Source organism: Micromonospora sp. H61 (genome assembly GCF_018070325.1).
GTDB classification, from domain to species: domain Bacteria; phylum Actinomycetota; class Actinomycetes; order Mycobacteriales; family Micromonosporaceae; genus Micromonospora; species Micromonospora salmantinae.
This window is the reverse complement of the sequence record NZ_JAGPXY010000020.1, coordinates 1-55,765: the sequence shown is the minus strand read 5'-3', so window position 1 is coordinate 55,765 and position 55,765 is coordinate 1. Positions and strand designations below refer to the sequence as shown.

Annotated in this window: 57 protein-coding genes (1 of these 57 cut by a window edge); 32 read left to right on the top strand and 25 right to left on the bottom strand. The window is 70.0% G+C overall.

Annotated elements, in window-relative coordinates:
• Positions 1-224 carry the 5' end (the start) of a glycosyltransferase family 2 protein gene (locus tag KBX08_RS13050; RefSeq protein WP_210783663.1) on the bottom strand. 454 nt of this gene lie to the left of the window's left edge, so 224 of the gene's 678 nt are visible here — the first part of the coding sequence; the start codon lies at positions 222-224; the stop codon falls past the left edge of the window.
• Positions 225-371: 147 nt separating this feature from the next.
• Between KBX08_RS13050 and KBX08_RS13045 the strand changes: the two genes are divergently transcribed.
• Positions 372-1,736 carry a hypothetical protein gene (locus KBX08_RS13045; RefSeq protein ID WP_210783661.1) on the top strand — a complete coding sequence of 455 codons (1,365 nt, stop codon included), beginning with the start codon at positions 372-374 and terminating at the stop codon, positions 1,734-1,736.
• Here KBX08_RS13045 and KBX08_RS13040 read toward each other — a convergent pair.
• Positions 1,708-2,787: an NAD(P)-dependent oxidoreductase gene (locus KBX08_RS13040; protein WP_210783659.1), complete on the bottom strand. Its 1,080-nt coding sequence runs from the start codon at positions 2,785-2,787 to the stop codon at positions 1,708-1,710. The two genes, KBX08_RS13045 and KBX08_RS13040, sit on opposite strands and share 29 nt — an antisense overlap.
• 159 nt (positions 2,788-2,946) lie before the next feature.
• Between KBX08_RS13040 and KBX08_RS13035 the strand changes: the two genes are divergently transcribed.
• From KBX08_RS13035 to KBX08_RS13000, 8 genes are all read left to right on the top strand, one after another.
• Entirely contained in the window at positions 2,947-3,642 is a 696-nt protein-coding gene (locus KBX08_RS13035; RefSeq protein ID WP_307850530.1) for a response regulator transcription factor, read from the top strand.
• On the top strand, positions 3,635-4,651 hold the full coding sequence (locus tag KBX08_RS13030; protein ID WP_210783655.1) for a sensor histidine kinase KdpD: 1,017 nt from the start codon (positions 3,635-3,637) through the stop codon (positions 4,649-4,651). Before KBX08_RS13035 ends, KBX08_RS13030 begins: the two co-directional genes overlap by 8 nt.
• Positions 4,652-4,842: 191 nt before the next feature.
• Positions 4,843-5,265 carry a YbaB/EbfC family nucleoid-associated protein gene (locus KBX08_RS13025; protein WP_210783653.1) on the top strand — a complete coding sequence of 141 codons (423 nt, stop codon included), beginning with the start codon at positions 4,843-4,845 and terminating at the stop codon, positions 5,263-5,265.
• Positions 5,262-5,585, top strand: a complete 324-nt coding sequence (locus KBX08_RS13020) for a hypothetical protein (RefSeq protein WP_210783651.1) — start codon at positions 5,262-5,264, stop codon at positions 5,583-5,585. Before KBX08_RS13025 ends, KBX08_RS13020 begins: the two co-directional genes overlap by 4 nt.
• Positions 5,586-5,589: 4 nt before the next feature.
• Complete coding sequence (locus KBX08_RS13015) at positions 5,590-6,084, top strand: hypothetical protein (RefSeq protein ID WP_210783649.1); 495 nt, start codon at positions 5,590-5,592, stop codon at positions 6,082-6,084.
• The gene (locus KBX08_RS13010; RefSeq protein WP_210783647.1) at positions 6,077-6,607 is read left to right on the top strand and encodes an endonuclease; all 531 of its coding nucleotides are present in this window, start codon (positions 6,077-6,079) and stop codon (positions 6,605-6,607) included. The genes KBX08_RS13015 and KBX08_RS13010 overlap by 8 nt, the downstream gene beginning before the upstream one ends.
• A gap of 8 nt (positions 6,608-6,615) precedes the next feature.
• On the top strand, positions 6,616-7,146 hold the full coding sequence (locus KBX08_RS13005) for an SUKH-4 family immunity protein (protein WP_247669315.1): 531 nt from the start codon (positions 6,616-6,618) through the stop codon (positions 7,144-7,146).
• Positions 7,143-7,691, top strand: coding sequence for an SUKH-4 family immunity protein (locus tag KBX08_RS13000; RefSeq protein WP_210783643.1), 549 nt, complete (start codon positions 7,143-7,145; stop codon positions 7,689-7,691). Before KBX08_RS13005 ends, KBX08_RS13000 begins: the two co-directional genes overlap by 4 nt.
• A 32-nt stretch (positions 7,692-7,723) precedes the next feature.
• Here the strand turns inward: KBX08_RS13000 and KBX08_RS12995 are convergent, their stop codons facing one another.
• The 3 genes from KBX08_RS12995 to KBX08_RS12985 form a co-directional block, all read right to left on the bottom strand.
• Positions 7,724-8,326 (bottom strand): GNAT family N-acetyltransferase, encoded by a 603-nt coding sequence (locus tag KBX08_RS12995; RefSeq protein WP_210783641.1) that lies wholly within the window; start codon positions 8,324-8,326, stop codon positions 7,724-7,726.
• A 92-nt stretch (positions 8,327-8,418) separates the two neighbouring features.
• Complete coding sequence (locus KBX08_RS12990; protein ID WP_210783639.1) at positions 8,419-8,946, bottom strand: GNAT family N-acetyltransferase; 528 nt, start codon at positions 8,944-8,946, stop codon at positions 8,419-8,421.
• 44 nt (positions 8,947-8,990) lie between these two features.
• On the bottom strand, positions 8,991-9,518 hold the full coding sequence (locus tag KBX08_RS12985; RefSeq protein ID WP_210783637.1) for a MarR family winged helix-turn-helix transcriptional regulator: 528 nt from the start codon (positions 9,516-9,518) through the stop codon (positions 8,991-8,993).
• Between the two features lie 39 nt (positions 9,519-9,557).
• Between KBX08_RS12985 and KBX08_RS12980 the strand changes: the two genes are divergently transcribed.
• A complete protein-coding gene (locus KBX08_RS12980; protein WP_210783744.1) occupies positions 9,558-10,184 on the top strand; it encodes a disulfide bond formation protein DsbA in 627 nt (208 codons plus the stop codon).
• Between the two features lie 152 nt (positions 10,185-10,336).
• Complete coding sequence (locus tag KBX08_RS12975) at positions 10,337-10,918, top strand: hypothetical protein (protein WP_210783635.1); 582 nt, start codon at positions 10,337-10,339, stop codon at positions 10,916-10,918.
• A gap of 6 nt (positions 10,919-10,924) precedes the next feature.
• Here the strand turns inward: KBX08_RS12975 and KBX08_RS12970 are convergent, their stop codons facing one another.
• Entirely contained in the window at positions 10,925-11,518 is a 594-nt protein-coding gene (locus tag KBX08_RS12970) for a GNAT family N-acetyltransferase (RefSeq protein ID WP_210783633.1), read from the bottom strand.
• Between the two features lie 61 nt (positions 11,519-11,579).
• Here KBX08_RS12970 and KBX08_RS12965 point away from each other — a divergent pair, with 61 nt between their 5' ends.
• Positions 11,580-12,452, top strand: coding sequence for an ATP-grasp domain-containing protein (locus KBX08_RS12965; protein WP_210783631.1), 873 nt, complete (start codon positions 11,580-11,582; stop codon positions 12,450-12,452).
• Between the two features lie 123 nt (positions 12,453-12,575).
• On the opposite strand, the gene KBX08_RS12960 is transcribed toward KBX08_RS12965, so the two are convergent.
• The gene (locus KBX08_RS12960) at positions 12,576-13,109 is read right to left on the bottom strand and encodes a DUF6817 domain-containing protein (protein ID WP_210783629.1); all 534 of its coding nucleotides are present in this window, start codon (positions 13,107-13,109) and stop codon (positions 12,576-12,578) included.
• Positions 13,110-13,269: 160 nt separating this feature from the next.
• Here KBX08_RS12960 and KBX08_RS12955 point away from each other — a divergent pair, with 160 nt between their 5' ends.
• The 8 genes from KBX08_RS12955 to KBX08_RS12920 all read left to right on the top strand — a co-directional run bounded on the left by KBX08_RS12955 (position 13,270) and on the right by KBX08_RS12920 (position 22,630).
• Entirely contained in the window at positions 13,270-13,854 is a 585-nt protein-coding gene (locus KBX08_RS12955; protein ID WP_210783627.1) for an NADAR family protein, read from the top strand.
• 529 nt (positions 13,855-14,383) lie between these two features.
• Complete coding sequence (locus tag KBX08_RS12950; RefSeq protein WP_210783625.1) at positions 14,384-15,760, top strand: family 43 glycosylhydrolase; 1,377 nt, start codon at positions 14,384-14,386, stop codon at positions 15,758-15,760.
• 37 nt (positions 15,761-15,797) lie between these two features.
• On the top strand, positions 15,798-17,237 hold the full coding sequence (locus tag KBX08_RS12945; protein ID WP_210783623.1) for a glycoside hydrolase family 43 protein: 1,440 nt from the start codon (positions 15,798-15,800) through the stop codon (positions 17,235-17,237).
• Positions 17,238-17,266: 29 nt separating this feature from the next.
• A complete protein-coding gene (locus tag KBX08_RS12940; RefSeq protein ID WP_307850528.1) occupies positions 17,267-18,742 on the top strand; it encodes an RICIN domain-containing protein in 1,476 nt (491 codons plus the stop codon).
• An 840-nt stretch (positions 18,743-19,582) separates the two neighbouring features.
• Positions 19,583-20,293 carry a ThuA domain-containing protein gene (locus KBX08_RS12935; RefSeq protein ID WP_210783621.1) on the top strand — a complete coding sequence of 237 codons (711 nt, stop codon included), beginning with the start codon at positions 19,583-19,585 and terminating at the stop codon, positions 20,291-20,293.
• A complete protein-coding gene (locus KBX08_RS12930) occupies positions 20,263-21,375 on the top strand; it encodes a Gfo/Idh/MocA family protein (RefSeq protein WP_210783619.1) in 1,113 nt (370 codons plus the stop codon). Before KBX08_RS12935 ends, KBX08_RS12930 begins: the two co-directional genes overlap by 31 nt.
• A 50-nt stretch (positions 21,376-21,425) precedes the next feature.
• Positions 21,426-21,782 carry a DNA polymerase ligase N-terminal domain-containing protein gene (locus KBX08_RS12925; RefSeq protein ID WP_210783617.1) on the top strand — a complete coding sequence of 119 codons (357 nt, stop codon included), beginning with the start codon at positions 21,426-21,428 and terminating at the stop codon, positions 21,780-21,782.
• A 113-nt stretch (positions 21,783-21,895) separates the two neighbouring features.
• Positions 21,896-22,630, top strand: a complete 735-nt coding sequence (locus tag KBX08_RS12920; RefSeq protein ID WP_210783615.1) for a VOC family protein — start codon at positions 21,896-21,898, stop codon at positions 22,628-22,630.
• Positions 22,631-22,651: 21 nt separating this feature from the next.
• Here KBX08_RS12920 and KBX08_RS12915 read toward each other — a convergent pair whose 3' ends face one another.
• Positions 22,652-24,715 carry a glycogen debranching N-terminal domain-containing protein gene (locus tag KBX08_RS12915; RefSeq protein ID WP_282102822.1) on the bottom strand — a complete coding sequence of 688 codons (2,064 nt, stop codon included), beginning with the start codon at positions 24,713-24,715 and terminating at the stop codon, positions 22,652-22,654.
• A 561-nt stretch (positions 24,716-25,276) separates the two neighbouring features.
• Between KBX08_RS12915 and KBX08_RS12910 the strand changes: the two genes are divergently transcribed.
• Positions 25,277-25,609 (top strand): TraR/DksA C4-type zinc finger protein, encoded by a 333-nt coding sequence (locus tag KBX08_RS12910; protein ID WP_210783611.1) that lies wholly within the window; start codon positions 25,277-25,279, stop codon positions 25,607-25,609.
• A gap of 73 nt (positions 25,610-25,682) precedes the next feature.
• Here the strand turns inward: KBX08_RS12910 and KBX08_RS12905 are convergent, their stop codons facing one another.
• The 4 genes from KBX08_RS12905 to KBX08_RS12890 form a co-directional block, all read right to left on the bottom strand.
• Positions 25,683-26,348, bottom strand: coding sequence for a DUF2306 domain-containing protein (locus KBX08_RS12905; protein WP_210783609.1), 666 nt, complete (start codon positions 26,346-26,348; stop codon positions 25,683-25,685).
• Between the two features lie 98 nt (positions 26,349-26,446).
• Entirely contained in the window at positions 26,447-27,109 is a 663-nt protein-coding gene (locus KBX08_RS12900; protein WP_210783607.1) for a response regulator transcription factor, read from the bottom strand.
• Positions 27,106-28,245 (bottom strand): sensor histidine kinase, encoded by a 1,140-nt coding sequence (locus tag KBX08_RS12895; protein ID WP_210783605.1) that lies wholly within the window; start codon positions 28,243-28,245, stop codon positions 27,106-27,108. The genes KBX08_RS12900 and KBX08_RS12895 overlap by 4 nt, the downstream gene beginning before the upstream one ends.
• 84 nt (positions 28,246-28,329) lie before the next feature.
• Entirely contained in the window at positions 28,330-30,645 is a 2,316-nt protein-coding gene (locus tag KBX08_RS12890; RefSeq protein ID WP_210783603.1) for a tetratricopeptide repeat protein, read from the bottom strand.
• 116 nt (positions 30,646-30,761) lie between these two features.
• Between KBX08_RS12890 and KBX08_RS12885 the strand changes: the two genes are divergently transcribed.
• A complete protein-coding gene (locus KBX08_RS12885) occupies positions 30,762-31,361 on the top strand; it encodes a hypothetical protein (protein WP_210783601.1) in 600 nt (199 codons plus the stop codon).
• A gap of 167 nt (positions 31,362-31,528) precedes the next feature.
• The gene (locus tag KBX08_RS12880; protein WP_210783599.1) at positions 31,529-32,794 is read left to right on the top strand and encodes a prolyl oligopeptidase family serine peptidase; all 1,266 of its coding nucleotides are present in this window, start codon (positions 31,529-31,531) and stop codon (positions 32,792-32,794) included.
• 51 nt (positions 32,795-32,845) lie between these two features.
• Here KBX08_RS12880 and KBX08_RS12875 read toward each other — a convergent pair whose 3' ends face one another.
• The 3 genes from KBX08_RS12875 to KBX08_RS12865 form a co-directional block, all read right to left on the bottom strand.
• Positions 32,846-33,367, bottom strand: coding sequence for a hypothetical protein (locus tag KBX08_RS12875; protein ID WP_210783597.1), 522 nt, complete (start codon positions 33,365-33,367; stop codon positions 32,846-32,848).
• A 122-nt stretch (positions 33,368-33,489) separates the two neighbouring features.
• Positions 33,490-35,145 carry an RICIN domain-containing protein gene (locus KBX08_RS12870; RefSeq protein WP_372494807.1) on the bottom strand — a complete coding sequence of 552 codons (1,656 nt, stop codon included), beginning with the start codon at positions 35,143-35,145 and terminating at the stop codon, positions 33,490-33,492.
• A 62-nt stretch (positions 35,146-35,207) separates the two neighbouring features.
• Entirely contained in the window at positions 35,208-36,710 is a 1,503-nt protein-coding gene (locus KBX08_RS12865) for a family 43 glycosylhydrolase (protein ID WP_238689919.1), read from the bottom strand.
• Between the two features lie 258 nt (positions 36,711-36,968).
• On the opposite strand from KBX08_RS12865, the gene KBX08_RS12860 reads away from it, so the two are divergent.
• Complete coding sequence (locus KBX08_RS12860) at positions 36,969-37,403, top strand: glutaredoxin domain-containing protein (RefSeq protein WP_210783595.1); 435 nt, start codon at positions 36,969-36,971, stop codon at positions 37,401-37,403.
• A gap of 13 nt (positions 37,404-37,416) precedes the next feature.
• Here KBX08_RS12860 and KBX08_RS12855 read toward each other — a convergent pair whose 3' ends face one another.
• Positions 37,417-38,604 (bottom strand): amidohydrolase family protein, encoded by a 1,188-nt coding sequence (locus tag KBX08_RS12855; RefSeq protein WP_210783593.1) that lies wholly within the window; start codon positions 38,602-38,604, stop codon positions 37,417-37,419.
• A 374-nt stretch (positions 38,605-38,978) separates the two neighbouring features.
• Here KBX08_RS12855 and KBX08_RS12850 point away from each other — a divergent pair, with 374 nt between their 5' ends.
• From KBX08_RS12850 to KBX08_RS12840, 3 genes are all read left to right on the top strand, one after another.
• Complete coding sequence (locus KBX08_RS12850; protein ID WP_210783591.1) at positions 38,979-39,863, top strand: DUF1963 domain-containing protein; 885 nt, start codon at positions 38,979-38,981, stop codon at positions 39,861-39,863.
• 112 nt (positions 39,864-39,975) lie between these two features.
• The gene (locus KBX08_RS12845; RefSeq protein ID WP_238689921.1) at positions 39,976-40,929 is read left to right on the top strand and encodes a cyclase family protein; all 954 of its coding nucleotides are present in this window, start codon (positions 39,976-39,978) and stop codon (positions 40,927-40,929) included.
• Between the two features lie 223 nt (positions 40,930-41,152).
• On the top strand, positions 41,153-42,502 hold the full coding sequence (locus KBX08_RS12840; RefSeq protein ID WP_210783589.1) for a glycoside hydrolase family 6 protein: 1,350 nt from the start codon (positions 41,153-41,155) through the stop codon (positions 42,500-42,502).
• Positions 42,503-42,626: 124 nt separating this feature from the next.
• Here KBX08_RS12840 and KBX08_RS12835 read toward each other — a convergent pair whose 3' ends face one another.
• The 5 genes from KBX08_RS12835 to KBX08_RS12815 form a co-directional block, all read right to left on the bottom strand.
• Positions 42,627-42,764, bottom strand: coding sequence for a hypothetical protein (locus KBX08_RS12835; protein ID WP_210783756.1), 138 nt, complete (start codon positions 42,762-42,764; stop codon positions 42,627-42,629).
• A 57-nt stretch (positions 42,765-42,821) separates the two neighbouring features.
• Positions 42,822-43,361 (bottom strand): hypothetical protein, encoded by a 540-nt coding sequence (locus tag KBX08_RS12830; RefSeq protein WP_210783587.1) that lies wholly within the window; start codon positions 43,359-43,361, stop codon positions 42,822-42,824.
• Positions 43,358-43,885, bottom strand: a complete 528-nt coding sequence (locus tag KBX08_RS12825; RefSeq protein ID WP_210783585.1) for a hypothetical protein — start codon at positions 43,883-43,885, stop codon at positions 43,358-43,360. The genes KBX08_RS12830 and KBX08_RS12825 overlap by 4 nt, the downstream gene beginning before the upstream one ends.
• Complete coding sequence (locus tag KBX08_RS12820; RefSeq protein ID WP_210783583.1) at positions 43,882-44,817, bottom strand: hypothetical protein; 936 nt, start codon at positions 44,815-44,817, stop codon at positions 43,882-43,884. The genes KBX08_RS12825 and KBX08_RS12820 overlap by 4 nt, the downstream gene beginning before the upstream one ends.
• Before the next feature lie 468 nt (positions 44,818-45,285).
• Positions 45,286-45,753, bottom strand: a complete 468-nt coding sequence (locus tag KBX08_RS12815) for a cupin domain-containing protein (protein ID WP_210783580.1) — start codon at positions 45,751-45,753, stop codon at positions 45,286-45,288.
• 110 nt (positions 45,754-45,863) lie between these two features.
• Here KBX08_RS12815 and KBX08_RS12810 point away from each other — a divergent pair, with 110 nt between their 5' ends.
• A complete protein-coding gene (locus KBX08_RS12810; RefSeq protein ID WP_238689923.1) occupies positions 45,864-46,340 on the top strand; it encodes an Rrf2 family transcriptional regulator in 477 nt (158 codons plus the stop codon).
• Between the two features lie 21 nt (positions 46,341-46,361).
• Here the strand turns inward: KBX08_RS12810 and KBX08_RS12805 are convergent, their stop codons facing one another.
• From KBX08_RS12805 to KBX08_RS12795, 3 genes are all read right to left on the bottom strand, one after another.
• Positions 46,362-48,491: a ThuA domain-containing protein gene (locus KBX08_RS12805; protein ID WP_210783578.1), complete on the bottom strand. Its 2,130-nt coding sequence runs from the start codon at positions 48,489-48,491 to the stop codon at positions 46,362-46,364.
• Positions 48,492-48,681: 190 nt separating this feature from the next.
• Positions 48,682-49,035 carry a VOC family protein gene (locus tag KBX08_RS12800; RefSeq protein WP_210783576.1) on the bottom strand — a complete coding sequence of 118 codons (354 nt, stop codon included), beginning with the start codon at positions 49,033-49,035 and terminating at the stop codon, positions 48,682-48,684.
• A gap of 215 nt (positions 49,036-49,250) precedes the next feature.
• A complete protein-coding gene (locus tag KBX08_RS12795) occupies positions 49,251-49,850 on the bottom strand; it encodes a hypothetical protein (RefSeq protein ID WP_210783574.1) in 600 nt (199 codons plus the stop codon).
• 413 nt (positions 49,851-50,263) lie between these two features.
• Here KBX08_RS12795 and KBX08_RS12790 point away from each other — a divergent pair, with 413 nt between their 5' ends.
• From KBX08_RS12790 to KBX08_RS12775, 4 genes are all read left to right on the top strand, one after another.
• Positions 50,264-51,478, top strand: a complete 1,215-nt coding sequence (locus tag KBX08_RS12790) for a cellulose-binding domain-containing protein (RefSeq protein WP_210783572.1) — start codon at positions 50,264-50,266, stop codon at positions 51,476-51,478.
• Positions 51,479-51,732: 254 nt separating this feature from the next.
• The gene (locus KBX08_RS12785; RefSeq protein WP_210783570.1) at positions 51,733-52,374 is read left to right on the top strand and encodes a GNAT family N-acetyltransferase; all 642 of its coding nucleotides are present in this window, start codon (positions 51,733-51,735) and stop codon (positions 52,372-52,374) included.
• Between the two features lie 133 nt (positions 52,375-52,507).
• Positions 52,508-52,654, top strand: a complete 147-nt coding sequence (locus tag KBX08_RS12780) for a hypothetical protein (protein ID WP_167337290.1) — start codon at positions 52,508-52,510, stop codon at positions 52,652-52,654.
• A 161-nt stretch (positions 52,655-52,815) separates the two neighbouring features.
• Positions 52,816-54,849, top strand: a complete 2,034-nt coding sequence (locus KBX08_RS12775) for a hypothetical protein (protein WP_210783568.1) — start codon at positions 52,816-52,818, stop codon at positions 54,847-54,849.
• A gap of 100 nt (positions 54,850-54,949) precedes the next feature.
• Here the strand turns inward: KBX08_RS12775 and KBX08_RS12770 are convergent.
• Positions 54,950-55,765 (bottom strand): (Fe-S)-binding protein (locus tag KBX08_RS12770; RefSeq protein ID WP_210783566.1); only part of this gene is annotated, 816 nt, incomplete at its 5' end.

The following is a 55,765-nucleotide window of genomic DNA, read 5'->3' as shown; positions in this document are numbered from 1 at the left end:
TCCGCCTCCGCCGCCAGCAGGCCGGCGTGCACGGCAGCGCCGTACCCGCGTCGCGGCTCGTGGACGATCCGGGCTCCGTGCTCGGCCGCGACGCCCGGCGAACCGTCGGTGGAGCCGTTGTCGACCACGATGGCGCGGTAGCCGGGCGGTAGCCCGCTCAGTACGGCAGGCAGTGCGGCCGCCTCGTCCAGACACGGCAGCACCACGTCGATCGTTGTGTGCATACCGGCGACGCTAGGCCCGCCACCGGCCGCCCGGACCGCGGTTTCTCCTTACGAATCGCTTACACGGCAACGGATCTTACGACTCGCTGACGTCTCACCGTCTGGCCGCCGAATGCCTGGTGGGAGGTCGTATCGTCGGCCGTCACCATGACCATGATGACCCGGCCGGGACGAACCCGGTCCGCCGACCTGATCGTCCTCGGCGCCGAGGTGGCTCTGCTCGCCGTCGCCGTCGCCGTCGGCGCCCTGCTCAACCACCAGGGCGTACGGCTGCACGCCGACGCGGCGCCGCTCTACGCGAGTTGGCAGCCCCACCTGGGGCCCGGCACCCCCGCCGCGCTTCTCGTCGCCGCGCTGTTCGTCTGGCGGGGCGTGCGCTGGGGAACCGACACGCCGTGGCCGCGACTGCTGGCGGTCGGCTACCTCGCCTCGCTGCTCTGGACGCTGTCACTGGCCCTGGTGGACGGCTGGTCCGCGGGGTTGACCGAGCGGCTCACAGTGCAGGCCGAGTACCTGCACGAGGTGCCCCGGGTGACTGACGTCGGCATCATGCTGTCCGGCTTCGCCGACCGGATTCTCGACTTCCAGCCCGACTCGTGGTCCACCCACGCTGCCGCTCACCCACCGGGAGCGTTGCTGTTCTTCGTCTGGCTGGAGCGGATCGGCCTGGGCGGCGGGACCGCCGCCGGGCTCGCCTGCGTGCTGCTCGGCGCCACGGTGTCGGTGTCGGTTCCGGTGACGTTGCGGGCACTCGGCGCCGAGGACGCGGCCAGAGCGGTGTGGCCGTTCCTGGTGCTCCTCCCGGGAGCGGTCTGGGTGGGCGCGTCCGCGGACGGGATCTTCGCAGCGGTGGTCGCGGCCGGGCTGGCGTTGCTGGCGGTGGGTGGCCGACCAGGGGCTGTACTGGGCGGCTTGCTACTCGGCTTCGCGCTCTACCTGTCGTACGGGTTCGTCCTGGTCGGGTTGCTCGCGTTGACAGTGGTGTTGCTCCGGGCGCGGGACCGCCTCGGCGTGCTCCTGGTCGCGGCGACGGCGGTCGCGGCCGTCGTCGCCGTCTTCACCCTCGCCGGCTTCTGGTGGCTGGACGGCTACCACCTGGTGGCACGTCGTTACTACCAGGGCTGGGCGGCGGAACGTCCGTACGGTTACTGGGTCTGGGCGAATCTCGCCGCCCTGCTGCTCTCGGCCGGCCCGGTGGTCGGGCCGGCGCTGCGGCGGGCGGTGGCCGCCGTGTCGATCCGAGCACCGCACCCGCCGCTCGCGACGGCCCTCCGGCAGCGGATCGCCAGCGCCGGGCCCACTGTGTGGCTGCCCATCGCGGCGACGGCGGCGGTGCTCGCGGCGGACCTGTCCGGGCTCAGCAAGGCCGAGGTCGAGCGGATCTGGCTACCGTTCGCCGTCTGGCTGCTGGTCGCCACCGCGCACCTGCCCCACTCTCACCGACGGTGGTGGTTGGCCGCCCAGGCCGCCACGGCTCTCGCCGTCAACCACCTACTGTGGACGGTGTCGTGACCGATGCCGGGTCCCGCATCACCGCCGTGGTGAAGTCGGCGATGCCAGCGGCGAAGCCGACTCGGGCGGTGAAACCGAGCACCCGGGCGGCGCGCGCCGGATCCGCCACGACGTGCCGTACGTCCGCCGCCCGTCCGCCCCCGACCGTGACCGGCGGTGGCCCGCCCATCGCCGCCGCCAGCTCGTGGGCCAACTCGCCGACGGTGTGTGGTTCGCCCGAGCAGACGTTGATCGGGGTCAGGGGATCCGGTGCCGGTGTCGTGAGGGCCAGCAGGTTGGCAGTGGCCACGTCGGTCACGTGCACGAAGTCGCGCCGTTGCCGGCCGTCCTCGAGCACCCGGGGCGGTCGTCCGGCGGCCAGGGCCGACCGGAAGATCGACGCGACCCCCGAATACGGAGTGTCACGGGGCATTCGCGGACCGTAGACGTTGTGGTAGCGCAGGGCCCAGACCGATCCGCCGGTCTGCCGGGCCCAGGCACCGGCGAGGTGTTCCTGAGCCAGCTTGGTGGCGGCGTACGTGCTGTGCGGCTCCAGCGGCGCGTCCTCGGGCACGAGACCGGGGGAGAGCGCCTGGTCGCAGCGAGGGCAGGTCGGCTCGTACTGGCCCTCGGCCAGGTCGACGACCCGGCGGTTGGCCGGCCGGACGATCCCGTGGGTGGGGCAGTGGTAGCGGCCCTCGCCGTAGACCACCATCGAGCTGGCCAGCACCAACCGGCGTACGCCGGTGGCGTGCATCGCCGCGAGGAGGGTGGCGGTGCCGAGGTCGTTGTGCGCGGCGTACCGGGGGGCGTCGGCCGGGTCGATGCCATGGCCGACCATGGCCGCCTGATGGCAGACCGCGTCGACCCCGGCCAGTAGCCGGGTCAGCAGCTCGCCGTCGCGTACGTCACCGACCACCACGTCGTGCCGCTCGGTCCACGGCGGCGCCGTCGCAGCGTGCGCCTCGGGCAGGAGCGCGTCCACTGCCACCACCTCGTGCCCGTCGTCGGTGAGCAGGTCGGCGACGTGTGAGCCGATGAACCCGGCCGCACCGGTGACAAGGATCCGCATTCCGGTCACCGTATGACCTCGCGTACGCCCGCTCGGGTTTTCGCGCGCAGCCGTAAGAACCTCGCAAGGTTTGCCGGTGCGGGCGGAGTCTGGTACGTGGCTACGCTGGGCCGATGGACATCTGGGGGAGACGTTGACGGGGCGGAACGGGGAAGGTCCGTGACACAGCGGGTGCTGGTGGTCGACGACGATCAGACAGTGAGCGACGTCATCCGTCGTTACCTCGAGAACGACGGCTTCCAGGTCAGCCTCGCGGCGGACGGTGCGGCGGCACTGGCTGCCGTGGAGCGGGAGGCACCACACCTGGTCGTGCTCGACCTGATGCTGCCGCTGCTCAACGGGCTGGAGGTGTGCCGGGCACTGCGGGTACGCCCGGACGGCGTACCGATCGTCATGCTCACCGCCCGCGGTGACGAGGCCGACCGGATCCTCGGGCTGCAACTCGGCGCGGACGACTACCTGACCAAGCCCTTCTCACCCCGGGAACTGGTGCTGCGGGTCCGTTCGGTGCTCCGTCGCGCCGGCGGTGCGACGCCACCCGAGCGGCCGGAGGCACTCACCGACGGCAACCTGGTGGTGCACACGGCCTCCCGAACCGCCCGCCTCGCCGGTGCGGATCTGGCCCTGACACTGCGCGAATTCGACCTGCTCGTCCACCTCATGCGGCATCCGTCCCGGGTGTTCGGCCGGGCCGAACTCCTTGAACAGGTCTGGGGCTGGAACTTCGGGGACCACTCGACAGTGACAGTGCACGTACGCCGGCTGCGGGAGAAGATCGAGGCAAACCCGGCCGATCCGCAGCGGATCGTGACCGTCTGGGGCGTCGGCTACCGCTACGAGCCGGCCCATGCGTGACGTACTCCTGATCTTCGCGCTCGCCCTCGGCGCGGCGCTCGGCATCGGGCTCGCCGGCGCGGTGCTGCTGCGCGCGCTTCGACGCAGCTCGATCACCGTGCACCTCAACGTGCTGCTCACCACCACCGTGGTCGCCGTCGCCGTCGGGGTGATGGCGGTCGCGGAGGCGATGTTCCTCTCCGCGCACGACCTTGAGGTGGTCCTGATCACCGTCGCGGCGGCAGCGGTGGTCAGCCTCGCCGTCGGCGGGCACTTCGGTCGGCGACTGGCCCGCGCCGCGGTGTGGCGCGACCAGGCCCGGGAGCGGGAACGGCAACTGGAGAAGGGCCGGCGCGACCTGGTCGCCTGGGTCTCCCACGACCTGCGGACCCCGCTCGCCGGGCTGAGAGCCATGGCCGAGGCGCTGGAGGACCGGGTGGTTCGTGATCCGGACACTGTCGACGAGTACCACCGACGCATCCGACTGGAGACGGACCGGATGACCCGACTCGTCGACGACCTGTTCGAGCTGTCCCGGATCAACGCGGGAGCGTTGCGGTTGTCGCTGACGGCGGTGCCGCTCGGAGAGGTGGTCTCGGACGCGCTGGCCAGCACCATCCCGTTGGCCGACGCTCGCCGGATCAAGTTGATCGCCAGCGAGTCGGGGTGGCCGACGGTCGCCGCGAGCGAACCGGAGCTGGCCCGGGTCGTGGCCAACCTGCTGCTCAACGCGGTCCGCTACACCCCTGAGGACGGCACCGTACGCATCGAAGCCGGCCGGGAGGACGACCATGCCTGGCTGTCGGTAGCCGACACCTGTGGCGGCATCCCCCCGGCCGACCTTCCCCGGCTGTTCGACATCGCCTTCCGTGGTGAACCGGCCCGCACGCCCGGCCCCGGCGACGGCGGGGCGTCCGGAGGGCTCGGCCTGGCCATCGTGCATGGCCTGGTGGAGGCGCACGGCGGTCGGGTCGAGGTGCGCAACACCCCCGACGGCTGCCAGTTCATGGTCCGCCTGGCGACCGCCTGAGGCAACGAACGGTGGCGCCGCCGGCCAGCGTCTCCCACAGCGCGCGCAGGGCGTACCCGTCGCCTCTCCAGGTCCGTCGACGGCTCGTGCCATTCGACAACCCTCGATAGGACGTGCACCTCCCGGGACGACGCGATTTGCCGGATCTGACTACGCTTTCCACTGTCTCGGAGGCGATCGATGGAGGGCGCATGTCGGTGAATGAGCCGGCGAGCGGGGAGTTCGCTCGCATGCTGGACGCGACGGTCGGCGCGCTGCGCGCCGCCGGCACCGCGCCGGAGGACGAGGAGGCCGCGCGCCTACGTCGGGTCGGTGAGTCCGCCGAGGGGCAGGTCCGCGCCGAGTTTGGCGCTGACGGCCGGTTGGAGTCGCTGACGCTGGATCCACGGATGATGCGGCTCGGCGCGGCCGAGGTCTGCGACCACGTGATCGCGGCCGTGAACGCGGCGATCGACTCGATGCGCGGCGGTGGCCCGGCGGTGGCCTCCGGCGACCTCTCGCAGCTCACCGAGCAGCTGGAGCAGGTTCGTGACACGGCCGTGCCGCGGCTCGGTGCGTTCCTGCAGGCGCTCACTGACGCGCAGGAGCGGATGGCCCGAGGAGGTTCCCGATGAACGGCTTCGAGGTCGAGCCCGCGCTGCTGCGTTCCGGCGGCGATGAGGTCATCGGCGCCGCCGAACGCTTCATCGGGCAGTTGGAGAGCTTCGAGGCGCAGATGCAGGGGTACGGCGAGCCGTGGGGCGCCGACGACATCGGCTCGCTGATCGGTATCGCGTACACGGAGGCGTCCACCTGGGTTCTGGACTGCATCGGCGTTGCCGCCGAGGAGATCGGCTCGGCCGGCAGCGATCTGACGAAGATGGCCGACAACTTCGAGCTGGTCGAGGACGCCGCCGCGGGCGCGCTGCGGGACATCCAGGGAATGCTGGGGTGACGGTGTGGGACTCCAACTGCCGGGTGAACTGATCACGGCACTCGGCTGGATCGGCTACAGCTGGCCCGAGGCCGACGAGGAGAAGCTTTTCGAGATGGGCCAGGCCTGGCTGGACTTCTCCGGCACGGTCGCCGACGCCTCCGGGGAGGCCGGTTCGGCTGCTGCGGCGATCTGGTCGCAGCACCGGGGCGAGTCGATGCAGGCGTTCCAGAAGTGGTGGTCCAACCCGGAGACCGGTCCCGGAACACTGCCGGACTACGCCGAGGCCGCGATGCTGATCGGCACCGGGCTGATCATCGCCGCCGCGATCGTGCTCGCACTGAAGATCCAAGTGATCGTGCAGCTGGCGATCCTCGCCTTCGCGGTGGCTCAGGCGATCGCCACCGCCGTCGTCACGTTCGGCGCGTCGCTGGCCGAGGTCCCGATCTTCCAGATGATCACGCGAGAGATCGTCGGTCTGCTGATCGACCAGGTGATTCAGGAGCTCCTCGATGCCTAGCAGGGCGCCGAAAAGCTCGAAGAAGCGCGGCGGCGCGGGCAAGCCGAAGGTTGGCAAGGGCGTCCGCGCGGCGGTGAAGAAGGCCGCCGCCAAGCCGGTGGTGCGCAACAACGACCTGCCCGAGGTCACGATCAAGGTGCAGCGCAGGCCGTTCCACGCGCGCGGCCAGTTCGACCGCAAGATGAACGCGCTGAAGAAGCTCAGCGACGAGGGCAAGTTGTTCAAGCAGGCGAACCCGGTCGGCCGGGACAAGACGATCACGGCCGACTACAAGAAGCGCATCCGGCAGAAGATCTTCGACAAGTACTGGCCCCACGACAAGAAGATGGCGAACGCCCTCGCCGCCCGGCTCCGCAAGCAGCAGCCCGACCATGTGTGGGAGCTGCAACTCGGCGGCGCCGACGACGTTAGTAATCTGAAGCTCCTGGACGGTAGAACAAACTGGGATGTCGGCGGGCAAATCTGGCGTCAGATCATGAACCTGCCTGACGGCACACCGATCCGAATAGAGGTAGTGGATTGAATCTCGAGTTGCGGGAGCTCATCGCGGAGCTGCGTACCGACCTGGAGGCGGGCCAGCCGACGACGCTGGCGTGGGCCCAGATCAACGAGGGTGCCCCGGCCGACCAGATTCCCGCCGAGCTGCCGCAGCCGGTCCGGGAGCTGCTGGCGACCGCCAACGGCATCCTGGCCGGAGCGTTCGACCTGCCCGCGCTCGCGGACCTCGACGACGTCCAGTACTACATCGAGCAGATGCCCGAGTTCACCGGTGTCGCCGACGAACCCGCCGAATGGCTGGTCATCGGCACACTGAACGACGAGCCGCTGCTGATCCGACGCGACACCGGCGCGGTCTGGTACTTCCCGGCGGAGACCACCGACGAGTGGTTCATGCGTGAGATGTTCCTCGACGTCGCGCCGGACCTCGACTCGTTCCTCGCCTACTACGTCTTCGGCGCCGGGTACGGGGAGGTCGCCTTCGACGACGACGAGTGGTGGAGCTTCCTCGACGAGCACGGTCTGACGACGCCCGGTGACGATGACGAGGAGGCGGACGATTGACCGCGACGCATGAGGAGCTCACGGCGCTCTGGGGCGCCGATGGGATGATCTACTTTCCGCTCGACCGGTTCGACGACGTGCTCGGTCCGCTGACGCCAGAGGTCTTCCCGCCGTTCGGGGCCATCCCGGTCGACGTGCCGATCCTGTTCACTGTCGACGTCGACGTTCCCGGCATGGAGTTGTTCTCCAAGCTGAAGATCGAGATCGGCGAGGCCAGCCCGCGCATCCACATCGTCCTCGGCAGCTCACCCGAGGACCCGCAGCTGCTCTTCTGCCTCGACGCGCTGACCGGTGCCGTCGTGTTGCTGGATCTGGAAACCCCCAACTTCGAGACGGTCAACGCGACCTTCGCCGCGTTCGTCGAGTTCCTCTACCGGCTCGGAGGGCTCATCGCCACGGATCCGGGCGGTCGGGCCCGCGCCGCCCGCGCCGCCCGCGCCGCCGCGATCCGCGAGGAACTGACGGGCGTCGACTCGTCAGCGTTCGCCGACCCGAAGTCCTGGTGGAGCACGGCCTTCGATCAGCTGGAGTCCACCAGCGGCTAGCCTCGCCGCTGCCGGCCGTGAACGCCGTAGGTTCACCGCGCTCGCGGCACCGGTATGGACACGGCCGGCTGCTCCGACGGTGCTGCCTCTCGATGCCATGCCTCGGCGAGGAGGGCGTAGGTGTAGCCGTCCACCCAGCCCAGTTCGGCGTGCCAGGAATCGCCGACGCCGTGCTGCTCCCGACGCATGCCGACCTTCTCGAGGATTCGCACCGAGGCGAGGTTGTCCGCGAAGCAGCCGGCGGTGATTCTCCGAACGCCGAGCCGGTCGAATGCGTGCGCCACCACAGCGGTCACCGCCTCGGTCGCGTACCCACGTCCGCCGAAGGCGGGATCGAAGATGTAGCCAAGCTGGGCCTCGGTCCGTGGTGGCATGCCGGGTTGACCCATGCCGTCGACGACGTCGAGCGAGACGGTTCCGATCACCACGCCGTCGAGCGTGGCCGCCATGCTGTGGTCGTCGGGGTCTGCGGCCGCGCGTCGCCACGCCGCGCGGAAGGACGCGGGGTCGACCTGCGTGCGGAGTAGCCAGCGCGTGACCTGCGGCAGATTGCGGTACTCCAGCATCCGGTCGACGTCCTCGTCCCGCACCGGGCGAAGCTCGAGGCGTTCAGTGCGTACTGTGGTGTTCTCCATGAGGCGGGACGCTAGTGGACGCACCCCGGCGAGACGCCCGAATATCGGCCCGATGGCCCCTGCCCCGTCCTCGGTGGGAGGGGGCGCACGGCTCAATCGACCCGCTGGGCCAGCACCTGCCCCGGCCAGGATCCGGCCAGGAACGTCTCGGTGGGAGTGAACCCGTTGCGCTCGTAGTACGCCACCAACTCGCCGCCACCGCCCGCCCAGCAGTCGACCCGTAGCAACCGCACGCCGGCTCGCCGGGTTTCCTCCACCGCGTGTGCCAACAGGGCCGACCCGAGCTTCCGCCCGGCGAATCGTCGATCGGAGACCAGGAGGCGGACGAATCGCTCTGGTTCTTCCGCAGGCGCGATCGGTGCCCGCGGGTCGGGCCCGGAATCCAACACGAGGGCTGCGGCCGGCGTCCCGTCCACCTCCGCGATGAACGGGAGGTTCTCGGTCAGGTACCGATCGACCTGTGCGGCCCTTTCGGGTTTCTCCGAGAACGGCGTCGTGCCCCACTGCTCGGTGTTGCCGCGGTCGTTCATCCACACCACCGCGGAATCGAGCATGGTCAGTACGGCGGGCGCGTCGGCCGGGCCACCGCGTCTGATGCGTACGCCGGCGGTGGTGTCCATGACCGAATGGTAATCCGAGGAATGGCCGATCACGATCGAGGGCGTCACCCGTCCTGACCCCCACCCCCAGGTCCGAAGTCCCCGGAGGTCAGGGTCCGACTCATCGCCGTCAGTAGGCGCTCGAGGGTTCGGCGGTCGTTGTCGGTCAGGCCGCGGAGGATTGCCGCCTCGTTGGCCAGATGTTCCTCGATGAGCCGGTCGGTCAACGCCACGCCGGTCGGCGTCAGCCCGACCACTCTGCCGCGCGCGTCGGCTGCGGAGACCGAGCGCGACACGAGGCCGCGGGCGATCAGCCGGTCCACCCGCTTGGTCACGGCTCCGGTGGTCACGAGCATCCGTTGGCTCAGCTGGCCTGCCGTGAGCGTGTAGGGCTCGCCCTCGCGGCGCAGCGCCGCGAGCACGTCGAAGTCACCGTTGCCGAGGTCCGCCGCGGCGAACGGCGGCCGCAGGGCCTCATCGAGTACGGCAGCCAACTGTTGGATGCGACCGATGATCAGCAACGGGGTGGGGTCGAGGTCCGGTCGCTCGCGACCCCACTGCCCAACGATGTCGGCGATCCGGTCGTCATTCACCGTTGCATCTTACCTTCCAGGGAAGATAAGTTGCCTTCCGTGGAAGACAACTCGCCTCGAACGTCAACTCCGGTGGTCACGGCGTACGTGGATCCGTCCTGTCCGTTCGCCTGGATCACCTCCCGTTGGCTGATGGAGGTCGCGAAGATGCGGCCGCTCACTCTGCGGTTCGAGGTGATGAGCCTCGCGGTGATCAACGAGCACCGTGACCTGGAGCCCTGGTACCGCGAATTCAACGATCGGGCGTGGGGGCCGGCCAGGGTGTGTGTGGCGGCAGCCACGCATCACGGCCCCGCCGCCCTCGCACGGCTGTACCCGGCGCTCGGCCGCCGGATCCACGACGCCGGCGACAAGGACTTCGACACCGTCGTCCCGCTGGCCCTGACCGAGGCCGGCCTCCCCGCCGACCTGGCCGACGCCGCCCACCGCAGCGACCTCGACCCGCAGATGCGGGCGAGCACCGCCCACGCACAGCAACTGGTGGGCGAGGACCTCGGCACCCCGACTGTCGTCGTCGACGACGTGGCCTTCTTCGGCCCCGTGCTGACCTCGATCCCTCGTGGCGAGGAGGCCGTCCGCGTCTTCGACGGCGCTCGCCTGCTGGCCGGCTGCCCGGCCTTCTCCGAACTCAAACGCGCCCGGTCCGACGGCCTCACCTTCGCGTAGCTCCACCGCTGCCGACGGGGGAGTCGGGTACCCCCGCACTGGTCGACCCAGGTCTGTCGATGCTTCGTCACCGGAGGTTCGGCGTCGCGTCGGCTCGAATCGATAGTGTCCGTTGGTCGGCCAGCGCCGGCGGCCCATGCGGAGGGAGTTCGATGCGCACGACAACGGACTGGTCGGCCCGCGCCCTGGGCGCTCTCGCGGGCGCGGTCGCGCTGGTGGCGGCCCTGCTGCCGGCGGCGCCGGCCGCTGCCGCGAGCGTGGGCTTCAAGGCGGCCACGCTGAACATCTACTACGGGCTGAGCCAGGCCGACTTCGTGCACGACCTGAACCTGATCGCGTCCAAGGCCGACCTCGTCGGACTCAACGAGGTCGACGCCCGCAAGGCTTTCCTGGCGAACTGGGCCGCCGACAACGGCTGGTGGCTGTACGCGCCGGGCGGCACCAACCAGGCCGGCGAGGCGTTGATCGCCAAGAAGAGCATGTTCGACGTACTCGACAAGGGCTCGATTTTCGTCTGTGACACCAACGGTCTGGGCGAGGTGCCGCCAGCGCGGTACAACAACTGGGTCAAGTACCGGCACAAGGCCAGTGGCCGCAACGTGACCCACGTCAACGCCCATGCGGTGGCCGGCATCGAAACCGCCGGCCGGCCGCCATCGAGGACGGGCGGCCGTTCCGCGACATCGCAAGATAGTGGAGTGGCGGCGGGTTCGCATCGAGGGTGTGCGGGCTGACGCCCATCATCGGCGCTCGGGATGTCCCCGGTGCTCCGCCCACTCGGGCGCGAGGATCGACATCACAGTGGCGTCAACCCAGTCGTCGCCGTCGCGCAGGACCTGCCGCAGCGCACCCTCGGCAACGAAGCCGACCTTCTCGTACACCCGCCGGGCCCGGGGGTTGAAGGCGAACACCTCCAGGGAGATGCGGTGCAGGCCGAGCCTCTCGAAACCGTGGCCGACGATCAGGCGTACCGCCTCTGTGCCCAAGCCGCGGTCGCGGCCGGCGGCGGTGAGCAGGGTGCGGAAGTTGCAGTTCCGGTTGGCGGGGTCCCAGTCGTTGAGAACGACCTCGCCGACGCAGGCCCCGGTGGCGCGGTCCACGACCGCCAGGTCGAGTCTGTCGGTCTGCGCGTTGCGGCTGCCGTACCAGGAACGCATCCGCTCCTCGTCGGGAGCGTCGTCGGCCGGGCTGCCGGTCAGCCTGGCCACCTCGGGGTCGGCCACCGCCGCCCGGAAGGTGTCCAGGTCGTCGTCGACGAAGGGCCGCAGGATCACTCGCTCACCGGTGAGGGTGGGCTTGATCGAGAAGTCGGGGGTCTCCTGGTCACTGGGCATCGAGTGATCGTCGGCGCGACCCCCGCGACAGGCAACCAGTTTCCGGGGGCAGGATACGGGGGTGATCCTGATCGTTCCCGCGAACCCGCTGCGTCCACGCCGCCCGGACGAGCACTTCGTGGCCGAGGCTGAAGCGGCCCGTGCTGCGGGATTCGAGGTGGCGATGGTCGACCACGACGCGTTGGCGCGGGGCGGTGACGTACGTCCGGCGATGGCCTCAGTCTCGGGGACCGGTGCGGCGGTCTACCGCGGTTGGATGCTGCGCAGCGAGCGGTACGCGGCGTTCGCCGAGGCTCTCGCCGAGCGCGGTGTGGTGTTGAGAACCACTGCTGAGCAGTATCGGCGGGCACATGAGCTGCCCGGCTGGTACGCGGCGCTGGCGGCGGTCACTCCCGCATCGGTGTGGACCCGGGGCTCGGATCAGGCGGATCTTGACCAGGCGCGCGTCGCGCTCGGGGCGGGACCCGCGGTACTACGTGACTACACCAAGTCGATGAAGCACTACTGGGACGACGCGGCCTTCATCCCCGAGCTCGACGACGCGGTGGCCGTCTGGAGAGTGGCGAGCCGCTTTTTGGAATTGCGTGAGGACGACTTCGTGGGCGGGCTCGTGCTGCGCCGCTTCGAGCGGTTCACCTCCGCCGAGGTACGCACCTGGTGGGTCAACGGAGACTGCGTCCTGATCGGCCCTCATCCGGACAGCCCGAACGACCGCCCTTCGGTCGAGGTCGACCTGGAGTCGCTCGCGCCGATGATCGCCGGGCTCGGTCTGCCCTTCGTCACCGTGGACCTCGCCCTACGCGCCGACGGCGTGTGGCGGGTCATCGAACTCGGCGACGGGCAGGTCAGCGATCGACCAACCACCATCGAGCCCGAAACGATGGTTGCCGCCCTACTCGGGCCCGCCACGCCCGTAGCGTGCGCACGTCGATGAGAGCGCGTGCCCGGCTGACCACATTCACGTGCCCCGGAGCAAAGGGATCGAAGCTGCCGGGTTAGACGGCTCGCACCCGTACGCGGCCGGAGGTCCGTGCTGTCGGACGCGACGATTCGGGTGTCACTGCCGCAGGACCCGCTGCGCATCGCTGATGACCTGCTCCGAGGCGATCGGGGCCCACGACGCGAACAGCTCCCGGAAGTAGGCCCCGTGCCGGTCCGCCACCGCAGGATCGTGCTCGATGACGTCCAGCTCGTTGACGATGCTCAGGTCCACGAGCGACCGAAGTTGAGTCTCATCGGGCGTCCGCACCTGACGTGCGAAGCGGTCGAACACCTCGCCGGTCCTCGCCAGCTCCTGCCAGCTGCGTCCACGGTCGCAGGCACCGTACAGATAGACGAGCTCCTCGGCGTCGGCGCCAACGAGATCCCGCAGCACCGCACGATCGGCCCGATCAACCAGGGTGACGTCGAACCCGTCGGTCCCGTAGGCGGCGTGGGTGAGGCCCGCTGCTTGCCCGTCACGGGCGCAGCCGAGCACGGCGAGTCGTTCGCTGACTCGACACAGGTGGACGTACAGGTTGCCTCCGGGATGGGCGATCTGTTCAGCTCCCTGCCGGCGGAGCCAGACCCGCACGCCGTCGTCGATGGTCATGGTCCGACTGTAGGTATCGGACGTCGGGTTCGATGGCCGCCGGACGTGGGCAATATGTCACAGCGCTGTGGGCATGCCTGGCGTCGCGGCGGCCGCGAGCAGTCGTCGCGGTCGAAAATTGCGGGGTACGCGGAGCGCTGGTGCCGCACACTTACCCATCATGCTGGCATCGGTTCGGAGCGTCGCGAATCTGGCCGCTGCGCAGGCGCAGGGTCGTCAGGTCAAATTCCTGTTCTTCTGGGGGCACCAGCCCGAACGTGACGGTGGTGTCGGCGCAGGTTGCCTGAGTCAGTGGTGGCCGGCGCCGTTCACCGCCGGCGACATGCGGTTCGCCACTGCGGAGCACTACATGATGTGGCGCAAGGCCATCCTGTTCGGCGACCGCGCGATGGCGGAACAGATCCTCGCCGCGCCGCATCCCCACGCCGCGAAGGTGCTGGGCGGACGCGTCGCGGGTTTCGATCAGCAGACCTGGAGTGAACACCGCATCGCGATCGTGGTGGCCGGCAACCTCGCGAAATTCGATCAACACCCCGCGCTCCGGGCGTTTCTGCTGGCCACCGGGCAGCGAGTCCTGGTGGAGGCCAGCCCGGTCGACCGGATCTGGGGCATCGGCCTGAACCGCGACGATCCGGCTGCTGTCGACCCCGCCTGTTGGCGAGGCCTCAACCTGCTGGGCTTCGCGCTCATGCAGGTGCGTGAGGTGCTTGAGGATCACGGTCGGCAGGGGACGGTTCCGGCGTGACTCCCGGCTTCGCCGGACGTCCGGTCATCGTCCTCGATGTGGACCGACCGCTGATCACTTTCAAGGCCCGACCGGTTGGCCAGCCGACCGCCGATGGGTGAGGGCTCACCACCCGGCGCGGGCGCTGCTGCGCCGCGTTGACTCGTACACGGGCCTGACCGAAGCGGACTTCGCCGTCGTCCATCGATGGCTTCAGGAGGGTGGCGGCACGGTCTGACCGGGACTGTGGATGACGGGTGGCGTGACCGGGGTCCCGGGGGAGTGGCCGCGGTCGATCCCTTGACACTCGTAGATGCGATCGCTAACACTTGTCCGCAACGCGAACTTAACGAGCCGAACACATTGCGTCTGTGGTCGTGTGACGCGCCAGAGGCACCGCATGCGAACACTCCACCCCGTCGCCAGGGCCGCTCAAGCCTGAGCCCGGATACCGCCTGCTCTTGTTAACGCTAACATAGATGATCTTGCGAGAGGGGTCGGGACGGTGATTCTGTCGGGAGCATCGACCAAGCGTCCACGTGCCCTCCTCGTGCTCTCCGCCGTGGCCGCCGCGGCTGTCGTGGTGGTGGCCGACGGGCCGGCGCAAGCCGCCAGCCTGCCGACCGGCGCGGTCTCGCTGGAGGCGATCAACCAGTCCGGACGGTACGTGCGGCACATCGACTATCTCGGTCAGCTCGACCCGGTCACCTCCAGCAGCGCCAACCAGACCAAGCTCGATGCCACCTTCACCGTGGTCAACGGTTTGGCGTCGCCGACCTGCTACTCGTTCCAGACCAGGACGGGCATGTTCCTGCGGCACCGCGACTACCGGCTCCGGGTCGATGCGAACACCGGCGACGCGGCGTTCCGGGCCGACGCCACCTTCTGCGCCGTGGAGGGCTCGGTCAGCGGATCGGTGGCGCTGGTCTCGTATAACTACCCGAGCCGGCGGATCCGGCACCGCGACTTCGCACTCTGGCTCGATGCCTACCAGGACACGGCCGCGTTCCGGGCGGACAGCGCCTTCCGCCTCGTCGCGCCCTGGGCGCCCAGGACCACCAAGGGGCCGGTGATTCCGGGTCTCTTCGCCGATCCGCACCTCACCGTGTTCAACGGCCGCTACTACCTGTACCCGACCACTGACGGTTACGCGAGATGGGCCGGCACCTACTACAAGGCGTTCTCCTCGACCGACCTGGTCAACTGGACCGACCACGGCGTGATCCTCGACCACGGTCCGGACGTGTCCTGGGCGGACAACTCGGCCTGGGCGCCGGCGGTGGCCAGCGCCAACGGCCGCTACTACCTGTACTTCAGCGGTGGCGCGGCCAGCGGCAACACGGCCAAACAGCTAGGCGTGGCCGTGGCTGACCACCCCACCGGACCGTTCCGTGACGCGCTGGGCCGGCCGCTGATCCGCAGCGACCAGTTCTCCGGCGGGCAGACGATCGACCCCATGGTGTTCACCGACGACGACGGGCAGTCCTACCTGTACTGGGGGCAGGGCGTCGCGCGGGCGGTGCGGTTGAACGCCGACATGGTCTCCTTCGATGCGGCGCAGGCACGGGTCATCACCCCGTCGGGCTACAACGAGGCACCGTTCGTGTTCAAACGCAACGGTCTCTACTACTTCATGTGGTCGGAGAACGACACGCGCAGCGAGGACTACCGGGTCGCCTACGCCACCGGCCCCTCACCCCTCGGGCCGTGGACAAGGCGCGGCGTGGTGCTGCAGAAGCGCCTCGACGTCGGCATCAAGGGCACCGGTCACCACTCTGTGGTCCGCGCCCCCGGCAGCGACACCTGGTACATCGCCTACCACCGCTTCGCCGTGCCGACCGGCAACGGCACCAATCGCGAGACCGCCATCGACCGGATGGAGTTCAGCACCGACGGCACCATCCGGCCTGTCGCACCGACGCTCTAGCTGACCGGTAAGCCCCCTGCGCGAAGGAGAGAGACACATGTCGAGAGTCCTCGCCCGGCTCTGCGCGGTTGCGGTGGCCGCGAGCCTGCTGTTCTCCACCTGGTCGGCGGCGACACCCAAGGAGGCGGCCGCGCTCGACCCGACCGTCGGCTACCTGATGGCGCACTTCACCGGTGAGTCGTCGACCGACCAGCAGATCTACCTCGCCCACAGCACCGACGGCCTACGCTGGACCGACCTCAACAACGGTGGGCTCGTGCTGCGGTCCACGGTCGGCACCCGCGGCGTCCGCGATCCCGCCCTGGTCCGCTCGCCGGCCGGCGACCGGTACTGGATCATTGCCACGGACCTGTGCATCGGCTGCGGTCAGGACTGGTCGACCGCGATCAACAACGGCAGCCGGAGCCTCGTCGTGTGGGAGTCCACCGACCTGGTCAACTGGTCGGCGCCGTGGTTGCTGAACGTCGCCGGCGCAATTCCGGACGGACGCAACGCCTGGGCACCGGAGGCGATCTGGAACCCGGCCACCGGCGACTACGTCCTCTACTGGGCGACGAACGTCCCGCTCAACGGCGCGACCAAGCACCGCATCTACTACGCGCGCACGACGGACTTCCGCAGCGTCACCACGCCGCAGGTCTACGTCGACCGGCCGGGAAACCAGGAAATCATCGACACGCAGATCGTCGAGGTGCCGGCCGGAGTCGGCGCCTACCGCTACGTCCGGGCCTCCCGGGACGGCCAGATCGCCATCGAGGGCAGCAACTCCATCCTCGGCACCTGGACCAGCCTCGGAAACCTCTCCGGCATCGGGCTGACCGGTGCGCAGGTCGAAGGCCCGATGTGGATGAAGATGAACACGCGCAACGAGTGGGTCCTCTACCTCGACCAGTACTCCAGCGGGCGCGGCTACCTGCCGGTCCTGACCACCGATCCGTCGAGCCCGGGCAGCTACCGACTGCCGGCGTCCGGCTCGTACGCGATGGGCGGCACCAAGAAACGGCACGGTTCGATCCTCAACCTGACCGCTGCCGAACAGAACCGGGTGCTCGCCCGCTGGCCCGCCACAGCGGTCAACCGGATCCAGTCGTACAACTTCCAGGACCGGTACGTGCGGCACTACGACTACGACGTCCGCATCGACCCGAACGTGAGCCCTGCGCAGGACGGCCAGTGGCGGGTGGTGCCCGGCCTGGTCGGCTCCGGCACCGTCTCCATCCAGTCGGTCAACTACCCGGGCCACTACCTGCGCCACTACGGATACGACTTCCGGTTGGAAGCCAACGACGGCACCGCCACCTTCGCCGCCGACGCCACCTTCCGGCAGGTCGCCGGCCTGGCCAACTCGTCGTGGACGTCGTTCCAGTCCTACAGCCACCCGGACCGCTACCTCCGGCACTACGCCTACCTGCTCCGGCTCGACCCGGTGTCCGACGCGCAGAGCCGTGCCGACGCCACCTTCCGCGTGACCAGCTGAACCTGGTCCCTCTCCAAGGAGTTCCGACTGTGGCACTACATCGACGGGTGCTCTGCGCCCTGGTGGCCGCGTTGACGGCGATGGTTGGCATCGTCGCCGTCGCGTCGTCGCCGGCGACCGCCGCCACCAACCAGTTCCGAGGCATGAACTGGGCCATGCTGGGTGACAACTTCAAGACCAGCCCGCTCGTCGTGCAGGGCCTGAGCATGTCCGACAGCAACGCGACCGTGCGGGCCAAGGCCAATGCCCTCTACGACGACATGGCGTCCACCATGGGGGTCAACACCATCCGACTGCCCATCAACACCCACACGGTGGGGACGGCCTGGTGGGAGGCATATCGAGGCGCCATCGACGCGGCCACCGCCCGCGGCTTCAAGGTCATCCTCGCCTACTGGGAGGACGGCGCCGCCTCCGGCGGCAGGATCACGAACCTCGCCGCGTGGAACGCGATGTGGTCCACAGTGACCAACACGTACGGCACGAACACCAACGTCTACTTCGAGCCGATGAACGAGCCGCACGGCTACAGCTCGGCGGAGTGGCGCAACGTCGCGGCGAACTGGCTCAGCTACCACTACTCGGCGGTGCCCGGCCGGGTGCTGATCGGCGGCACCGGCTTCAGCCAGGACCTGCGCGACATCTGCAACGACAGCCGATTCAACTCGACGCTGCTGTCCTTCCACTACTACGCCTTCTTCTACGGCGCGATGACCTACGACGCCTTCCGCAGCCACATCCAGGCCCGCCTCGGCAACTGCGCCTCCCGCGCGGTCGCGACCGAGTTCGGCGCGCCCATGAACGACGGCCGCAACTACGCCGACGCGGGCAGCACCGACAACTTCGTGCGCTACATCCGCGCCATGGCCCAGGTCATGCGCGACAATCAGATGGGCGGCACCTACTGGCCCGCCCTCGGTGGCAAGACCGGCACCATCGGCTACGACTGGTACTCGATGTTCGCGCTGAACGGTACCGGCACCGACCTCAACCTGACCGTCCGCAACACCTCGGGCGCGGACCGGATCCGGTACGCGTGGGGCGACACCGTCGGCGGCGACCCGACGACGCCTCCGCCGTCGACGGGGACGTACTACCGGATCAACGTGCGGCACAGCGGCAAGGCCATGGACGTCCAGTCACCGAACACCGACAACGGCGCGCGCGTCGGCCAGTACACGTACGGTGGTGGTGCGTGGCAGCAGTGGCAGTTCCAGGACGCCGGCAGCGGCTACTGGCGCATCATCAGCCGTAACAGCGGAAAGTGCCTCGACGTGGTGAGCGCGTCGACCGCCGACGGCGCCGAGCTCGTCCAGTACACCTGCGGCACCGGCACCAACCAGCAGTTCCAGATGGTCACCAACGGCGGCTACTTCCAGCTCCGGGCACGACACAGCAACAAGTGCGTGGACGTGCCGGCAGCCGCGACTGCGGACGGAGTGGTCCTCAAGCAGTACTCGTGCAACTCCGGCACCAACCAGCAGTGGTCACGCACCGCAGTCTGAATTGTCGTCCCGACCGAGTCACTGATCCACGCTCCGGCCCGCACAACCCGGTACCCGGGATGTGCGGGCCGGAGCGACGCCGTCTGACGCCGGTCTTTCGGCGTAGGCGTTGGCCACCTGGAATGAGTCCTCGTGGAGGCGCACCTCGCGCCGACCTCGTCCACCTGCCGGAGGAGCCCACCATCGTCTGAGCGCTGAAGACGCTGCCTGCGCCGGCAGCCAGCAGGTAACGACTGTCCCGTCGGAGTGGGGGAGCACTCAGCTGGGCCTGGCGTTGCGCTACCGTCAAGGCGCGCACCTCGGCGTCGATCAGTCCACGTCCGCCGGCCGTCGATGGTCCGCAGGACCCCACCAAATCCAAGGAGAACCCGATGCCGGAGCCTGAACCCGCCCAAGACGACCCCGCGGTGGCTGCCGACACCTCAACGGCCGAGACCGAGACCGAACAGCCGGCCGTTCCCGCGAATCGGGCTGCCCGACGGGCGAAGGGCAAGGTGGCCTCACCTCAACCGCATGGAAAGGGTCAGCACCTCGGTGGCCGCGGCTCGGTCCAGAGCCCTCGCCAGTACGGTAACCGCCGTAGCGGTTGATCAGCGGGTCCCGCCACGACGCTCGCGATTGCGACCCGACCTGCCCGGAGTCTCTCGGCGGTCCAGCACCGGTGCGTTCGTGGTGCGGCGTATGCCGACCGGGCAAAGTGGCACCCGCAAGCCGGCGTAGGTCGGCTTTGTCGGCGACCACGGGTACGGTTTCGGTGCTCGGCACGTACGGGCGTCGGCGGCACGTCGTCGGGGCCGGAGCGGCCAGCCCGGTGGTGACGGACCGTGGGAGGGAGCGACGGTGGCGCAGCGGAGAGCACTGGTGGTTCGGGGCGGTTGGGAGGGGCACCAGCCGGTCAAGGCGACGGAGTTGTTCCTCCCCTTCCTCGAACGTAGCGGCTATGCCGTAAGGGTCGAGGAGTCGACTGAGATCTACGCCGACGCCGCCGAAATGGCCGCGACCGACCTCGTCGTGCAGTGCATGACGATGTCGCAGATCACCGCGGACCAGGTGGCGGGCCTCAGCGCGGCGGTCATCGCCGGCACGGGCTTCACCGGCTGGCACGGCGGCATCGTTGACTCGTTCCGCGCGTCTTCCGAATACCTGCACCTGGTGGGCGGCCAGTTCGCGACCCATCCGGGCCGGGAGCCGTGTGAGCGTCACGGTGGCCCGGAGGACAACTTCCTGCCGCACACCGTGCGCGTCACCGACCTCGGCCGGGAGCACCCGATCACTGCGGGCATCGAGGGCTTCGACCTGGTCACCGAACAGTACTGGGTGCTGCACGATGATCTGATCGACGTGCTGGCCGTGACCACCCACCCGACGCAGGCGTGGCATCCGTGGCGTCGCCCGGTCACCTCACCGGCGATCTGGACCCGCGAGTGGGGTGCCGGGCGCATCGTCGTGACGACCCCGGGACACAGCCTCGACGTGCTGGAGCACGCGGATGTCCGTACCGTGATCGAGAGGGGGATGGTGTGGGCGACCCGCACCGCGTCGGCGTCATAGGTCTCGGGGTCATCTCCCGCGCATACCTGGACACACTCGCGGGCCACCCTGAGGTCGACATCGTCGCGGTGGCCGACCTCGACGTCTCCCGGTCGGCCGAGGTCGCTGCCACGATTCCTGGAGCCGAGGCGATGAGTGTCGAGCGTCTGCTCGCCCGCCCGGACGTGCAGACCGTGCTCAACCTCACCATCCCCGCGGCCCATGCCGACATCTCGCTGGGCACGATCGACGCCGGCAAGAACGTGTATGTGGAAAAGCCGCTCGCCGTGACGTTTCCGGACGGCCGCTCGATCATCGATCGGGCCGTGTCGGCCGGCGTCCGCGTCGGGTGCGCGCCGGACACCGTCCTGGGTACGGGTACGCAGACGGCGCGGGCGGCGATCGACGGCGGGCTCATCGGCCGCCCGATGTCCGCATCGGCTGTCATGGTCACTCCGGGACACGAGCGCTGGCATCCCAATCCCGACTTCTACTACGCCCCGGGCGGCGGCCCGATGCTGGACATGGGGCCGTACTACATCTCGGCGCTCATCCACCTGCTCGGGCCGGTCCGGGCGGTGACCGGAGCCGCCAGCCGCCTGCGCGCCGAGCGCGTCATCGGCTCGGGCCCGCGCACCGGCCAGCGGATCCCGGTGGGGGTGGACACCCACCTCACCGGCGTACTCGAGCACACCAACGGTGCGCTCTCCACCATCACGACGAGCTTCGACGGCGTCAGGACGACGGCCGCACCGATCGAGGTGCACGGCGAGGCCGGCACGCTCGCCGTACCCGATCCGAACTACTTCGACGGTGAAGTCCGCCTCTTCGCGCTCGGCGACACCGAATGGCGCGCTCTCGAACCGCGGGCCGGTTACGCCGGGGCTTCCCGGGGCATCGGTCTGATCGACCTGGTCAGGGCCGACGATCAGCGTCCCCCGCGCGCCGACGGTGACGTCGCACTGCACGTACTCGAGACCATGACCAGCCTGCTCCGGTCGGCGACCGAAGGCCAGCGGATCGAGCTGACGACGGTGGTGGAGCGGCCGGTGCCGGTTCCGCTCACTCCGATCGAGGACTGGACGGCCTACCAGGCGTCGTGAGCTGGTCGCGTTGACGGGCGGAAGGGCCGGCCGGCGCCGACAATGGGGGAGTGGCACCCGCCTTTGTCCTGCATCACCACCGCAAACCACGACCGCACTTCGACCTGCGGCTCGAAGAAGACGGTGTGCTGCGCTCATGGGCGGTGCCTCGCGGTCTGCCGGACAGCTCCAGCGACAACCGGCTCGCGATCGCCGTGCCCGACCACGATCTCGATCACCTCACCTACGAGGACGTCGACAAGTCGATCGCCGACATCGGCACCTGGGAGGAGCATGATCGCACCGACCGCCGGATGCTGTTCACGTTGCACGGCCGCACCGGTCGCCGGCGATACGCGCTCATTCGCACCGGCGAGGGATGGCTGCTGCACCTGACGAGGGAGCAGCCTGCGGACCAGCACGGATAGCTGGCCACAGGCTCCAGTGGTGCTCGCGTGGCTGTGCCGGCGGTCGGTGTGAGCCCGTCCCGTCACGTCAGGTCGGGTGCCACCGTCGACTCGATAGGTCCTAGCATCACGGCATGGCGACACGGCTTGTTCAGATCAACATGAAGGCTCGCGACGACTCCGCGCTGGGCGGTTTCTGGGCGCAGGCGCTGGGTTGGGGAGTCTCCAGTGAGGGACCCGGCGTGACCAACCTCGAACCCGAGGGCTTCGTCTACCCTGACCCCGTCGCTGTCTGCGTCGACCTCGTCGTCTCCTCGGAGCCCAAATCGGTGAAGAACCGCGTGCACGTGGACCTCGCCACCACCTCGACGGCCCACCAGGCGCAGGTGGTCGCACGCCTGATGGATCTCGGCGCAACCGTTGCCGACGTGGGCCAGGGTGACGTGCCGTGGACGGTCATGACCGACCCGGAGGGCAACGAGTTCTGCGTCCTGGAGCCCAGGGCGCTCTACCGGGACACCGGACCGATCGCCGCCGTAGTGGTCGACTGCGCTGATCCGCGAGCCATGGCCCGATTCTGGAGCGAGGCCACGGATTGGACCCTGCACGAGGTCACCGATCAGGGTGCGAGATTGCGCTCCGCCAAGGGCGTCGGGCCCTACCTGGAGTTCGTCCGTACCCCTGACGTGAAGAGCGGGTGGAACCGCGTCCACCTCGACGTCCGTCCGTACCCCGGTGACGACCCGGAGGTCGAGGCGGCCAGGCTGCGGAGTCTCGGCGCGAGCCCCATCGACCTGGGGCAAGACGTTCCGTGGCGGGTGCTCGCCGACCCGGAGGGCAACGAGTTCTGTCTCCTCACCCCGGGCTGATTCAAGCTTGAGCGCCGCGGTTCAGGCCGAGGAACCGGGTGGCGACGGGGACGCCTCGACCGTCTGTCGCCCACCGTGGACGGCGACCCCGGTCAGCCGGATGTTCCCCAGCGCCTCGGGAACGTGCGGATCGGTGGCGAGGATCCCGTCGTTCACGTCGAGCCCGAGCATCGTCCGCAGGAACAGCAGGGGTGCGCCGCTGGCCCAGGCCTGGGGATTGCAGGCGGTGGGGTACGGCACGGGTCGTCGGCCGAGCGAGCGGTCGTACCCGGAGATCGCCTCGGGCAGGCGGTGCTCGAAGTGGGCGGCGGCCTCCAGCATCGCCACAGCGATGCGGTTCGCGGCGTCGCGGTGGCCATACCGAGCGAGCCCGGCGGCGATGATCGAGTTGTCGTGTGGCCACACGGTCCCGAGGTGGTAGCCGATGGGGTTGTAACCCACGTCCTCGGTGGAAAGGGTCCGGACACCCCAGCCGGAGAACATCTGGTCGGACATCAACTGCCGGGCCACCGTGGCGGCACGGTCCGGCGGGACGATGCCGCTCCACAGCAGGTGACCCATGTTGGAGGTCATCGAGTCGATGGGGCGCTTGTCGGCGTCGAGGCCGATCGCGTAGTAGCCGCCGCGCGCGGGCAGCCAGTAGTCGCGGTTGAAGCGTTCGCGCAGCTCGGCGGCCTCGGTACGCAACCGTCGCGCCAATGCGCGGTCGGCCCACGGGCCGTCGGCGAGTTGCGCCGCGCGAAGCTTCGCGTCATAGGTGTAGCCCTGGATCTCACAGGTCGCGACCGGCAGGGAGGGAAGGCTGCTGTCGGCGAACTGGACCCCGTCCGGTGAGTCGCGCCAGCAGTGGTTGCGCATACCTTCGGGGGAGCGGGTGGCGTACTCGACGTAGCCGTCGCCGTCGCGGTCCCCGAAGGTGTCGATCCACCGCAGAGCCGCGTCGGCGTTCGGCCGCAACCGCTGGACCAGTGCGTCGTCGCCCGTCCACCGCCAGTACTCGGAGAGCAGGATGAGCCACAGTTGGGTGGTGTCGGCCGCACCGAAGCATGGGCCGTACGGCATGATGCCGAGCTGCGTCAGCTCGCCGGAGCGGAACTCGTGAAGGATCTTTCCCGGTTCCTCGTCGCTGAAGTCGTCGATGGCGCCGCCCTGGTGCGCGGCGAGAGTGACCAGCGCGCCCCGCGCGACGTCGGGTCCGCAGCTGACGCTCTGGTAGGCGGTGATCAAAGTGTCTCGTCCGAAGACCGCCAGGAACCAGGGCATGCCGGCGGCCAGCAGAACGACCTGCTCACCCCGAATCTCCTTGGCGATCCGCATCGACACCAGATCGCTGGCCGACTTGTGGTACACGTCGCGCAACAGGTCTGATTCGGCGCTCAGGTGCGGCTTGTTCGCCCTCCACCGCCAGGCTGCGTCGTCGGCGCCGGGGTCCTGCTCTTCGCCGAAGGTGCGGCTGACGGGCTGGTAGTCCCTGCCCCGACAGTTCAGCAGCACCCGCAGCTCACAACCCCAGGTCTGACCTCGCCCCAGGTGCACGTCCCAGACCAGTGCGTCGCCCTCGACCCGATCGGCACGCGGCTCGGCCTCGATGGTGGTGACGGCCGACCAGTGCGAATTCTGGTAGGAGAAAGACAGCGCTGAGCCGTCCGACCGGTGGGTCCGCCGGATGTCGGCCAGCCTGCTCCGTCCCGTTCCCTTTATCTCGAACAAATCAGCGAAGTCCGCGCCGACATCCAACCGCAGACGCACGGAGACCGGCTCGGCACCGAAATATTGCACAGTGATCCGCTCGTGCATGCCGTCGCCGACGAAACGCTCCCGTCGCACGCCGACCCGGTTCGCCGCCAGGCCCTCGATCTCAGGGTTCGCCAGAAAGAAGGCCGCTGAGTAGGGATCGACAGGGTTTGCGCTGAGGACGAGTGGAGCATTCCCGTCGAGGGTCAGCTCCCAGCGGCTGAGGTAGCGGGTGTCGTCGTGTACCAGGCCAGCGATGGAGTCGCTCGGCACGTTCCCGGCCGGATCGGACAACATGAAGGTGCGGCCTTCGAATATGCCGACAGCGTCCGATCCCAACTCCGGAGGCATGTCCCGGTTGGCTCCACCGTGAGCCTTGTCGGATTGTTGCGTTGTCGACGGGGACCCGGACGGTGTCGACTGAGATTGCATGCCATTCTCTCCCCCCGGTTGGCAGGGTAAAGACCCCGCCACGCACCGCAGTCTAGGACTCGAGAAGATGACCTCGCTGCGATATCGAAAGGCGCGAACCGGGTTCGGGCAACGGCGCTATTGCGGCGAAAAGCGGCAGTTCGTGGCCCGAACGAGGCTCCACCGCGAACGTTGGCATTAGGGCAACCCCGCTCTATGGTGGGGGCATGCCGCCGGTGACGTTCCGCTCGCCCGCCGCCACCGAGGTGGCGGTGAGCGGTGCTGTGCGCGTGCCGACGACGACACGCCCCAAGGCCGACATGCGGGTGCCGGTTGTCCGCCCGCCGCACACCGCGCCCACGTGCACAACGTCGAGCCCGATGCGAACCGGCCGAGGCCCACCTGCGGAGTCGTTGCATACCCAGAACGACCGCCAGGGCGAAGCTATCCAAGCTTCGGCCCTTTTTGTTTTTCCCACCCATTCCCCTTGAAAGGCAGATCATGAGCGTCGATCATCGTCGTACTCTCGACCAGAGTTGGCTGGCTGACCTGCGAGTGTCCCTGGCGGACGACTTCGCCACCCAGACGGCTCGGCTGCGGGAACTGACCGAGCTCAACGCGGACACCGGCGACCCCGGCGAGGCCCACAACCAGGCCGCGCTGCTGCTGGCGACCCGTCAGAACATCGAGCAGATCACCGGTGCGTTGAACCGGATCAGCGACGGCACCTACGGTGCCTGCCAGAGATGCGGCCAGAGCATCCCGACCGAGCGGCTCGAAATTCTCCCGCACGCTCGCTTCTGTGTGCCGTGCCAGGAGAAGCAGAACAGGTGACGCCGGGGTGTGGCTGCCGTACCGCCGGCGCGGCAGCCACACCGTCAGGTGCGAGAGGGGAGACAACAGCCCCTCAGCCTCTCTGCGGCGCGGGCTCAGCTCGGCGCAGGGCCACCGCGGCGACGGCCCGAGTCGGACGCCGCAGGTACCACTCGGCCACCGCAAGGTTGATCAACCAGCCGGCGACCACCAGGCCGGCCCGGACGTTACCGTCGGGCTGTTCACCGGTCGCGATGAAATACGGCGCGTGGGTGAACGCCTGGGTACCGGCGCCGAGGCCGATCGCGTAACCGCGCGCCATCCACCTGCGGTGCTGGGCGATGTCCCGGCGTAACACGGCGGCGAGGCCGAGCAGGATCGCGCCGGCCATGGCCGAGCCGAAGACGAGTCGCATGCCGGCGAGCACGTCGTTGTCATGGGCCGGCAGGTCGTACGCGACGGCCATCCACAGGCCGGTGAAGGCGACCGTCAGCCCGCAGGGGACGAGCACGCGGCCGGTACGGCGGTGCCAGGAGTGGCGGCGCAGACGGGGCACGAACTGGAACGCGCCGAGGATCGTGTAGACCGCCGCGCCGACGATGTGCAGCACCACCGGCAGCGGATCGGCGACGAAGCGCGCGTTGGCCGGGGTGACCTCCGGTCCGCTGCCCAGCTCGGTGAGGCGTCCGGCGCCGGCGAGCATCGGTATCAGGCCCAGCAGGATCAACGCGGCCGGTAGCCGCCACTCGCGCATCGTCATGCCATCGATGGTGTACGCCGCACCCGCCCTCGCTCATCGGCACATGGGCCGCAGTCGGGTCGGCCCATGGTCGGACGCCGTCGTCGTACTTCCGCCGGTCACCACTGCCGTCGGCGGCGGTTGGTCTCGTACGCCCACATCGCCAACTCGACCCGGTTACGCACCCCCAGCTTGGTCATCAGGCTGGTGACGTGCGACTTGACCGTGCTCAACGTGATGTAGAGCTCGTCGGCGATCTCCTGGTTGGTGCGTCCCCGCGCAACGGCGACCAGGACCTGCTCCTCCCGGTCGGTGAGCGCCTCGATGGGCTGCCTGCGCGGTGCGGCCGGATCGGCGTCGGCGAACGCCTTCAGCAGCCGCGTGGTGACGCTCGGCGCGATCAGCGCGTCCCCGTTGGCGGCGGCGTGCACGGCCTGGCTGAGCAGGTCGGGGCCGGCCTCCTTGAGCAGGAAGCCGCGGGCGCCCGCCCGCAGCGCCGCGTACACGTACTCGTCGAGGTCGAAGGTCGTGATGACGACCACCGCTAGCGGATCAGGGACCGTTGGCCCGGCGAGCGCCCGGGTGGCCTCGATGCCGTCCATGCCCGGCATCCGGATGTCGAACAGGCACACGTCGGGGCGGAGCCGACGGGCGAGTTCGACCGCCTGGCGGCCGTCGCCCGCCCCACCGACGACCTCGATGCCGGGCTGCGTGTTCAGGATGATGGTGAGGCCGGTACGGACGATCTCCTGGTCGTCCGCCACGAGGACGCGAACCGTCACGCGCCGACCCCCTCGCGCGGAAGCACGGCCGTGACGGTCCATCCACGGTCGGGATCGGGGCCGGCCTCGCAGGTGCCGCCGAGCAGGTCGGCGCGCTCCATCATGCCCACCAGGCCGAAACCGGGCGAGCCGGTCGGACGAGCGGCGCCGGCCTCGCCATCGTCGCTGACCCGCAGGCGCACGGACGTGTCGTCGGCAGCGACGCTGACCTCGATGCGGGTGGCGTGGCGCGCGTGGCGACGGGCATTGGTGACCGACTCCTGGGCCAGGCGGTAGAGCGCGGAGCCGACAGTTGGCGGAAGCTCGCCGAGGTCGCCGCGCAGCTCCACGTCGACGGTCGGACCGGTGCGGAACTGGCCGGCGAGCCGCCCGATGTCGGCGACCTGCGGGTTGGGCGCCAGGTCGGCGGGCTCGTTGCGGCGCAGGACGCGGACCATCGCGCGCATCTCGGCAAGCGCACGGGACGCTTCGGCCTCGATGGTGCGCAGCGCCTCGACGGCGGCATCCGGCTGGGTCGCCGACGCGGCGATGCCGGCCTGGGCTCGGATCGCCATCGCCGACACGTGGTGGGCAACCGTGTCGTGCAGGTCGCGGGCGAGCCGTTCACGCTCCAACAGCTTCACCCGATCCAGCTCGCGCAGCCGGGCGGCGGCGCGGAAGCGGATGGCGACACCCAGCGTGGCGGCGGCGAACATCACCGCGAAGCCGGCGACCAGCTCACCGCCGTCGGCCGAGCCGACCAGGCCGGCGGCGGTCACCTTGGTCACCACGAAGAACGAACCGAGCACGGCTTCCCGGCCGGAGCCCCAGCGGAACAGCGCGTAGACCAGGAGGACCAGGAAGCTCGCCGTGAACAGCTGGCAGGGATCGCCGGGTAGCACGAACGGGGCGACCGTGGTGCAGCCGAACGCGATCACCACCATCGCGAGCGGCGCCGTACGCCGCCACAGGAGCGTGGGCAGCAGCGCGAGCGCGACGACGACGCAGCCCACCCGCCAGGGCAGATCGGGTCGGAAGATTCCTTCCACCACGATCGCCGGCGCGAGGGCGGCGACCATCGCCCAGTCGCGCCACGTCCGCGACGGGGCGGGGGAGACACGCGGCTCGGTCAACACCGCGTGCAGGCGAGGATGCATGGGACTCATCGTACGAACGGTGGTGCGACTCCAGATCGTTCCAAAGTACGACCCGGGTGGCCGGTCGCTGGGCGATGGTCTCGATTACGTGAGCTGAAGTTTGGCGCGGACGGCGGCGGCGTCCGGATGGTCGAGGGCGGTGAAGATGTCCAGTGCCCGCTGCCAGTCGGCCCGACCGGAAACGGGGTCGCCAAGGGCGTGGCGGGTGTCACCGAGCCGGCTGAGGGTGTCCGCCTCGCCCCAGCGGTCCCCGAGGTCGCGCGTCAGCTCGAGCGTGCGCTCGTAGCACTCCACGGCCCGGCCGTACTGGCCGAGGTGATGGTGTGCGAAGCCGAGGCTGTCCCAGGTGGCGGCCTCACCGGCCCGGTCGTCGAGCTGCTGAAGGAGTTCGAGTGCCTGCTCGCAGTACGCCAACGCCCCGAGGTGCTCGCCGAGCTGGGCGAGGCACCAGCCGACCGCGTTGAGCGCGTCGGCCTGGGCCCTGCGGTGGCCGGCGGCCTCGGCCAGCACAAGGGTCCGCTTCGAGTGCTCAAGGGCCTTCCGGGGCTCGCCCTGCCGGTCCCACAACGAGGCGAGGTTCTGGTGCGTACGCGCCTCGCCCTCGGTGTCCCCGGCGCGGACGTACAGGTCGAGGGCCTGTTCGAGGTGGCCCAGCGCGTCGGCGTACTGGCTGACCACCGTGTGGGCGCCGGCCAGGAAGCGGTGCGCGACCGCCTGTGCGACCGGGTCGCCGAGGCGCTCGGCGGCGAGCAGGGCCGCCCGGCAGGTCTCGACACGGTCGTGCCAGTGCCCCTGCCGGTCAAGGAACGTGTCGAGGGCCCGCCCCAACCGCCAGGTGTGCGCGTCGAACCCGGCACCGGCGGCCTGCCGGAGCGCGGCGAGCAGGACCGGATGTTCCGCGGTCAACCAGGCCATCGCCTCCGCGTGGGTGGTGGGTCGCTCAGGATGCACGCCGTCAGCGGGCGGCGTCACGAGGTGGTCGACCGGGTCGCCGTACGGGCGCAGCAGGGCGTCGGCGGTGTGGGCGGTGTGGGTGTAGTGGTCGAGAAGCCGAGTGGTGGCGGCCCGACGGTCCGGCTCGGGATCGGTGCCGTCGCTGAGTTCAGCGGCGTACGCCCGCAACAGGTCGTGCGCCGTGAACCGGCCGGGCCGGTACTCGGCGAGCAGGTTCGCTCGGGTCAGCTCGGTCAGCGACCGGCGGGTGCCTTCCGCCGGAAGACCGGCCAGGCTCGCCGCCGCGGGCACAGTGGTGTCCGGGCCGGGGTGCAGGCCCAGCAGCCGGAACAGGTCGGCCGCCGGCGGGGTGAGCGCGGTGTACGACCAGGAGAACACCGCCCGTACCTCACCGACCGCGTCACCTGCGTCCAGTACGCCGAACCGCCGACCGACCGTCCCCAGCTCGGTCGCGAGGACGGCCAGCGGGAAGCCGGACTGCTGGGCTCTGGCGGCGGCGATGCTCAACGCGAGCGGTAGCCGGGCGCAGGCGGCGATGATCGCCTCGGCGGCCTCCGGCTCGGCGGCCACCCGTTCAGCGCCGAGCCGGTTGGTGAGCAGGTGACTGGCCGCGGCGCGGCTGAGCAGGCCGAGCGGTAGTGGGTGCGCGCTGTCGAGGCTGACCAGAGAGGTGAGCTGGTTGCGGCTCGTCACCAGCACCACGGTGGTGGGTGTGCCGGGCAGCAACGGACGGACCTGTTCGGCGTCCCGGGCGTTGTCGAGCACGATCAGGACCCGTTTGCCGGCCAGCGCGCTGCGGTACAGGGCGGCCTGGGCGTCGAGGTCGGCGGGCACCCGGGCGGCCGGCACTCCGAGCGCGTCCAGGAAGCCGTGCAGCGCCTTCGCCGCGCTCAGCGCCTGCCCGCGCGGGTCGAAGCCGCGCAGGTTCACGTAGAGCTGACCGTCGTCGAACCGGTCGGCGACGCGATGCGCCCAGTGCACGGCCAGGGCGGTCTTACCCACCCCGGCGGTGCCCGAGATGGCGGCGACCACGACGGCGGTGGGCGCGGCGACCAGCTTGTCGAGAAGGGCCAACTCGTCCTCACGACCGGCGAGGCTGGCCACGTCGGCGGGCAACTGCCGGGGCACCATCCGGGCGGGTGCGCGGGGCGCGCGACGGCGGCTCTCCTCGATCCGGTCCCGGGCGGTGGCCAACGCGCCCTGCTCGGCCGGCGTGGCACCGAGGAGCCGGACCAGGGCGTCGAGCCGGTCGGTCGGTGGCAGCGTTTTCCCGGTGAGGTACTCCGCGATCGCCGTGTGCGACCAGCCGGTGCGGGCGGCCAGCTCGCGATAGGTCAGCTCGCTGTCGCCCTGTTGGCGTGCGTGCCTGCGTCGCAACGCCCGCAACAACCCGGCAAGGTCGTCGGACGTTCGCGCCGTCGCAGCATCCAGCGTCCTGCCCCCCACAGTCAAAATAGACGTTCGTCAGTGTACGGCGGTGTACGGAATCCCGGCCAGAGGGCCGGCCCGCTCGGCGATTCTGCTCGGGTGCAGAGCGCACTGATCGAACCATTGGAGGTTACGTGTCCGTACATCTCAAGCCTCTGGTCCTGGCCCTGACCGTGCTCGCGGCAACGCTCACCGTCCCGGCGGCGGCCGCGTCGGCGGCGCCCGACGCGGCCATCTGCAAGACGAAGGCGGCCTGCTCCGACGGCGGCCTGCGCGCGACGTCGTCGGGCAGCTCGACCCGCACCACCGGTGACATCACGACCAACGCGATCCCGGTGCCCACGCCACCCGCGTTCCCGCCGGGCACCCCGTGCTACCGCGAGGAGGTCTCCGAGGAGGTGTACGAGACCGCCACCTACACCACCATCTACGAGTTGTACTTCCAGGCGAGCGTCTGCCTGTTCGCCAACGAGATCGTGCTCTACGGCCTGGACACGTCCCTCGCCTTCCCCAACGACGTGCAGGACCCCCGACTGACCTCGCTGCAGTTCGTGGTGCGGGACCAGATCGTCAGCTACAGCCCGACCGAGAAGGACGGCTACTCCGAGCTGTGGGTGACGTTCTGCCCCGACCCGGCGCAGCCGAGCACCTGCCAGCGGTACCTGCACCGGCTGGGCCTCATCTTCAACCCCGCCTGGGTCTACCCGTTCTCCGTGTTCGAGCGCCTGAGCTGACCGTGCCGGTGGCCTTCCTCCCGTGACTGATCAGGGCGTCTTCCGCGTAGCTTCACGACGTGGGGCGCCCTGATCACTCGTGCCGGCACCGGTTGCCAGCGGATCTCCGCGGCGTTACGTTGAGGTGCCATCGATAAGCTTCTACATCGCAAGCTACGGGGGCCCGCATGTCCACGTCTGTCACTCGCCGCACCGTCCTGGCCGGTGGGGCCGGTGCCGCCATCGGCCTGGCCCTGCCCGGCGCCGCCGCCCACGCCGGTGGACACCATCCCACCAACGTGAGCTTCACCCTCGGCGCGAGAACGCTCGACGGCGGTGAGCAGGTCACCTCGGTCACCCTCGACACCCGCCGGCTCGGATCGATCGACCCGGCCGCGCTGACCCCCGGCACGTTCACAGTGCACGCCAAGGCCACCAGCCCGATCCCGATCGCTCCCGGCGACCAGATCTTCAGCGAGTACGACCTGGACCGCACGGTGACCGCGGCCCGACTCGACCGGCACGGCAACATCGTGCTGGAGTTGAGCCACGCCGAGGGCCAACCCGGCGGTGGCACCCTCGGCTACATCCTGAGCAGGGGCCGCAACGTCCGGCTGGACCTCGTCTACACCATCACCCAGAACACCCCGATCGTCCGGCGGCACGGCTCGCCGGTGACCATCAGCCGCTTCGTGCAGGCAGGGCTGTCAAACCCCGAGGTGGACGCCTTCAGCCACCACGTCTCGGGCTCGGGTATGAAGTACCGGCTGTACTCGCCCGACCACTCGCCCCGGCATGGCCGGCGACCACTGATCGTCTGGCTGCACGGTGGCGGCGAGGGCGCCTCGCTGCCGGACGACTACTACGACAACGAGACCACGCTGCGCGCCAACCGGGGAGCGCTCGGCTTCGCCACCCCGCAGGCCCAGCGGATCTTCTCCGGCGCGTACGTCGTCGCGCCGCAGAGCACCTCCTACTGGATGGAGGACGGCCCCCGGTTCGCCCCGCTGATCCGCGAGATCATTCAGGACCTCGTACGCCGCAAGCGTGTCGACCCGGACCGGATCTACGTGGTCGGTTGCAGCAACGGCGGCTACATGTCCCTGGAGATGACCTCGACCTACCCCGACCTGTTCGCCGCCTCGGTGCCGATCTGCGGTGTCGTCGAGCCGCTCAGCGGGGAGGGCCCGCCGCTGATCACCGACGCGGAGCTGGCGAAGATTCGGACCCCGACCTGGCTGGTCACCTCGCGCGACGACGACACCGTGCCACCCGAGACCAACACGATCCACGCCCACGACCTCATCCCGGGATCACTGATCAGCCTGTACGACCACGTCGTCTGGAACGGCTACCAGTTCCCCGGTCACTGGTCCTGGATCTACGTGGCCCGCAACGACCCGAGGCTCAACGGCACCCACATCTGGCAGTGGATGGCCCGCCGCCGTCGGTGATCTGCCCTCCGAGGGCAGGCCGACGAGTGCCGACCGGCCGGCCGGCACGGCCTACTTGCGGCGTAGCTCGCGCAACACCCCGTGCCGGCGCAGGGCCCAGGCGAGGCGCCGGACGCTCGGGTGCCGCACGAACAGCACCGCCGCCCGGCGGATCAGGCCGAACCGGTCGTCGCTCAACTGGTTCTCGATCGCCTGCCAGATCAGCTCGCGCACCTTGGCGCTGGCCAACACCGCCCTCACCTCACGCCGCACCACAGGATCCTCGGCCGCCGACGCGATGGCGGCAGCCCGACCCGGCCGGTCAGCCAGCGGCTCCACCGCGGCCGCGACGAGCGGTCTGCGCACCTCGTCCTGCTCCAGCAGCAGCAACACCGCTTCCCGAATCTCGACAGTGTCCAGGGCGGACCGCAGCAGGCTCAGCAGGCTGCGCTCCACCTCGTGGTCATGGTCCGGAACGGACAGCGTGGCCAGCAGCACCGCGACCTCATCGAGATCGACGACGTGTCGCACCCCGGTGCGGAACTCCGGCAGCTCCCACGCGACCTGTAGAGCCTTGACGAGATTGCGGTTCATGGGCCATCGGCTACCCGCAAGCGACAGCCGACGAAACCCCGCGACCGGCCCGGGCCGGAGCACACCAACCTCGATCCGACTGAGAGCGGCCGCCCCTACCGGGGCGGCCGCTCTTCACCGGGTCAACACCACGTCAGGGTCGAGTTGACCCGGGTGACGTTGCTGATCGTGTTGTTCGCCCCACCGCAGGGGCTCTGGGTGATGTTGGTGCCGCTGACGGTCAGATTCTGGAACCGGATGCCGGAGGAGATCGGGAACTCGCTCCGGGCCGCGATCCGCACCTCGCCGCCGCCCGTCACCGTCCCGGACACCCCGGCGATGACGACGTTGTAGCAGTTCTCCACAAGGATCGCGTTGTTGCCCGTGTTCGAGATCGTCACCCGGTCGATGACCGCGCCACCGGACTCCGACACGCAGAAGATCCCCCGGCCACCGCCGGACGCGAGCACGGTTCCCACCCGGATATTGGTCGGGTACGAGTTGCCCACCCGGCCGTTGCGGTTGGCCATCCGGAACGCCGCGTACCCGGTTCCGGCCCCGGCGCCCTGCGCGTCGACAGTGCCCACCGTGGCGTTGATCGTGTCGTTGAGCAGCAGGCCGGAGTCCCGGGTGTTCCGGGCCGTGACCGTGCCGATCGTCAGACCGTCCACGCCGTACGTCTCCACCCCGTGGGTGCCGCTCCCCGACACGTACACGTTGTCGATGCGGACGTTGCGAACCTTCACCGCCCGATCTCCACCGTGGTTGTCGATGCGTACGCCCAGCCCGGCGGAGAGCCGCATGTCGATCTGCCCGAGAGTCAGGTTGTTCACGTTGCGCATGAAGATCCCGTACAACGGTGAACCGGTCAGCGTGAGGTTCTGCACCTCGACGTCAGTGGTCCCCCGCGAGTACACCGGCGCCTGGTCACCCGAGCCCGACCCGGTCACGTTGATCGTGCCGCACACCGCCAGAGTCGTGTACGACGGCAGCGACAACCGCGAGCCCGCGCTCATCGAGCCGGAGCCGCGAACCACCACCCGCTGCTTCGACGTACGACCCGTCGAGAGCGAGTTGACCGCCGCCTGCATCGCCGACAGCATGTCCGAACCCGAGTAGACCGTCGACGAGCCGTTGCGGGCCGTCCAGGTGCTCCCGCTCAGTACGGCCTCGGCGTTGCTCGACCCGCTGCCACAGCCGGTGGTCGGTGGCGTGCCGCCGCCTACCGCGACCAGCTGCCACTGCTGGTTCGGGCCGTTGAGGTCGGCGTACTGACTGATCCGGCCCCCGTCGGCGGTGGACCGCTCCCAGACCTCAAGTGCCTTGGCCGAGTGGCGGTTGATCAGCCGGACGTAACCGCTGTCGGAGTCGAGGACCTGGAACTGCTGGTTGATGCCGTTGACATCGGACCACTGGCGGTACTCGGCGCCGTCAGCGGTGTTCCACTCCCAGAGGTCGACGACCTTGCCGCTGTGCCGGGCCTTGAGGCGGTAGTAGCCGCTGCCGGAGGAGACGAACTGGAACTGTTGCCACGCGCCGTCGTTACGGGACCACTGCTGGATCACCGCGCCGTCCGCCGTCGAGGTGTCCCGGACGTCGAGGACCTTGCCGCTGTTCCGGTTGACCAGGACGTAGTAGGCGTTGGTGTCGATGCTCGCCGCCGCTGCCGGCGGTGCGCCGACCAGAACGGCACCAACCGCGCCGACCAGCATGGTGATCATGGCGAGCACCAGGCCCGTACGCCGGCCGCGACGCATCGTCCCACTGCCGGACGGTCTTCTCGTGCTGGTAGCGGACATCGCTCCTCCTGGCTGGAATGGGCTCCGGGCGAAACTGGACGGGTGTCGACGACCGCGGGCGCCTACTCCAGGTGGAAGGTGGCCGAGGCGCGTTCGGCGCTCGAACTGACCGCCTCGATGTAGAGCAGTCCGTCGCGGTGGCGCACGTGGCGGCCCGGGAAGTTCTGCGACTCCAGGGAGATCCCGGCGCTGTCGGCGAGGCCGCCTTGACGACGGAAGCTCGCGTCGCCGCCGAACAGCGCCGAGCCGTCGTTCTTCTCCACGTACAGGGCGTAGCCCCGGTGACGTAGGTAGTAACCGGGGAAGTTGGTCGACTCCAGCGACACCGAACCGCCGCCGGCGAGGCCGGTGACGATGCGGAACTGGGAGTCGGCCAGGTTGGTCACGTTCGGCTCGATCCGGGCCCGATAGTCGTAGTGCCGGATGTAGCTGCTGGCCTGATCATGTGACCGCAGCCGCACCGGTGTGGCCCCGTCGGGCACCGGGATGCCGAAGTTCGGGGTGCCGTCGGCGTTCCAGTACACCTTCTGCAGCCGGGTGCGTCGGTTCGGGTCGTTGAGCGGGTCGCCGGTGATGTCGCGGTAGTTCCGGTCGTGGTAGACGAGGATGTCGCTCTGCCCGTCCTCGGAGACGGTGAACGAGTTGTGGCCGGGGCCGTACTGGCTGGTGGCCGCGTTGCTGGCGAACACCGGGCTGGGGCTCTTGCTCCAGGAGGCGGCATCGAGCAGGTTCGCGCTGGCGGAGGCGCTCAGCATCCCGAGGCAGTAGTTGGCGTCCGTGGCGCTGGCGGAGTAGGTCAGGAAGATCCGGCCATTTCGTTGGATCACCGCCGGTCCCTCGGCAACCCGGTAGCCGCGGGTCTCCCAGTCGTACGTCGGCACGACGAGCCGAGTCACGGTGCCGGTGATCTGCCACGGGTTGGCACCCATCCGGGCGAGGTAGACGTTGGAGTTGTTTCCGATCGCCGGTTCCTGCTGGGCCCAGGTCAGATAGCGCACCCCGTTGGCGACGAAGGTCGAGGCGTCCAGGCTGAAGGTGTCCCAGGGCGTGGTGATGCGGCCGCGTTCCGTCCACGAACCGGTCAGCGGATTCGCGTTGGCGTTCTCCAGCACGTACATCCGGATCCGCCACACGTCGTCGGTGCGGCCGGCAGCGAAGTAGATGTACCACCGATTGTTTATGAAGTGGATCTCTGGCGCCCAGATGTGGGCGCCCATCTCTCCGCTGGTGTGGCGGCTCCAGATCGTCGTCTCCGCGGCCGTCGCCAATCCTTGCAGTGTGGTCGCTCGGCGCAGGACGATCCGGTCGTACTGCGGCACCGTCGCGGTCAGGTAGTAGTAGCCGTCGGTGTGCCGGAAGATGTGCGGGTCGGCCCGCTGGTTCACCAGCGGGTTGGTGTAGTTGACGGCCGGCGCGGCCTGCGCCGGCGCCGCCACGAGCAGGCCGGCCGACACGGCGAGGACCACCAACACCGCGGCCAGCATCGACCGCAGACGCCAAGTGACGCCGTGGCCGGCAGGCCCCCGACGGGTGTTCGGGTCGGTTCGAGGGGATGGCAGCGGCATGTGTCCTCCGCGAGCTTGGGAACGGCCATGACCAGCACCGGTGGCACCGCGACAATCCCGTGGCCGGTCCGGTCGACGCCGGGCGGCGACGTCGGGCAGGACCGGGGGAGAGGCGCGAAGGGCTGGGAATGTGACGGTGGCGTTGCTATCAGGTGGCGGAGTTCATGTTGGCGTTAACATCGATGGCTGTCAAGGTATGGTGGCCGCCCTCCTGGCCGGAGCAGCCGCCGTCGCGCACCTGGAGGTAGTGTCCTCGGCGTGCTGCGACGGTGGGCTCTGGCGATCCTGATGGCGGCGTTCGGCGTGCTGGTGGCGGTGACGCAACTGGCCGATGGTCTGCCCGTCGTCGGCGGCGTCGAGTTGGTGGTCTTCCTGGCGTTGGCGTTGCTGCTGTCACCGTGGGCCTTTCCCCGCTCGATGGGCGCCGCCGAGGCGCAACGGGCCAGCGCGGTCGACGGCCGGCCGATCGTGTACTGGCGTCCCGGCTGTCACTACTGCCTCCGGCTCCGGTTCTCCCTCGGCCGGCTCGCGCGGCGGGCGCACTGGGTGGACATCTGGCGTGACCCGGCCGCTGCCGCCGCCGTCCGGGCGGTAGCCGGCGGCAATGAGACAGTGCCCACCGTCGTGCTCGGCGACCAAGCCGTCGTGAACCCCGACCGGGCCTGGTTCCGCCAGCAGCTCGGCTCGTCCTGACCCGACGGCACCCTCATCTCAGGAGGTCACCGGCGAGGTACACCGCGAGCGGGCGGCGCAGCACAGTGATGTCGCTCGTCGGGTCGCCGTCCACGATCAGCAGATCAGCGTTGAACCCCGGGCGGACCCGGCCCTTGCGTCGCCCCAGACCACACACCTCGGCACCGACCGAGGTCGCTGCGGCGAGAGCGACCGTGGCGGGAATGCCGCAGACCACGTACTCGACCAGCGTCTCGGGCAGGATCCCGTGCGGCTTCGCGGGGCCGAGACCCGCGTCCGAACCCGCCACCAGGCGGACCCCGGCCCGGTGCAGCGTGGCAACGCCGTCGCGCAGCGCGGCCTCGCTGAGCCCGGCCCGCGCCGCCATCTCCACCACCTCGAGTGGCGTGACCACGGCCGGGTCGGTGCCGAGCGTGGCACAGACTGCCACCCCGGACGCGGCCAGTCGGTCCGCGAGCTCAGCGGGGACACGGGCGCCGGCCGAGGTGACGCAGGTGCAGTGTTCGATACCGTCCACACCGACGCGCAGCGACTGCTCGACCGCGCCGAGCGCGTGCGCGTGAGCGGTCACCGGCAGGCCCAGATCGTGGGCCTGCGTCAGCGCGGCGGTCAGCTCCTCGTCGGTGAACTGCGGCCTCGTGGTGTCGGTGCCCGGGGTGAACACCCCGCCGCTGGCCATGACCTTCACCAGATCGGCCCCGGCCGCCGCCCGCAGACGTACGGCCTCGCGGACCCCGTCGACACCGCTCGCCTCACCCCCCAACGACCAGCAGTGCCCGCCGACGCTGGTGAGCGGTGCGCCCGACCCCACCACCGTCGGAAGGTCGTCCCGCACCCGCCGATCCCGCCAACGCAGCACCGCGTCACGCCGGTCGCCCAGGTCCCGGACCGTCGTGACGCCGGCCGCCAGGTGCCTACGTAGTGACGCCTCGACGACCGTGTCGAGGTCTGACTCGGGACGATCGGCGAGCCGGCCGAGCGCGTCGGGCCCGGCGTCGGCGCACAGGTGCACGTGCGCGTCGACCAAGCCGGGCAGCAGCGTGCCGTTCGGCTCCTCGCGCACCGGCCAGCCTTCCGGCGCCCCGGCGCTACCCCGGCGCACGTCGGCGATGCGCCCGCCGTCGACCAGGACCAGCACCCCGCCGTCCACGAGCCGTTCGCCGTCGAACATCCGGGCCACCCGGACCGCATGTTTCGTCATCGTCACCCCATCCCACACCGCTCGGCGCAGCTGCCACCGGTCATGGCCTGACCATCGCACCGCCGAGTGCGCGCAGCCTCCCTCGCCAGAGCGATGTCTCGTCCCCCAGCCGAGTTAGCGATCCGCCCGTACGGTGTCCGTGCGGAATCCGCCCTTTGCTCTGCACCCGCCCACGCACCACGCACGGTCCGTAACTGGCGAATGGGCGGGTGCAGAGCAAAGGTGGGGTGCCTCTGGTGTGGCCGGTGGGGGTCGGCGCCCCGCGCCACCTGCGCGACCCGGACGGATGTCTGGTCGAGGTCGGACAGGGTCCTTGGCCCACCCGTTCGCCGGGGTCGTCGTCCCGTCGTATCTCCATGGCATCATGCTGGGCCATGGATCATCAGGGGCAGTTTCGTCGTGCAGCGCTCGAGGTGGGCATTCCGGATGACGAGCTCAGCAGGTTCACCGACCACCTGCGTCTGTCGATCCGGTTGAGCGGCGGTTCCGGCGGTGCCCCGGTCGGGCAGTTCGGTGGGTTGCCCCGACTACCGGTGGGCACCGACTGGCCGACCGCCGGAACCAGTCCGTTGCCATTCATCTTCTCCGTGGACTGTGCGGCGCTGCCGAGAATCGACGGCTTCGGCCTGCCGGCAGACGGCTCGCTGCTCTTCTTCCTGGCCCACCAGGAGGACCACCTGGCCGGTGGCACCGGAGACCGGAGGTACGCGCGGGTCGTGTACGTGCCGGCCGACACCGATACCGAGGTGGCGGAAGAACCGAGCATCCCCAACTTCGTCGGCGAGCAGTACGACGTCCGCGCCACGCTGGTCGCGGAGCTGCCCCCTTGGATCGCGACGCACGACGACGACGAGGACGACGAGGACGACCTGTCGCCCTTCCAGCAGCAGTTGGTCCGTGACCTGGAGCGTGACCTGCCGCACCTGGAGGAGCTCCGTGCGCTGGCCGACGACCTCTGGTCGCCCGATGGAGGGCTTGCCAGCGCCGATATCGGCGGGTACGCCGACGACGAGGTGATCAGGAGTATCGCGGAGCAGACCCTCGCCGGACGGGAGAAGGCCGGCGAGATTGTCGTCCCGGTGGCGCAGTGGTATTCCCAGGTGGAGAAGGAGAAGCACCGGCTGACGAGCGAATGGGTGTCGCTCGCCCGTTTTTCCGTGGCCGACGAGTTCTACTACGGCAGCTTCGTCATCCGCCACGACGACCTGGCCGCCGGTCGGCTGGACGAGGCGCTCTCCGTGACCGATTTCAGTGAGTAGAACAGCGCCAGGCAGCGCAGGTGCGCTGCCTGCGGTCGTCCGTCGATCGAGCGGCCGGCTACCCTGACCTGCGGTGCCTCGACACCGCGTGACACGAGGAGTCGATGCTGACATGACGGCAGGGCGACCGATGCCGACCCAGGACGAGGTGCTCGGGTACTTCGACACGCTGTCCAACTGGGGGCGGTGGGGCGACGACGACGAACTCGGCACGCTGAACCACATCACCGACGGCGTCCGGCTCGCGGCGGCGCGGGCGGTGCGGTACGGCAGGAGCGTGTCCTGCGCGTGGGAGGTCGTCGCACCGGGAGACATGGAGCGGTCGACGACGACGTGCCCGTGCACCGCCGACATGCCGGGTGCCGAGAACATGCCGCCCGCGTTCCACGCCGACCGGCGTTGGGGCTTCTCGTCCGAGCGGCTGGGCATCTCTTTCCACGGCAACACCCTCACCCACCTCGACTCGCCGTGCCACATCTACTGGGACGGCACGATGTACAACGGGCGGTCGCACTCGTTCGTCGACGCCGCGACGGGCTCGGCGTGGGCGGCCGTCACGGCGGCCGCGAACGGGATCGTCACGCGTGGTGTCCTGGTGGACGTCGCGGCGGCCCGCGGTGTGCCGTGGCTGGAGCCGGGGGAGGGCGTGTCTCCCGACGATCTCGAGGAGGCCGAGCGTCGCCAGGGGGTGCGGGTGCGCCCCGGCGACGCGATACTCCTGCGGACCGGCTATGGCCGTTTCCGGCACGAGAACGGTGCGGCCAGCGGCTTCACGCAGGCCGGCTGGCACGCGTCCTGCCTGCCGTGGCTGCATGAACGGGGGGTGGCGTTGATCGGCGCCGACACACCACAGGACGTTCAGCCGTCGGGGTACGACGACGTGTTGATGCCGGTCCACGCCGTGAGCCTCGTCGCGATGGGCCTGTGGATGCTCGACAACTGCGACCTGGAGGCGTGCGCGACGACGGCTGCCGAGCTTGGCCAGTGGGACTTCCACCTGGCAGTCGCACCGGTCCGCTTCGCCGGCACGTCCGGCAGCCCGGTCAACCCGATCGCCACCTTCTGACCGTCGCGGCGCACTCCCAGCGCCAGCCTCGCAGTGGTAGCCACCGCACCGCGGTACGGGCCCCCGGGTCCGACGCGGTGCGGCATAATGCGATGAGTTATCGAAGTACGTAAATCTATGGCAGGGGTGTCCGCCGTGGTGCGATGCGGTCGGAGCAACCAGGCCGGGCCGGTAGCCGCAGGCCGGCACCGGGTCAGGTTCCGAGAGGGCTACCACCATGACCATGCCACGTTGGCGAGGCGTACCCGCCCGGGTCCGCGCGGTCCTCGCCGCCGCCGTGTCCGTCCTCGTCATGGTGCTGCTCAGCGCCGCCGGTCCGGCCAACGCCGCCGATCCGCCGCACCGGGTGGCCAACCCCTACGTCGGAGCCCAGCTCTACGTCAATCCCGAGTGGGTCGACCGCGCCATCGCGGAGCCCGGCGGCGACGCGGTCGCCGGCCAGCCGACAGCGGTCTGGCTGGACCGGATCGCCAGGATCGAGGGAGACGACGGAAGGATGGGCCTGCGCGAGCACCTGGACGCCGCCGTGGCACAGCACGCCGACCTCGTCCAGTTGACCCTGTACAACCTGCCGGCCCGCGACTGCGGCCGGCGGGCCCCGCAGGGTGAGCTGTCGATCGGGGACCTTGCCCGGTACCGGGCACAGTTCATTGATCCGATTGTCGAGATCCTCGCTGCGCCCGACTACGCCGACCTGCGGATCGTCGTTTTCGTCGAACCGAATTCGCTGCCCGACCTTGTCGTCAACACCGGCAACCGGTACGCGGCCACACCGGCCTGTGACGACGCGCTGGCGCGCGGCACCTACCAGCACGGGGTCGGGTACGCCCTGGCCCGGCTCGGTTCCCTGTCCAACGTCTACTCGTACCTCGACATCAGTCACCACGCCGAAGTCGGCTGGCCGGAGGACTCCGGTCCGCTGACGGCGCTGCTGTCGCAGGCCGCGACCACCGCAGGCAGCACGGTGGCCGACGTCCATGGCTTCGTGGCCAACACCGCCAACTACTCGGTCCTGCACGAGGAGTACTTCCGCGCCGACGATGTCATCAACGGCCAACCGGTGTACCAGTCGAAGTGGGTCGACTGGAACCCGTTCATCGACGAGGTGCCCTACGCGCGACACCTGCGGGGACTGTTGACGGAGGCGGGCTTCTCCCCGGACGCGGGCGTGATCGTCGATACCTCACGCAACGGCTGGGGCGGCCCGAACAGACCCACCGGCCCGGGCCCCTTTGTCGATCTGAACAGTTACGTCGACGGCAGCCGGATCGACCGGCGGGCGGTGACCGGGAACTGGTGCAATCAGAGGGGTGCCGGCCTCGGGCAGCGTCCAGTCGCCACGCCGGAACCAGGCATCGACGCCTACGTCTGGGTCAAGCCGCCCGGCGAGTCCGATGGCACCAGCGGCAGCCCGAACGCCGGCCAGCCGTACGAGCCGTTGTGCGACCCGAACTACCTGCCACCTCGCGGATCCGCGTACGACACCGGTGCGATGCCCGGCGCCCCGCCGCTCGGAGAGTGGTTCCCGGCGCACTTCCGTCAGTTGCTGGCCAATGCCTGGCCGCCCCTGTGACCGTGGTTCCACACTGACACACTGGGACGGCGACACCGACCCGGTTCGGCGCTGCTCAGCTCAGCTCAAGGACGGGCCGGGTCAGGATCTCGTCGGCGTACCCACGCATCCGCAGCCGTCGTCCTCAGGCCGGGTACACCGTGTCCTGAAGGCCGACCGGCACGGTCAGACCGTGCCGGTCGGCGATCTCCTCGGCGAGGCGGCGCGCGGCACCATCGGAGAGGTTGTTCCACTGCGCGAAAGTGAGATCGGCGTACGACACCGCGCAAGGATAGGACCGGACTCCCCGCTCCCGCAGGCGTGATATCGCTGTGGAACGTCACGACCCGAACGCGTAGCCGCCGGGTCGGACCGGGTAGCGGGAAAGGTTGAACGGCGCGGTGTCGATGCAGTACCGCTTGGCGGGTCTGGTCGGATCGCCGCCGGCCTGGAGCGTCTCGATCTGGTCGGCTCGACCCGGACCGCCCTCAATGATCTTGATAGCGAAGACGTGGTTGACCATTGGGCTGCCGCCCTCCGGGACGACAGCGGTTACCAGTGCGGTGTCGCCCACCACGCTGACGCACGTCACCTCGGCCTGTCCCTCGCTCGCCACACTCCCGTCGGGCCTCGCGTGTCGGAAGTGGAACACGCCGTGGCCTGTCCCGTGGCGGTCGACCCAGCCCAGGACGCCGAACCGGATCTGATGATCGACCAACCCGGGCTCGTTGTAGACGAACCCGCCGAGGCCGGCGATCCACGCACCCGGCGTGGCGGGCACCTCGGGTGGGTCCTGGTCGTCGGCCTGCGCCGACACCGGGGCACCGACTACTGTCACGACCCCGGCGAGCAGGGCGACAAGCAACCTGCGGATTTTCATGGTTTCTCCATTCTTCGAACCCTGGCTGCGCGTCGGCCGTGGTTGACGGCCACGGCGATGACGAGCGGCCCCCACGCGAGCAGGGGGGCGTAGTAGCGGAGCACCTCCCATCCGGGGGTCGGGTGCACCGGTTCGTCCTCTCCGATGCCCACCCAGCCGCTCTGCACGAGATGGAACCTGTGGTTCAGGAGGAGGTACACGCAGATGGCGACGAGCAACCAGCCGCCGGTCAATGCGATGCGCACGACCGGACGCGCCGGGATGCAACGGCCTCCGATGCGGGGCACCCAGTGCGGAACTCGCTGTCCCCACCGGTGCACCAGCCCGAGTGTCAACAGGGCCAGTCCCATCGACAACGCGGACAGGAAGACCATGTACCGGTGCGTGGTGCCATCGTCGGCGAACACCAACGACAGTCGCCAGAGCGCGGACGGCAGGACGCAGAGCGGGACGGCGTAGGCGGCCCAGATCGCCCAGGCCGGCGGGGCGGCGGTTTCGACGCGGGCGGAGTCGGTGGGGCTCATGGGTGCTCCGATCCTGGGAGGTCGGTCATGGCGGCGTCGGCCCACCCGTCCCACACGTCGGACCAGCGGGTGTCACCTGTGAGCAGTTCGCCGACGAGCACCGCGATGCTCAGCACGCCGTAGGTGACCAGCGTGAGTGCCACCACGCCGGCCGGGATCACCGCCAGCCGTCGGGGGACCTGTCGACCGTGCAGTCCCGGCACCCAGCGCGGAAACTGCTGCCCCCACCGCCGCACCAGCCCGAGCACGAGCAGGCCGGCGAGCGGCGGGACGAGCGTGATCGCGACACCGGTCGGCGTGGAGAGGTTCTGCTCGATGTCGTTCAGTTCCCGCTCGGAAATGCCGACCGGGACGCCGAGCACCCACAGCGCGTGGGGCACGGCCCAGCCGACCACCGGCAGCGCGACGGCGACGTACGCCCAGCGGCGTGTCCACCGCGGCACCGGCCGGTAGCCGACGGCGACCGGTCCACGCCGGGGCCCGGAGGTGTTCGCGAGCCCGGCGAACAGGACGCCACCGGCCACCAGCGCCAGCCGGGCTCCGAGGTCACGCCAGTCCGAGGGCCGCCCCGCCAGCGCCGCCGGGATCTCGAAAAGCAGGTGCAGGGGGAACGCGACCACCAGGAGCAGCGCGGCCGCAGCCCAGCTGCCGGTGGTCGTCCAGCTGCCGGGCATCCGGACCGTGCACGCGAGCACCACCGCGAGGGCGACGCCGACTCCCACCGCTCCCCACCCTGACCAGAACGGCAACGCCACGACCTGGTCCGCACCGCACCCGCCCGCCGGATCTACCAGATCGGTGCGATCGCAGGCGGTGTACCCCCACCGGCCACCTGCGATCCAGTAGAGCCGCTGAGCCATCGCAGTGACGACGAACACGGCACACGCCAGCGCCCACTGTCTGGTGCGGGTCGGTACTTCAACGACAGCCATGGACCAACGATCGCCGGCTGCGAATCAATTCTCCTCCCCGACGAAAGGGGAGGCGCTCCCTCCGCTGGGGGACGGGCCGGAAGCTGAGCCCGGGTGTGCGCTCTATCGCTCAGCCCGGGCTCGGGTGCGGGCGGTGCCCGGCCGCCCGCCCGCACCCGATCGGTTCGGCCTAGTGGGACGGCGCCGGGGTCGCCCGGTTCAGCGCGGGCGGGCGGACCGGCGACGCCTCCTCCAGGTAGGGCCAGAGCGCGTCACCGCCGTTGTACAGGCTGCGGTCCTGCCTGCGCGCGTCGAACAGCGCCGTGAAGCCGGGGTGGCGTTCTTGGCGAAGAAGTCGTTCGCCAGGGTCGCGATCCGGTACGTCGACGTGAGGAGGACTTCCTCGGTGGCAAACCGGTAGCTGGCGTGCCGCGCGGCTGACACTGTGTCCCGGCCGCGATGATCGCGGCACGATCGTCGTCGCGCCGGTCAGCTGCGTCGGTCGGCCCACAACGGGCTGTCCACGTAGTGGTTGTCGTAGCGGTCCTGGGTTTCGCCGACGTCCTGCCAGGTGGCTTCGCCCTGGTGCACCTTGTCGAGCAGCCGGTAGTAGTCGAACCGGGGCTTGCCGGGGGTGATCACGACGAGGAAGTCGGCGTCCTGGCCGTCGGCGGGGGCGAAGGCGTGTGGGGTGTTCGGCGGGACGAAGAGCGCGTCTCCCTTGTGCAGGGTGTGCAATTCGTCGTCGACGAGCATCTCGAGGGCGCCGTCGAGAATGAAGAACAGCTCACCGGAGTGGGTGTGCAGGTGCGGCGGCGCACCGTCGGTGCCGTGCCTGAGCAGGGTGCGGTTGCTGGTCAGGGTGCCGCCGGTGTGCTCGGGGTCGAGGAGCAGCGTGATCACGCTGGCCGGATCGCTGTCGAGAACCTCGGCCTGGGCTGCGCGTACCAAAGTCATTGTCGGCTCCTTCGTCGTCCGTCGATTCCTGGACACTAGATGTCCAGAATCGGTCGACACCAGCGATCATGTCCTGCGTCACAAATCCTGGACATGTAAAGTCCAGGATCATGAGGATGAGTCAGGGTGTCGAATGGGCCCTCCACACGTGCCTGAACCTGAGCTGGCTGGACGCCCCGGTGCCGACCAGCACCCTCGCCGCCTACTACGAGCTGCCGCCGGCGTACCTGAACAAGCAGCTCCAGGCCCTGGCCCGGGCCGGGATCCTCACGTCGACCTCGGGGCCACGCGGCGGCTTCCAGCTGGCCCGGACCCCGGCGGCGATCTCTCTGCTGGACATCGTGGCCGCGATCGAGGGCCCGGAGGAGCTGTTCCAGTGCGACCAGATCCTCCGCAAGGGCCCGGGCGAACACGCGGGCGTCGACTATCGACAGTCCTGCGCGTTCGCCCAGGCGATGCGGGGCGCCGACCTGGCCTGGCGGCGGGAGTTGGCCGGCAAGACCGTCGCTGACGTCCGGGCCGATGTCGAGCGCGGGCACCCCGAAGCGCCGGCCAACACCCGCGCCAGGATCTCGGAACTGCGCTAGGTAGCGTGTTCCGGCCCGCGGTCAGCGGCCGTGCACCTCCAGCTCCCACAGCGAGTAGCCGTACGCGGGCAGGGCCCGCTGGGTGCCCTGCACGCGCAGATAGCGGCCGGTGGCCGAGATGGCGATGTCGTCCACACCGCCGTCGCCGGTGGCCGTGGTGTGCACCGACGACCAGGTGACGTTGTCCGGGGAGACCTGGATCTGGTACGCCCGCGCGTACGCCGCCTCCCAGGTCAGCCGAACCCGGTCGAGCGTGCGGGGCGCGCCGAGGTCCACCGAGATCCACTGCGGGTCGGCGTACGCGCTGCCCCAGCGGGTGGTCGTGTTGCCGTCCACGGCGTTGGCCGCCGCGTGCGCGCTGCCCGGCTCGACACTGGAAGCGGTGACCGGCTTGCCCCGGGAGAGCAGTGTGCCACCGGCGGCGGTGCCGTAGACGTTGAGGTCCCACAGCGAGTAGCCCCACTGGGTGGCGCGTTGGGTGCCGTACACCCGCAGGTAACGGCCGGTGCCGTTGACAGTGAGGTCGTCGACGCCGCCGTCTCCGGCGGTCGTGGTGTGCACGGGCGACCAGGTGACGTTGTCCGGCGACACCTGCACCTGGTATGCCCGCGCGTGGGCCGTCTCCCAGGCCAGCCGAACCCGGTTGATCGCGTACGGGGCTCCCAGGTCGACGGTGATCCACTGCGGGTCGGCGTACGCGCTGCCCCAGCGGGTGGTCGTGTTGCCGTCCACCGCGTTGGCTGCCGCGTGCGCGCTGCCCGGCTCCACGCTGGACGCCGCCACCGGCCGGCCCTGGGCCAGGTCGGTGGCGGGCGGCTCACTCGGACCGTCGGTCTTGATCCGTACGTTGCGGTAGTTGATGTCCATCCCGGCGCCGTCGTTCTGCAACCCGATGTAGCCGTTGGCGATGGCCCGGCTGCTGACGTAATCGTTGATCTTGACGCCGTTGAGCCAGATCTCGACCCGCTGGCCGTGCACGCCGATCTCGTAGGTGTTCCAGGAGCCGGGCGGGTTGAGCGCCGCCGCGCGGGTGGCCTGGTCGGGTGCCTGGAAGCTGTAGACGCTGCCGGTGGTGCGCGTCGGGTCGCCGTCGGTGGCGTCGATCTGGATCTCGTGACCGGCGGCGACCGGGCCCCACGGGTCGCCCTGCGGATCGGGGAACCCGATGAAGACCCCACCGTTGTCGTCGCCCGGCATCATCCAGTCGACCTTGAGTGAGTAGTTGGCGAAGGTGCGCACCGGGTACCAGAGCAACCCCATGCCACCGTTCGACGTGAGGGTGCCGTCGGCCACAGTGAAGCCGCCCGGCCCCGCCTGCCGCCACTGCCCGAGGCTGGCCTGGCTGCCGTCGAACAGCGGGGTGTAGCCGGGCTCCGGCCGGCAGTCGGCCGCCACCGCCCCGGCCGCCACCTGGATGCCGCCCAGCAGCATCCGGGTGAAGTTGGGGTCGGCGTAGCTCTGCTCGGTGTGGCCGAGGCCGGTGTACCAGGAGCGTCCGCCGCCATAGCTGTGGCACCAGGTGATCGGGTGGTCACCACCCATCGACCCACCGGTGTACGACGACTCGTCGAGGCTGGCCAGCACCTTGACCGCCGAGCGGGGGTTGGTCCGGTAGTTGTACCACTCGTCGGTGCGGGTCCAGGTCGACGGCAGGTGCGCGGTCGAGGCGTTGGAGCGGTCCTCGATCCGCACGGTCGCCTGCTGGGTGGCCGGGTGCGAGGCGAAGTACCCGCCGACCAGCCCGCCGTACCACTGCCAGTCGTACTCGGTGTCGGCGGCGGCGTGCACACCGACGAAACCGCCGCCGGCGGCGACGTACGCCTCGAACGCACCCTGCTGACCGGCGTTGAGCACGTCGCCGGTGGTGCTGAGGAAGACCACCGCCTGGTACTGGGCGAGATTGGCAGTGGTGAAGGTCGCCGCGTCCTCGGTGGCGGTGACGGTGAAGCCGTTGGCCGCGCCGAGCTGCTGGATGGCGGCGATGCCGTTGGGGATGGAGGAGTGGCGGAAGCCGGCGGTCTTGGAGAACACCAGGACCTTGGCCAACGGTGCGGCCTCGGCCGGGCTCGAGGCCACCGTCACCGCCCCGGCGGCGAGCGTGAGTCCGGCGACGACGGCGGCGGCGAGCGTGCTGATGGCGCGTCTGCGCATGCAGGGCTCCTTGTGAGGAAGTGCCCGATGTGCCCGCGTCCGCCGAAACGAGGGCGATGTCGAGACGACGCGGAGCGGTGCCACCAGGCCGGCTTGGCGCCAACCGGATGAACATCGATCCACATCGTTGATATGCAGTTAACATCGGCCCGCCGGTAAGGGTCAATCCCTCGGGATTGTCCGGATCGCCTCAGGAACGGTGCGCCGCCACGTTGATGACGTTGCCGTCCGGGTCGCGGACGAAGAACCGTCGCACGCCCCACGGCTCGGTGGTGAGCGGGTGCACGATCTCATGGCCGAGCCGCTGCGCCTCGGCATAGGCGCCGTCCACGTCGTCCACCTGCACGCTGATGACCGAGTCCTCGGGTGCGGTCGCGTCGCCGGAGACGAGCTGCACGGCCACGTCGGGGTCGGGCGAGGTGTAACGGGCTACCCAACCCAGGTTGAACGCCTCCGTGCTCAAACCGAGAAAGTCGGTGTAGAAGCCCTTGGCGGCGCTGACGTCAGCCACCGGAAGGTTGGGCAGAATGCGGATGACGCGCATGTGGGCCTCCAGCTCACTCGATTGGGACCTGTGATTATCCGCCTGACACCGCACCTGCCGTGGTGAGTCGTGGCGGCGTGATCACCACCGACGACCTGAGCGGTGCCGAGAACTGATCCGACGGGGCCGTCTCCCGGCCCCAGCATCCCCACGTCGAACGAGCGGCCCACGGATCGACACGGGCCCCGGAACATCTTTCCCTTGTCGCGGCGTGGTCAGGGTCGCTCGTCCTCCGGCGGCGCAGTCAGTTCGGCGTGCCGCACTGTGAAGCTGCCGCGAGTCACCGTGGCGAACGCCGCCGGTGCGAGGCACGTACCGATTCGGGCTGGGCCCCACTGGCCTTCCTCGTCCTGGTCCATGCTGGCTGACCAGGTGAAGCCGACCCGGTCGCCGCCGCGCCCGCCGTCCTGCACGCTGAATCCGACCCGCTTACCGACGAGATCATTGGCCATCTGGTCGGCGCGGGTGACGATGCCGGTCAGGGTCGCGTGACCCGGGCTGGTGATCATGCAGTCCACCGACGCTTCCCACCGTACGGTGATGTCGGCTGCGGCCAGCCAGTGTGAGACTCGCACCGTCCCCGCCGCGTCCGCCGGGGTGCCGTTCTCCCCTCTCGGAATCGGGAGCGGGCGGCTGTACGGCGCCGACCGGGCGTCGAAGGTGAACGCTTGCACGTCGCCGTCCTGCCCGTACGGCAGGACGAACTCCGCCGATCCGGTCACCCGCGCCGGTCGATGGTCCGCCGCCCCGGCCGGCGTCGCCGCCGCGACTGCCATCGCCGCTGCGGCCATGCCCCATCCGAGTGTTCTGCGCATCGTCGTCCTCCCAATCTGGCCGCGGCACCGCGGCCCTGCGATGCCTTTACGGTCGACCAACTGGGAGCAGGAGTGATCCCCTTCACGGGGGGAACCACTCCCTCGCGCCTGGGACACCGGACCTCGCTTGCGGGAGAGCGCGCAGGCGCGGGGCCGTCCGGGCGAAACCCGGAATTCCGAAGCTTGATTCAATAGGCGATCGTCAATAGATTGAGGGTGGGCGCCGCCGGGGTCCGGGGGACCGGGCCGTCGGCGGCTGACAGGTCCACCCCGAGCCGGGCATTTCGGTCGTACGCGCGACCGGTCGCTGTGGCGCACCGCCGCGCCGCATCCAGGGCACGTTGTCGCGCCGCGTCCGTCCAGGACGCGCCGCCGTGCCGTCTCCGCTCAGCTCGATGGCAGAAGGACCGTTCATGACGATTTTCCGTGCCCGCCCCGCCGCGACCCTGGTGGTCGCCGCCGCGCTGGCCGCCGCCGCGACCACCACCGGAGCGGCCGTGCTCAGCGGCCCGGCCGCAGCCGCCCAGGGTTGCCGGGTCGACTACACGCCCAACCAGTGGCCCGGCGGATTCACCGCCACCGTCAAGGTCTCCCCGGGGGACGCGGCCGTCTCCAGTTGGACCGTCGCCTGGACGTACGCCGGGGACGAGCGGGTCACCAGTGGCTGGAATGCCACGGTCAGCCAGTCCGGATCGACGGTGACCGCCCGCAACGCGTCGTACAACGGCAGCATCCCGGCGGGCGGCTCCACCGAGTTCGGGTTGCAGGGCACGTACGGCTCCAGTGGTGGTGCGCCGACCGGGTTCAGCCTGAACGGCGTAGCGTGCAACGGCGCCACGCCGCCGCCGACCACCCCGCCGCCGACGACGCCGCCACCCACCACGCCTCCGCCGACGACGCCGCCGCCGACCACCCCGCCGCCCACCACCGAGCCGCCGACTGCGTGTGCTGGCGCGGCGCTCTGCGACGGCTTCGAGGGCCAGACCGGTTCGACGCCCTCCGGTGACTGGGCCGTGGTGAGCCCGGACTGTTCCGGCGCCGGTGCCGCCACCATCGACACGGCGATCACGCACAGCGGCAGTCGGTCGGTCCGGATCAACGGCGCCGCCGGGTACTGCAACCACGTCTTCGTCAGATCCACGAAGAACCTCGGCAGCGTGGGCAACCTCCGGTACGGCCGGATCTGGGTCCGGCACACCACCGCCCAACCCACCGAACACACCACGATGATCGCCATGGCCGACGCCGCCGACGGCAACAAGGACCTGCGGTTGGGTGGCCAGAACGGCGCGTTGCAGTGGAACCGCGCCTCCGACGACGCGACCCTGCCCGAGCAGAGCCCGGCCGGGGTGGCGCAGAGCCTGCCATTGCCCACCAACCGGTGGACCTGCGTCGAGTTCATGGTGGACGGTGTGGCCGGTCAGCTGCGTACCTGGGTGGACGGCACCGCCATCCCCGGGCTGACCGCTGACGGCGCACCCACGCACGACATCGACGGCCAGTGGTACAACCGCACCTGGCGGCCGCAGCTCACCGACCTGAAGCTGGGCTGGGAGAGCTACGGCGGCGGAGCCGACACCCTCTGGTACGACGACGTCGCACTGGGGTCCAGCCGGATCGGCTGCTGACCCGTCGGGGTCGTGGGCGGGGGCCGTCAGCGGTGCCCCCCAGATCCGTGAATGTGCCAAGGGTGTGACCCGGAAGCCGGGTCACACCCTTGGTCGTCATTGTTCTCATTCACGACACGGCGGGCACCCAGTTGCTCACCTCACCCGGGAGGATGTCTGGACACTGTTTGGTCCGCGCGGTGGCAAGGGGCGGGAGCGCATTGCCCACGTCCGCCCTCGACAGCCGTGCGGTCGGGGACCGAGGAGAGGCGACAATGGACCGCACGTTGGCCGACATCCTGGACGCGGCGGCGCAGGGCCGTTTCCCGCCGTCGGACGGCGGGACCACAGTGGTGCCGCAGCCGAGCCGCCGCGACGCCGGAGTCATCGCGTTCACCGGACACTCGGTGGTGTTCACCGACGAAGATCCCCAGTGGGTACGTCGTACGCTGGCCACCGTCGACTGCGACCCCCTGGCTGCCACGATGAATCCGCGGTTCCTGGGTGCGCTGCTCGACCGCACCCGGCGCTCGATGGACACGATCGACCTGCTGACCGTCGCGAGTTGCCTTGACGGGCCGCCTCCGTTGCAACTGACTGAGCTGGCGGACGCGGATCATCCTCGCGAGGTCAGGTCGCGTCGGCGTCGTGACGACATCCGTGTCTGGGCCGCCGAGGGTGGGGTGGTCGTGCTCGGCCGCGGGGTGGCCGGCCGTTGGGAGGCGGCGATCGAGGTCGACGACGAGCGGCGCCACCGCGGCCTGGGGCGGGCGCTGGCGACCGCCGCCCGACATCTGGTGCCCCACGGTCAGCCGGTCTGGGCCCAGCAGGCCGCCGGCAACGCGCGAAGTGTGCGCGCCTTCCAAGCGGCGGGCTTTCGACCGGTGGGTGCCGAAGCGCTTCTTCTCCCGACGTAGGCGCCGCACCGGACGATCCGCACGTACCACTGTGGGCCAAACCGTGATCGGAAGGAGGGTTTCCGAGATCACCCCTGGGGGCATCCCGGCGGATGAAGTCAGCCGCTCGTTTCCCCTGATCGAGGAGAGCACCATGTCGGTCCAGGCATTTCTCTACGTTGTCGCCGTCATCCTGATCGTGCTCGCTGCTCTGCCGCTGCCCACGAGGGGTGTCTCGCTCGCGCTTCTGGGCGCCGCCTGCGCCCTGCTCGCCTACGCCTGGCCGGTGATCACCGACTGATCTTCCGTCAGTCGTCGTCGATGCGGCCGGTGGCCGGCAGCCAGAGCGTGATCGGGCTGCCCGGCCACCGGCCGCGAGTTTGTTCGCTTGCTGAGTCTCTTTCATACGCGTAGGAAGAACACCACCCGTCGATCCGCCGTCCAGCGTCGAAGGAGATGCGTGTGACCACCTCCAGAGGGCTCCGTCTCGCCGTGTCCGTGCTGGTGGCAGCAGGCACCGTCCTGCTCGGCACGGCGGCCCCTGCCGCACCGCCAACGACTCCCGCCCCGGCCGGGCATCCGTCCTGCGACCCGATCGACCCGACCGCCTGCCTGCTGCCGTTTCCGAACGACTACTTCACAGTGCCGGACCGGAGCAGCGCCACCGGCAAGCGGGTGCGGTTCGCCGCCGCCGCGATGCCCGCCAACGTGCAGGGCACCCCGATCGACCCGACGGAGTGGAACCGGCAGGACGGGTTCAGTCCGGGCTCACCGATCCTGGTGCGCGTACCCGGTCTCGACGCCGCGGCGAGCGGGATCGCGCCGGTCACCGACATCGGCCGCTCGCTGGCGCCGAACGCGCCGATCGTGCTGCTCAACACCCGCACCGGTGAGCGCACGCCGTACTGGGCCGAGCTGGACGCGCACGCCGCCGGCCAGCCCGACCGGCAGCTGCTGATCATCCGGCCTGCGGTGGCGCTGACCGAGGGCACCCGCTACGTCGTCGGGTTGCGCGGTCTGCGGGACGGCAACGGGGCGTTGATTCCGGCGCCGAAGGCGTTCACGGCGTACGTGACGAGTGCCGGCCTCAGGCAGCGGGACGCTCGGGGAACGCAACTGAGGCGGATCGTCGCCGAGCTGAGCCGGACCGGCGTCAAGCGGCACAGCCTCTACCTGGCCTGGGACTTCACGGTGGCCAGCCGGCACGGGTTGACCGGGCGGATGCTGGCGGTCCGGGACGACGCGTTCGCCGACCTCGGCCGAGCCGCGCCGTCGGTCACCGTCAACATGGTCACCGACTATTCGCCGGAGCAGGATCCGCTGATCGCCCGGCAGGTGACCGGCACCATCGGCGTACCGTCCTATCTGACCGGCGACGGCGGGCCGGGCTCCCGCCTGCACTACGGGCCGGCCGGCGGCGCCGGGACGCCACCCACACCGAACGCAGTGCCCACGCCGTCCGGCGCGACGGTGGCGGCGGACTTCGTCTGCAACATTCCGCGCAGCGCCTCGGCCGCGCGGCCGGCTCATCTCTCGCTCTACGGCCACGGACTGCTCGGCCGACCGACCGAGATCAACGCCGGCAACGTCAGGACGATGTCGAACACCCACAACTTCACCTTCTGCGCGACCAGTTGGATCGGCATGGCCGCCGCCGACGTTCCCTTCGTGGCCAACGCTTTCACCGACCTCAGCGTCTTTCCCGCGGTGGCGGACCGGTTGCAGCAGAGTCTCCTGAACTTCCTCTTCCTGGGTCGCGCGATGATCCACCCGGCTGGGTTCGCCGCGCATCCGGCGTTTCGGGACGACACCGCCCGGCCGCTGATCAATCGCGTCGGTGGGCTGCACTACGACGGCAACAGCCAGGGCGGCATCAACGGAGGTGCCCTCACCGCCATCGCCCAGGACTGGACCCGGTCGGTGCTCGGCGTACCGGCGATGAACTACTCCACGCTGCTGCAACGCAGCGTGGACTTCGCGCCGTTCCAGACGGTGCTCGACGGCTACTACCCGGACACTGCCGACCAACAGCTGGTCCTCGCGCTGCTGCAGATGTTGTGGGACCGGTCCGAGGCCAACGGGTACGCCCAGCACATGACCGACCGGCCACTCCCGCGCACCCCGGCGCACCAGGTGCTGATGCACGTGGCCTTCGGCGACCAGCAGGTCTCGCCCGCCGCGGCGGAGGTGCAGGCGCGCACCATCGGCGCGCGCCTGCACACTCCCGCTCTCGCCGACGGCTGGGCGCTGGACGTGCGGCCGTACTGGGGCATCACGCCGATCCGCCGCTACCCGTACACCGGCTCGGCGATCGTGATCTGGAACAGCGGCGCGGCGTACGCGCCGCCCCCGACCAACCTCGCCCCGGCCGGACCGGAGCACGGCGACGATCCGCACGAGTTCCCCCGCGCCCAGGCCGGAGCCCAGAAACAGAAGGCGGTCTTCCTGCTCACCGGCAAGGTCGTCGACGTCTGCGGACGGACACCCTGCCCGTGACGCAAGACTCGGGACGAAGCGGGGCGCTGGCCGTGCCAGCGCCCCGCCGGGGAAACGCCGAGCCGGGTCAGCAGCGCACCTCGTGAGCAGGGACCGCCGGCTACGCTGGCGGCTCGACCGCCTCGACGAGCACCTCGAGCACATGCCGGTACGGCTGGCCGGTGGCCCGGCTCATGCCCATCTCGCAGGTGCGGTTGCAGGAGGCGTACGCGTCGTGGTCGCGCTCGTTGATCTCGGCGGCCTGCGCCGCGGTGGCGCTGGCGGTGACCTCGGGGTGCAGCAGCCCCCGGTCACCGGCGAAGGCGCAGCACCCCCAACTGTCCGGCACGGTGACGGTGTCGGCGACCGCCCCGGCCACCGCGCGCAGGTCGTCGATGCCGCCCAGGTGCACTGTGGAGCAGGTGGGGTGCAGGGCCAGCGAGCCCAGTCGCCGGGGCTGCGGCAGCGCCGGCAGGAGGTGCTCGGCGGTGAAGGTCACGCTGTCGACGAAGCGCAGCGCGCCGTACCGCGCCTGGTGCTCCTCGGCCAGCGCGGCGGTCAGCTGTGTCAGCCCGTGCGTGCACGATGACGCGTCGCACACGACGGGCAGCCGGCCCTCGTCGCTGGCCGCCCAGAGCGCGGCCAGCGTCCGCTCGGCCATCTCACGGTGACCGGCGGGGTAACCCTTGGACTGCCACGGGGTTCCGCAGCACAGACCCGCCGTGCCGGTCGGTACGACGAGCGGCACCCCGGCCAGTTCGCAGAGGCGCAGGAACGCCGCCGCCGAACCGCCGGACGAGCCGTCCTCGGGTGCGAAGAGGCTGCCGACGCAGGCCGCGAAGAACACCGCCTGGGCGTCCGGCGTGCTGCGCGGGGTGGGGCGGGGCGCGCCGGCGCGCGGCATGTCCTCGCTCCACATTGGCACGAGTTCGGTGGC

Excerpts from the sequence above, each read along its gene's own strand:
- KBX08_RS13045 (WP_210783661.1), top strand. The coding sequence starts at position 372 with ATGACCATGATGACCCGGCCGGGACGAACCCGGTCCGCCGACCTGATC.
- KBX08_RS13040 (WP_210783659.1), bottom strand. The coding sequence starts at position 2,787 with ATGCGGATCCTTGTCACCGGTGCGGCCGGGTTCATCGGCTCACACGTC.
- KBX08_RS13030 (WP_210783655.1), top strand. The coding sequence starts at position 3,635 with ATGCGTGACGTACTCCTGATCTTCGCGCTCGCCCTCGGCGCGGCGCTC.
- KBX08_RS13025 (WP_210783653.1), top strand. The coding sequence starts at position 4,843 with ATGTCGGTGAATGAGCCGGCGAGCGGGGAGTTCGCTCGCATGCTGGAC.
- KBX08_RS13020 (WP_210783651.1), top strand. The coding sequence starts at position 5,262 with ATGAACGGCTTCGAGGTCGAGCCCGCGCTGCTGCGTTCCGGCGGCGAT.
- KBX08_RS13010 (WP_210783647.1), top strand. The coding sequence starts at position 6,077 with ATGCCTAGCAGGGCGCCGAAAAGCTCGAAGAAGCGCGGCGGCGCGGGC.
- KBX08_RS12995 (WP_210783641.1), bottom strand. The coding sequence starts at position 8,326 with ATGGAGAACACCACAGTACGCACTGAACGCCTCGAGCTTCGCCCGGTG.
- KBX08_RS12990 (WP_210783639.1), bottom strand. The coding sequence starts at position 8,946 with ATGGACACCACCGCCGGCGTACGCATCAGACGCGGTGGCCCGGCCGAC.
- KBX08_RS12975 (WP_210783635.1), top strand. The coding sequence starts at position 10,337 with ATGCGCACGACAACGGACTGGTCGGCCCGCGCCCTGGGCGCTCTCGCG.
- KBX08_RS12970 (WP_210783633.1), bottom strand. The coding sequence starts at position 11,518 with ATGCCCAGTGACCAGGAGACCCCCGACTTCTCGATCAAGCCCACCCTC.
- KBX08_RS12960 (WP_210783629.1), bottom strand. The coding sequence starts at position 13,109 with ATGACCATCGACGACGGCGTGCGGGTCTGGCTCCGCCGGCAGGGAGCT.
- KBX08_RS12955 (WP_210783627.1), top strand. The coding sequence starts at position 13,270 with ATGCTGGCATCGGTTCGGAGCGTCGCGAATCTGGCCGCTGCGCAGGCG.
- KBX08_RS12945 (WP_210783623.1), top strand. The coding sequence starts at position 15,798 with ATGTCGAGAGTCCTCGCCCGGCTCTGCGCGGTTGCGGTGGCCGCGAGC.
- KBX08_RS12920 (WP_210783615.1), top strand. The coding sequence starts at position 21,896 with ATGGCGACACGGCTTGTTCAGATCAACATGAAGGCTCGCGACGACTCC.
- KBX08_RS12915 (WP_282102822.1), bottom strand. The coding sequence starts at position 24,715 with ATGCCTCCGGAGTTGGGATCGGACGCTGTCGGCATATTCGAAGGCCGC.
- KBX08_RS12910 (WP_210783611.1), top strand. The coding sequence starts at position 25,277 with ATGAGCGTCGATCATCGTCGTACTCTCGACCAGAGTTGGCTGGCTGAC.
- KBX08_RS12905 (WP_210783609.1), bottom strand. The coding sequence starts at position 26,348 with ATGACGATGCGCGAGTGGCGGCTACCGGCCGCGTTGATCCTGCTGGGC.
- KBX08_RS12895 (WP_210783605.1), bottom strand. The coding sequence starts at position 28,245 with ATGCATCCTCGCCTGCACGCGGTGTTGACCGAGCCGCGTGTCTCCCCC.
- KBX08_RS12880 (WP_210783599.1), top strand. The coding sequence starts at position 31,529 with ATGTCCACGTCTGTCACTCGCCGCACCGTCCTGGCCGGTGGGGCCGGT.
- KBX08_RS12875 (WP_210783597.1), bottom strand. The coding sequence starts at position 33,367 with ATGAACCGCAATCTCGTCAAGGCTCTACAGGTCGCGTGGGAGCTGCCG.
- KBX08_RS12870 (WP_372494807.1), bottom strand. The coding sequence starts at position 35,145 with ATGTCCGCTACCAGCACGAGAAGACCGTCCGGCAGTGGGACGATGCGT.
- KBX08_RS12865 (WP_238689919.1), bottom strand. The coding sequence starts at position 36,710 with ATGCCGCTGCCATCCCCTCGAACCGACCCGAACACCCGTCGGGGGCCT.
- KBX08_RS12855 (WP_210783593.1), bottom strand. The coding sequence starts at position 38,604 with ATGACGAAACATGCGGTCCGGGTGGCCCGGATGTTCGACGGCGAACGG.
- KBX08_RS12850 (WP_210783591.1), top strand. The coding sequence starts at position 38,979 with ATGGATCATCAGGGGCAGTTTCGTCGTGCAGCGCTCGAGGTGGGCATT.
- KBX08_RS12845 (WP_238689921.1), top strand. The coding sequence starts at position 39,976 with ATGACGGCAGGGCGACCGATGCCGACCCAGGACGAGGTGCTCGGGTAC.
- KBX08_RS12840 (WP_210783589.1), top strand. The coding sequence starts at position 41,153 with ATGCCACGTTGGCGAGGCGTACCCGCCCGGGTCCGCGCGGTCCTCGCC.
- KBX08_RS12830 (WP_210783587.1), bottom strand. The coding sequence starts at position 43,361 with ATGAAAATCCGCAGGTTGCTTGTCGCCCTGCTCGCCGGGGTCGTGACA.
- KBX08_RS12825 (WP_210783585.1), bottom strand. The coding sequence starts at position 43,885 with ATGAGCCCCACCGACTCCGCCCGCGTCGAAACCGCCGCCCCGCCGGCC.
- KBX08_RS12820 (WP_210783583.1), bottom strand. The coding sequence starts at position 44,817 with ATGGCTGTCGTTGAAGTACCGACCCGCACCAGACAGTGGGCGCTGGCG.
- KBX08_RS12815 (WP_210783580.1), bottom strand. The coding sequence starts at position 45,753 with ATGACTTTGGTACGCGCAGCCCAGGCCGAGGTTCTCGACAGCGATCCG.
- KBX08_RS12810 (WP_238689923.1), top strand. The coding sequence starts at position 45,864 with ATGAGGATGAGTCAGGGTGTCGAATGGGCCCTCCACACGTGCCTGAAC.
- KBX08_RS12805 (WP_210783578.1), bottom strand. The coding sequence starts at position 48,491 with ATGCGCAGACGCGCCATCAGCACGCTCGCCGCCGCCGTCGTCGCCGGA.
- KBX08_RS12800 (WP_210783576.1), bottom strand. The coding sequence starts at position 49,035 with ATGCGCGTCATCCGCATTCTGCCCAACCTTCCGGTGGCTGACGTCAGC.
- KBX08_RS12795 (WP_210783574.1), bottom strand. The coding sequence starts at position 49,850 with ATGCGCAGAACACTCGGATGGGGCATGGCCGCAGCGGCGATGGCAGTC.
- KBX08_RS12790 (WP_210783572.1), top strand. The coding sequence starts at position 50,264 with ATGACGATTTTCCGTGCCCGCCCCGCCGCGACCCTGGTGGTCGCCGCC.
- KBX08_RS12785 (WP_210783570.1), top strand. The coding sequence starts at position 51,733 with ATGGACCGCACGTTGGCCGACATCCTGGACGCGGCGGCGCAGGGCCGT.
- KBX08_RS12780 (WP_167337290.1), top strand. The coding sequence starts at position 52,508 with ATGTCGGTCCAGGCATTTCTCTACGTTGTCGCCGTCATCCTGATCGTG.